The 42,803-nt window shown below is 43.1% G+C and carries 42 protein-coding genes; 4 read left to right on the top strand and 38 right to left on the bottom strand.

Going from position 1 to position 42,803, the window contains the following annotated elements; genetic code table 11:
• Nucleotides 1–285: 285 nt before the first annotated feature.
• The 26 genes from OCV61_RS14945 to OCV61_RS14820 form a co-directional block, all read right to left on the bottom strand.
• Nucleotides 286–2,130: a leucine-rich repeat protein gene (locus OCV61_RS14945; RefSeq protein WP_262583125.1), complete on the bottom strand. Its 1,845-nt coding sequence runs from the start codon at nucleotides 2,128–2,130 to the stop codon at nucleotides 286–288.
• Between the two features lie 216 nt (nucleotides 2,131–2,346).
• The gene (gene phoU, locus OCV61_RS14940) at nucleotides 2,347–3,036 is read right to left on the bottom strand and encodes a phosphate signaling complex protein PhoU (protein ID WP_158422490.1); all 690 of its coding nucleotides are present in this window, start codon (nucleotides 3,034–3,036) and stop codon (nucleotides 2,347–2,349) included.
• Between the two features lie 5 nt (nucleotides 3,037–3,041).
• Nucleotides 3,042–3,800: a phosphate ABC transporter ATP-binding protein PstB gene (gene pstB / locus OCV61_RS14935; RefSeq protein ID WP_158422489.1), complete on the bottom strand. Its 759-nt coding sequence runs from the start codon at nucleotides 3,798–3,800 to the stop codon at nucleotides 3,042–3,044.
• Nucleotides 3,801–3,804: 4 nt separating this feature from the next.
• A complete protein-coding gene (pstA, locus tag OCV61_RS14930; protein WP_158422492.1) occupies nucleotides 3,805–4,653 on the bottom strand; it encodes a phosphate ABC transporter permease PstA in 849 nt (282 codons plus the stop codon).
• A gap of 25 nt (nucleotides 4,654–4,678) precedes the next feature.
• On the bottom strand, nucleotides 4,679–5,536 hold the full coding sequence (gene pstC, locus OCV61_RS14925; protein WP_158422488.1) for a phosphate ABC transporter permease subunit PstC: 858 nt from the start codon (nucleotides 5,534–5,536) through the stop codon (nucleotides 4,679–4,681).
• A gap of 103 nt (nucleotides 5,537–5,639) precedes the next feature.
• Nucleotides 5,640–6,497, bottom strand: a complete 858-nt coding sequence (locus OCV61_RS14920) for a substrate-binding domain-containing protein (protein WP_158422487.1) — start codon at nucleotides 6,495–6,497, stop codon at nucleotides 5,640–5,642.
• A gap of 253 nt (nucleotides 6,498–6,750) precedes the next feature.
• A complete protein-coding gene (locus OCV61_RS14915) occupies nucleotides 6,751–6,954 on the bottom strand; it encodes a hypothetical protein (RefSeq protein WP_158422486.1) in 204 nt (67 codons plus the stop codon).
• Nucleotides 6,948–7,316, bottom strand: a complete 369-nt coding sequence (locus OCV61_RS14910; protein ID WP_158422485.1) for a hypothetical protein — start codon at nucleotides 7,314–7,316, stop codon at nucleotides 6,948–6,950. The genes OCV61_RS14915 and OCV61_RS14910 overlap by 7 nt, the downstream gene beginning before the upstream one ends.
• 224 nt (nucleotides 7,317–7,540) lie before the next feature.
• Complete coding sequence (locus tag OCV61_RS14905) at nucleotides 7,541–7,975, bottom strand: RrF2 family transcriptional regulator (protein WP_158422484.1); 435 nt, start codon at nucleotides 7,973–7,975, stop codon at nucleotides 7,541–7,543.
• A 15-nt stretch (nucleotides 7,976–7,990) separates the two neighbouring features.
• A complete protein-coding gene (gene cysK, locus OCV61_RS14900; RefSeq protein WP_158422483.1) occupies nucleotides 7,991–8,923 on the bottom strand; it encodes a cysteine synthase A in 933 nt (310 codons plus the stop codon).
• Between the two features lie 198 nt (nucleotides 8,924–9,121).
• Nucleotides 9,122–10,102 carry a type II TA system antitoxin MqsA family protein gene (locus tag OCV61_RS14895; RefSeq protein ID WP_158422482.1) on the bottom strand — a complete coding sequence of 327 codons (981 nt, stop codon included), beginning with the start codon at nucleotides 10,100–10,102 and terminating at the stop codon, nucleotides 9,122–9,124.
• A 57-nt stretch (nucleotides 10,103–10,159) separates the two neighbouring features.
• Complete coding sequence (locus OCV61_RS14890) at nucleotides 10,160–10,483, bottom strand: hypothetical protein (RefSeq protein WP_262583120.1); 324 nt, start codon at nucleotides 10,481–10,483, stop codon at nucleotides 10,160–10,162.
• 287 nt (nucleotides 10,484–10,770) lie between these two features.
• Nucleotides 10,771–11,736: a D-2-hydroxyacid dehydrogenase gene (locus tag OCV61_RS14885; RefSeq protein ID WP_158422481.1), complete on the bottom strand. Its 966-nt coding sequence runs from the start codon at nucleotides 11,734–11,736 to the stop codon at nucleotides 10,771–10,773.
• A 48-nt stretch (nucleotides 11,737–11,784) separates the two neighbouring features.
• Entirely contained in the window at nucleotides 11,785–12,540 is a 756-nt protein-coding gene (locus tag OCV61_RS14880; protein ID WP_158422480.1) for an RraA family protein, read from the bottom strand.
• A gap of 25 nt (nucleotides 12,541–12,565) precedes the next feature.
• Entirely contained in the window at nucleotides 12,566–13,027 is a 462-nt protein-coding gene (locus OCV61_RS14875; RefSeq protein WP_158422479.1) for a NanQ anomerase/TabA/YiaL family protein, read from the bottom strand.
• On the bottom strand, nucleotides 13,024–13,794 hold the full coding sequence (locus OCV61_RS14870; protein WP_158422478.1) for an HpcH/HpaI aldolase family protein: 771 nt from the start codon (nucleotides 13,792–13,794) through the stop codon (nucleotides 13,024–13,026). Before OCV61_RS14870 ends, OCV61_RS14875 begins: the two co-directional genes overlap by 4 nt.
• On the bottom strand, nucleotides 13,772–15,172 hold the full coding sequence (locus OCV61_RS14865; protein ID WP_262583119.1) for a sedoheptulokinase: 1,401 nt from the start codon (nucleotides 15,170–15,172) through the stop codon (nucleotides 13,772–13,774). The genes OCV61_RS14870 and OCV61_RS14865 overlap by 23 nt, the downstream gene beginning before the upstream one ends.
• 17 nt (nucleotides 15,173–15,189) lie before the next feature.
• Nucleotides 15,190–16,179: a hydroxyacid dehydrogenase gene (locus OCV61_RS14860; RefSeq protein WP_158422476.1), complete on the bottom strand. Its 990-nt coding sequence runs from the start codon at nucleotides 16,177–16,179 to the stop codon at nucleotides 15,190–15,192.
• Nucleotides 16,180–16,211: 32 nt separating this feature from the next.
• The gene (locus tag OCV61_RS14855; RefSeq protein WP_158422475.1) at nucleotides 16,212–17,000 is read right to left on the bottom strand and encodes an HpcH/HpaI aldolase family protein; all 789 of its coding nucleotides are present in this window, start codon (nucleotides 16,998–17,000) and stop codon (nucleotides 16,212–16,214) included.
• Between the two features lie 21 nt (nucleotides 17,001–17,021).
• Entirely contained in the window at nucleotides 17,022–18,167 is a 1,146-nt protein-coding gene (locus tag OCV61_RS14850; RefSeq protein WP_158422474.1) for a M24 family metallopeptidase, read from the bottom strand.
• 18 nt (nucleotides 18,168–18,185) lie between these two features.
• Nucleotides 18,186–19,136, bottom strand: a complete 951-nt coding sequence (locus tag OCV61_RS14845) for an ABC transporter permease (protein WP_158422473.1) — start codon at nucleotides 19,134–19,136, stop codon at nucleotides 18,186–18,188.
• Entirely contained in the window at nucleotides 19,129–20,148 is a 1,020-nt protein-coding gene (locus OCV61_RS14840; protein WP_158422472.1) for an ABC transporter permease, read from the bottom strand. The genes OCV61_RS14845 and OCV61_RS14840 overlap by 8 nt, the downstream gene beginning before the upstream one ends.
• On the bottom strand, nucleotides 20,145–21,647 hold the full coding sequence (locus OCV61_RS14835) for a sugar ABC transporter ATP-binding protein (protein WP_158422471.1): 1,503 nt from the start codon (nucleotides 21,645–21,647) through the stop codon (nucleotides 20,145–20,147). The genes OCV61_RS14840 and OCV61_RS14835 overlap by 4 nt, the downstream gene beginning before the upstream one ends.
• 93 nt (nucleotides 21,648–21,740) lie before the next feature.
• The gene (locus tag OCV61_RS14830; protein ID WP_158422470.1) at nucleotides 21,741–22,787 is read right to left on the bottom strand and encodes a substrate-binding domain-containing protein; all 1,047 of its coding nucleotides are present in this window, start codon (nucleotides 22,785–22,787) and stop codon (nucleotides 21,741–21,743) included.
• Between the two features lie 138 nt (nucleotides 22,788–22,925).
• The gene (locus OCV61_RS14825; RefSeq protein WP_158422469.1) at nucleotides 22,926–24,200 is read right to left on the bottom strand and encodes a nickel pincer cofactor-dependent isomerase, group 22; all 1,275 of its coding nucleotides are present in this window, start codon (nucleotides 24,198–24,200) and stop codon (nucleotides 22,926–22,928) included.
• The gene (locus tag OCV61_RS14820) at nucleotides 24,166–25,101 is read right to left on the bottom strand and encodes an amidohydrolase family protein (protein WP_262583116.1); all 936 of its coding nucleotides are present in this window, start codon (nucleotides 25,099–25,101) and stop codon (nucleotides 24,166–24,168) included. The genes OCV61_RS14825 and OCV61_RS14820 overlap by 35 nt, the downstream gene beginning before the upstream one ends.
• Nucleotides 25,102–25,411: 310 nt before the next feature.
• Here OCV61_RS14820 and OCV61_RS14815 point away from each other — a divergent pair, with 310 nt between their 5' ends.
• Entirely contained in the window at nucleotides 25,412–26,164 is a 753-nt protein-coding gene (locus OCV61_RS14815) for a DeoR/GlpR family DNA-binding transcription regulator (RefSeq protein WP_262583115.1), read from the top strand.
• A gap of 69 nt (nucleotides 26,165–26,233) precedes the next feature.
• Here OCV61_RS14815 and OCV61_RS14810 read toward each other — a convergent pair whose 3' ends face one another.
• The 10 genes from OCV61_RS14810 to OCV61_RS14765 form a co-directional block, all read right to left on the bottom strand.
• Nucleotides 26,234–27,145: a PHP domain-containing protein gene (locus tag OCV61_RS14810; RefSeq protein WP_158422466.1), complete on the bottom strand. Its 912-nt coding sequence runs from the start codon at nucleotides 27,143–27,145 to the stop codon at nucleotides 26,234–26,236.
• Between the two features lie 32 nt (nucleotides 27,146–27,177).
• Complete coding sequence (locus OCV61_RS14805) at nucleotides 27,178–27,792, bottom strand: class II aldolase/adducin family protein (protein WP_158422465.1); 615 nt, start codon at nucleotides 27,790–27,792, stop codon at nucleotides 27,178–27,180.
• Nucleotides 27,793–27,852: 60 nt separating this feature from the next.
• On the bottom strand, nucleotides 27,853–28,935 hold the full coding sequence (locus tag OCV61_RS14800; protein ID WP_158422464.1) for a M24 family metallopeptidase: 1,083 nt from the start codon (nucleotides 28,933–28,935) through the stop codon (nucleotides 27,853–27,855).
• A gap of 19 nt (nucleotides 28,936–28,954) precedes the next feature.
• On the bottom strand, nucleotides 28,955–30,430 hold the full coding sequence (locus OCV61_RS14795; protein ID WP_262583112.1) for a rhamnulokinase: 1,476 nt from the start codon (nucleotides 30,428–30,430) through the stop codon (nucleotides 28,955–28,957).
• Nucleotides 30,431–30,515: 85 nt separating this feature from the next.
• Nucleotides 30,516–31,307, bottom strand: coding sequence for a DeoR/GlpR family DNA-binding transcription regulator (locus OCV61_RS14790; RefSeq protein ID WP_158422462.1), 792 nt, complete (start codon nucleotides 31,305–31,307; stop codon nucleotides 30,516–30,518).
• Nucleotides 31,308–31,421: 114 nt separating this feature from the next.
• Nucleotides 31,422–32,402: an ABC transporter permease gene (locus OCV61_RS14785; RefSeq protein ID WP_158422461.1), complete on the bottom strand. Its 981-nt coding sequence runs from the start codon at nucleotides 32,400–32,402 to the stop codon at nucleotides 31,422–31,424.
• Nucleotides 32,402–33,916, bottom strand: a complete 1,515-nt coding sequence (locus OCV61_RS14780; protein WP_173727155.1) for a sugar ABC transporter ATP-binding protein — start codon at nucleotides 33,914–33,916, stop codon at nucleotides 32,402–32,404. The genes OCV61_RS14785 and OCV61_RS14780 overlap by 1 nt, the downstream gene beginning before the upstream one ends.
• Before the next feature lie 94 nt (nucleotides 33,917–34,010).
• Complete coding sequence (locus OCV61_RS14775) at nucleotides 34,011–34,982, bottom strand: ABC transporter permease (RefSeq protein WP_158422459.1); 972 nt, start codon at nucleotides 34,980–34,982, stop codon at nucleotides 34,011–34,013.
• A 238-nt stretch (nucleotides 34,983–35,220) separates the two neighbouring features.
• Nucleotides 35,221–36,201 (bottom strand): sugar ABC transporter substrate-binding protein, encoded by a 981-nt coding sequence (locus OCV61_RS14770; RefSeq protein WP_158422458.1) that lies wholly within the window; start codon nucleotides 36,199–36,201, stop codon nucleotides 35,221–35,223.
• Between the two features lie 98 nt (nucleotides 36,202–36,299).
• The gene (locus OCV61_RS14765) at nucleotides 36,300–37,238 is read right to left on the bottom strand and encodes a 1-phosphofructokinase family hexose kinase (RefSeq protein ID WP_158422457.1); all 939 of its coding nucleotides are present in this window, start codon (nucleotides 37,236–37,238) and stop codon (nucleotides 36,300–36,302) included.
• A 593-nt stretch (nucleotides 37,239–37,831) separates the two neighbouring features.
• Here OCV61_RS14765 and OCV61_RS14760 point away from each other — a divergent pair.
• From OCV61_RS14760 to OCV61_RS14750, 3 genes are all read left to right on the top strand, one after another.
• Complete coding sequence (locus OCV61_RS14760; protein WP_173727158.1) at nucleotides 37,832–38,227, top strand: VOC family protein; 396 nt, start codon at nucleotides 37,832–37,834, stop codon at nucleotides 38,225–38,227.
• Nucleotides 38,228–38,261: 34 nt separating this feature from the next.
• The gene (locus OCV61_RS14755) at nucleotides 38,262–39,326 is read left to right on the top strand and encodes a LacI family DNA-binding transcriptional regulator (RefSeq protein WP_158422455.1); all 1,065 of its coding nucleotides are present in this window, start codon (nucleotides 38,262–38,264) and stop codon (nucleotides 39,324–39,326) included.
• A 216-nt stretch (nucleotides 39,327–39,542) separates the two neighbouring features.
• Nucleotides 39,543–40,412, top strand: coding sequence for a hypothetical protein (locus OCV61_RS14750; protein ID WP_158422454.1), 870 nt, complete (start codon nucleotides 39,543–39,545; stop codon nucleotides 40,410–40,412).
• 132 nt (nucleotides 40,413–40,544) lie between these two features.
• Here OCV61_RS14750 and udp read toward each other — a convergent pair whose 3' ends face one another.
• Together udp and OCV61_RS14740 are read right to left on the bottom strand one after the other, a co-directional pair.
• Nucleotides 40,545–41,324 (bottom strand): uridine phosphorylase, encoded by a 780-nt coding sequence (udp, locus tag OCV61_RS14745; protein WP_158422453.1) that lies wholly within the window; start codon nucleotides 41,322–41,324, stop codon nucleotides 40,545–40,547.
• Between the two features lie 201 nt (nucleotides 41,325–41,525).
• Nucleotides 41,526–42,089, bottom strand: a complete 564-nt coding sequence (locus OCV61_RS14740) for an RpiB/LacA/LacB family sugar-phosphate isomerase (protein WP_158422452.1) — start codon at nucleotides 42,087–42,089, stop codon at nucleotides 41,526–41,528.
• Between the last annotated feature and the right edge of the window lie 714 nt (nucleotides 42,090–42,803).

The following is a 42,803-nucleotide window of genomic DNA, read 5'->3' as shown; positions in this document are numbered from 1 at the left end:
TTTTTGCGTATAACAATGGGTCACCACCCGCGAAGCAGGTGGGTTATAGTTCAAAATGCCTACACGCTGCGTAGACATTTTGAACAGGCTAAAGCCGTACGCAAACAGAGCTGCTTCCTCAGCCCTGGAAACAGCTCTGTTTTTCAAGAATGCCTCGGCATTCTTGCTGCGAGGTGCGCGTCATGCAATTGCATGACATACTTCTCCTGCGCACCTCTGCAATCCTGCCGGAGGTTATATCAGCTGGGGGATTGACTCCCAGCTGATATAATATTTGAGAAAGAGTTATTTACGGATAACCTTAATATCCTTTGTGATCTTTGCAGCCTTTAAGTACTTTTTGTATGCTTTGTATTTTGCTTTTGGAACGTAGATCTTTGCTCCCTTCTTCACCTTACGGAAGGCATTTACCTCAATCTTCTTCACTGCTTTGGATCTGATGGTGATCTTCTTCAGGTTTTTGCAGCCCTCAAAAGCCTGTCGGCCGATCTTTGTGATCTTCGCTCCTATTGTTACTTGCACAAGCCTTTTATTATTTCTGAATGCTTTTGCATTGATAGACGTAACCTGATATGTATAGCTGCCAAGCTTTACATATGCAGGAATGGTGATCTTTTTCTCTGTTTTCTTCACAGGACGCATCACCGTCACAGTCTTTTTGGAAGCTGTGGATGCTGTCACCTTGTAAATCAGCCCTTTCACCTTATGCTGGCTTCCCTTCTTAGGAAGAGCAGGCGCAGCTGTAGGTGTTGGTGTCTGTGTATTTCCCGGTGTTACACTTTGCTCCGGTGCCTTGGTAGGCGTTGGTGCTGTACTAGGCGTTGGTGCTTCTGACGGCAACGGTGCTGTGCTTGGCGTCGGTGCTTCTGACGGCAACGGTGCTGTGCTAGGCATCGGCTCAGTACCACCAGACCACTTGGCATACAGATCTGTAATATAATCAGACCGGGTGGTCCAGAACGGAATCTTCCAGTCAGCATGTCCGGTCGTATCATAAGTCCGGTCATCCTGGAAGCCGTAGAACTTCTGGTCAAAATTCTCATCCAGGTACCAGCCCTCAAACTGATACCCTGCTCTCACCGGTGTAAAATTCACATCCGTATACTTATAAGGCCAGGTTGAGTCTTTATCCCGATCCACTTCGCTGATCCAGGTATCCAATCCGTTCACTGTGCCGCCGTTCCCATGGAATACAGCGGTATAGCCCTTATTAAAGCTGAACCAGAAATCTCTGTTTTGCCCTGTTCCACCAGCATATCCGAAATATCCCGGCCAGTATTCATGAATAAAATATCTCTGGCCATTCTCTATGCCCTTTGTAAAATCATTACCAAACAGAGAGGAACGTCCGTCAGAAGTTCCCATGCTTGTACAATGAAAGCCTTCCTTTACAGGCCCCCAGATTTTTACAGAATATGGCTCCAGAGTGGCAACTGTATAAGTAGACGGATTTGTTTTGCCCTGCAGACTTCCACCATCCAGATCATAAGTAAGATCACACTCCGGCTCATAAATCCTTACAATCATGCCCTTGGCTCTAAGATTATAAGTTCGTATACAGTTCCCCTCGCCATCAAATTCATTCAGTGCCCCCATATTGTTACAGGCTGGCCCTTCTCCGTTGGCAGCTACCCGAAGAATTTTTCCTGTATTATTCACAAACCCGGAAATCACCTCTACATACTCTCCCTGTCGGTTGTAAATCTTAGTTGTGACAAATTCCAGCCCTTTCAGTGCTTCAAGCAATTGCGCATTTACAATCCCTGCTTTATATCCATCGCTTGGATGCTCTGTAACAAAATGATTAGTAAACGGCCCTGTAGCCACACTTTCCTTGGGATAGTACCAGTATTCTGCAACATCCATGGCAACAATCTGTTGTACAGATTCAGGTGTGCCATTGCCTGCTGGAAAAATCTCCTGCTTTCCCTGCACCTTCAGGGTATCCCCCGGCATAATCGGTCCGCTTATAAAATCCACTGTCCTTATCTCTGTTGCATTGATCTTGTAAGTAGTATCTTCCTTACATATGAGATCTCTTGCAGCTGCCGGAACCTGGGTCAGCATCACTGCTGCTGCCGCTGTTCCCAAAACCACTGCCAGCCTGTGCAGCCATCTTCCTTTTTTCATTCTCAATAATCATACCCTCCTTTTCCTTCAGTCAGTCTTTTCTCTATTTTACTATATATTTTCTTATAAATTATGATATTTCCGATTTTGTCATTGCCAAAACCGGAAAACTCCCTTAAACGCCAAAAAGAGCTGCCACGTTTTCATGCAGCAGCTCCCTATAGGGGATAGGGTCAAAACCCTTAACAAATTATAGACAGATAGTTGCTTCATGAATTATTTCATAAAAGCAGCCATCTCTTTTTCAAAATCATACTCATGCTCGTTATTTCTGTGCTCTCCTGTAATGGCAAACTCCACCCATTCAGCAATATTCACGGCATGATCACCAATCCTCTCAAAATATTTTGCAGTCATAAGAATATCCAGACCAGTACGCGCATCAAGCTTTTTTCCGTAGATCTGATCCGCCAGATTCTCCTTGATCTCATTGAAAGCATTGTCCACAATGTCATCACTGTTGATCACATATCTGCTCTTTTTAAGATCCATGTCCACAAAAGCTTCAATGCTTCCCTGAACCATATGTACCGTAGCATCTGCGATTCCTGCAATATCTGCGGACACCTTTACTGCTGCAGTATCCATATGAAGTGCCAGATCTGCAATATCCGCAGCCTGATCTCCGATTCTTTCCATATCTGCCACCATACGAAGTGCAGCTGAGATCCGCCGAAGATCTCCGGCAACCGGCTGCTGAAGAAGCAGCAGTTTCATGCATTGTCCTTCAATCTCGCGCTCTTTTGCGTCAATATCCCGATCCGTTTCAAATACCTGACGGACGACCTGATTCCCGCCTCCACGAACAGCTTCTGCGGAAAGAGTAATCGCCTGTTCGCACAGATTTCCAATTGCGATCATCTGTGCATGCAATTCTTCCAGCTTTCTTTCAAAATGCGTTCCCATAGTCTTTAACCAAACCTTCCTGTAATATAGTCCTCTGTTCTCTTATCCTGAGGCATGGAAAACAGCTTCTGTGTCTTGGCAAACTCTACCACTTCGCCTAGTAAGAAGAATCCTGTTTTGTCGGAAATTCTGGTTGCCTGCTGCATATTATGTGTAACGATCACAATGGTATAGTCCTTCTTTAATTCCATTGCCAGTTCCTCAATCCTTGAAGTAGAAATAGGATCCAGCGCAGAAGTAGGCTCATCCATAAGAAGAACTTCCGGCTGCACTGCCAGAGCTCTTGCAATACAAAGACGCTGCTGCTGGCCACCGGACATCCCCAGTGCGCTCTTTTTCAATCTGTCCTTAACCTCGTCCCAGATTGCTGCATCACGCAGGGATTTTTCCACGATCTCATCCAGTTTTGCCTTGGAACGGATCCCATGTGTTCTTGGTCCATAGGCAATATTATCATAAATACTCATAGGGAAAGGATTGGGCTTCTGGAAAACCATACCTACTCTTTTTCGCAGCAGATTCACATCCATATCTCCGTAAATATCCTGTCCATCCAGTTCTACTTTTCCTGTAATCTTACATCCTTCTACCAGATCATTCATCCTGTTCAGGGACTTTAACAACGTAGATTTTCCACAGCCGCTGGGGCCGATAAATGCGGTTATTTCCTTCTCAGGTATTTCCATATTGATATTCTTTAGCGCATGGAAATTGCCATAATGCAGATCCATATTACTGATCTGGATTTTCGTTTTTTCACTCATAAAATTATCCTTTCGCTATCCTTTTTGCCACACAGCCGGACAGCCAGTTAATAAGCATTACAAATAACAAAATGATCACAGCCGTTGCTGCTGCCTGGTTCATGTGAAGACCTTCACAGGAAAGTACATACATATGAAGAGCCAGAGTACGTCCTGAGCCCATCAGGCTGTCCGGAATTTTCGGAAGTGTACCGGAGGTATAGATCAGCGCAGCTGTCTCACCAACTACTCTTCCTACTGCAAGGATCACACCTGCCAGGATCCCTGGAACTGCAGAAGGGAGTACAATAGTAAATATCGTCCGAAGCTTTCCTGCACCAAGGCCAAAACTGGCTTCCCGGTAGGAATCAGGAACTGATTTTAATGCTTCCTCTGATGTACGCATGATCAGTGGAAGGATCATGATCACCATCGTAAATGCACCTGCAAGCAGGGACATTTTCCACTTCAATGCTGTTACAAAAAACAGCATACCAAACAGACCGAATACAATGGATGGAATACCGGAAAGTGTTTCTGCCGTAATACGGATCACATTCACAAGACGACTTCCTTTTTTTGCATATTCTACCAGATAGATTGCTGCAAAAATCCCCAGCGGTGCAGCAATTGCCAATGATACGATTGTCATGATAAAGGTATTGATCAGCGCCGGAACAAGTGAAACATTATCGGATGTATATGTGAAGGAAAACAGATCCTTATTCAGATAAGGAACTCCTTTTACCAGGATATATGCGATCAGGAATAATAACACTGCAAAGGTTATACCTGCTGCCAGGATCGTTAAAAATTTCAGGATTTTTGATCCAATATATTTAGGTTTTGCTGGCTTCGTCCTTGTATAAGCCATAGAACCTCCTATCGTCATTGCTGCATCACCCTTCATTTTCGCTCCTCCTGTTCAGCAGAGAAAGGCTGAGATTTATGATCAGAATAAATACAAACAACACAACAGCCGTTGCGATCAGTGCCTGCCTGTGCAATCCGGTTGCATACCCCATATCTGTTACAATATTCATTGTCATTGTACGCACACCTTTCAGCAAGCCTTTTGGCATTCTGGGCTGATTTCCGGCAATCATTACCACTGCCATGGTTTCTCCGATGGCACGGCCGATCCCCAGTACAATACCTGCCAGGATTCCTGATTTTGCCGCCGGAAGCATAACCGCATATATGCTTCTTTCTTTTGTAGCTCCAAGGGCAAGCGACCCTTCATAATAGCTTTCCGGTACCCCCCGGATGGCTGCTTCTGTCACACCTACAATGGTAGGTAGGATCATGATCCCAAGCAGAATAATTGCAGCCAGCATGCTGGCTCCAGGTCCGCCGAATACGTCCCGGATCAAAGGAACGATCAGTACAAGTCCAAAAAATCCATATACGATGGATGGGATTCCGGCCATCAATTCAATCCCTGATTTCAAAACACCATAAATCCTTTTGGGACAATATCTGGCCATAAATACGGATGTTAAAACCGCAATAGGAACTCCTACCAGAATTGCTCCACCAGTAACATAAATACTGGCAACGATCATTGGAAGGATTCCGAATTTGTTGTTAGAAGGTTTCCATTCCTGTCCAAACAGAAACTTTAATGGTTCGATCTGTGCAATGGTAGGGAGTCCATTGGCAAACAAAAAAATACAGATCAGAAGTACTGCCAGAACAGAAGTGCATGCAGCGATCAGAAATACCATCTTCATGCCTTTTTCTTTTACTCGATTCATAAATACACCTGTCTTTTTTCATAGATACAGTTACATGTTACAACGCCGATGCCCTGTTATTTCCAAAGCACCGACGCCGTTTCGCTTGTGATATCAAGGATTTTTATTTCGCCAGATCATCCCAGGTAGTTGTCTCGCCTGTGAAAATGGATTTTACCTGATCGCTGGTAAGCTCATCTACATCATTGTCTTTGTTTACGATTACTGCAATACCATCTCTTGCGATTTCCTGTGCAGTAAGACCATCTTTCTCCTCATCTTTCAGATCACGGGATGCCATACCAATGTCACAGATACCTTCTTTTGCAGATGTGATACCTGTTGTGGAATCGCTCTGCTGTACCTCTACTGTTACGTCTTTGTTTGCTGCCTGATAAGCCTCAGCAAGTTTCTCCATTACTGGTGTTACAGAAGAAGATCCTGCTACAACAATTTTTCCGGATGGTGCTGCGCTCTCATAAGCTTTAGCTTCTGCATCTACTTTAATATATCCATTATCCTCGATGATCTGCTGTCCGTCTGCGCTCATAATGTAGTTAATAAAATCCTGAGCTGCATCACTTACAGAATCGCCTGTAATGATGTTGAACGGACGAGATACTTTGTAAGAACCGTCAGATACATTCTCTACGCTGGCTTCTGCACCGTCGATCTTTACAGCCTTTACTGTGTCATCCAGAGATCCAAGAGAAATGTATCCAATTGCATTCTCATCACCAGCAACGGTTGTCATCATAACAGATGTGCTGTTTGTGATGCTTGCTTCCTCTGTAGTCATATCTACCTTCTCATCACCCTGTTTTTCTTCTATTCCGAACAGTTCGATAAATGCGCCTCTTGTACCGGAACCATCCTCACGGGATACAACGGTGATATCTCCGCTTGCTGCGCTTACTGTACCTGCAAATGCTGTAGCTCCTAATACTGCTGCTGTTAAAACTGCTGCGATTTTTTTCTTCATGATAATCTTTCTCCTCTTTCTTGATTCGCTTTATTTAATTTTTCCTGTTGCCTCATTTACAGGTGCTATTGTAGATGCCCTTTGTAAAAGGAAAAAGCGTAGTTTTGTTAAATACATGTAAAAGAAATTGAGAGAAAGTAAAGTTCTGTGTTTGTACGCTTGCAGTAGAATCTCTTTCAAAGCATAAAAAAAGAGCCCCTTGGGACTCTTTTTTCTTGCATTTCCGTTTTTATCCGGTTATTTGGAAAACAAATTATAATCCATATTCTTTATATAGCTTTTCTCGATATTCTTTATCCTCAGAAGCTCTTTCTGCATCAGAATACTTTTTATTTTTCAAGAGGATATTCATAAGCATTCCCAAACGATTTTCACCTATCTTCTCTCCCTGCTCTTTACCTATCTTTTTCCCTTTTTTCTCTCCCTGCTCTTTGGCATAAGCCACCATACTTAGCATATCCGCCACCTCCTTTTGGCATACTTCATTGTCCGGATCTGGAATATATGATAATACTTTTTCCTGATTACCAGAATGTCAAATGTTGCAGCAGCTTCATCAGTGGTATGTAACTCATTTCTTTCTCCCCGTATCGTTTTCGCCATGTCTTCTTCAATTAACGCTGTGCCGGTTTGTATCGTATCTCCTTCAATACATTCCATGATTTCTTCCAGGGAACAGTTTTTATATTCCTCTACAGTATATTTAAGAATATTGCTCATGATCGGCTTATATGAAAAAATACTCTTGGCCGACTGATCTTTTGATTCTTTTCCTCGTATCGCATTCATTGACTCAGAAATACTATTTTTAACATTCATAAGAATCTCCTGTTGTCTGCGATTTACTTGTATTTCAATGATACCCCAGAGTCAAAATTTCGTCAAATGTTTGTTGTTTTCCAAATATTATCAAATTCGACAAACTAATTGCCTACATTTCATATGGAAATATTTACTTCTTTCATCATGAACTATAATGCATAAAACTCCCCAGTCAGGTACAATACCTGTACAGGGGAGTTTTCAATTATCTTATAAAAATGTTAAATCACATAATCGTCTGCTCTGGCGTTCTGCCAGGAAAGAAGTTCCTCCAGACTTACATGATCTACCACACTACTGATGGCATCATCTAGCTTCTTCCACAGCATACGTGTGACGCAGGTGTCTTCCCTGTCACAGCTGCCATTTTCTTCAGCAGCACAGTCAACCGGGCAAAGACTGCCTTCTGTAAGCCTGAGTATCATACCAACCGTATAATCTGCCGGTGTTCTGGATAAAGAATAACCGCCCTGGGGACCTCGCACGCTTCTGACAAATCCGGCTTTATTTAATATAGAAATTATCTGTTCCAGATATTTTTCGGAAATTCCCTGCCTCTTTGCCACATCTTTCAAACGGATCGGTGTTCCCGAATCATTGCTGGCAAGATCCAGCATCAGACGAAGGGCATACCTGCCTTTGGTAGATATCTTCATACCATGCCTCCGTAATTATTTTGTAAATAATGGTGTAGAATAATATCTGTCACCACTGTCCGGAAGAAGGGCAACGATGGTTTTTCCTTTGTTCTCCGGACGTTTGGCCAGCAAAATAGCTGCATACAGGGCTGCACCTGAGGAAATACCGGTAAGGATTCCTTCATTCTTAGTCAGCTTTCTGGATGTTTCAAAAGCATCCTCATTTTCTACCTTGATCACTTCATCATAAATCTTGGTGTTCAGGATATCCGGAACAAATCCGGCGCCAATACCCTGGATCTTATGCGGACCGGCTTTTCCCTCGGAAAGAACCGGAGAGGTTGCAGGCTCAACAGCCACAATCTTAACCTCTGGCTTCTGGCTCTTCAGGTATTCACCAACACCAGTCAGTGTGCCGCCTGTGCCAACACCTGCTACAAAAATATCTACCTGTCCGTCTGTATCATTCCAGATCTCAGGACCTGTTGTTGCAATATGAGCTTTCGGATTTACAGGATTTACAAACTGTCCCGGGATAAAGCTGTCCGGAATCTCTTTTGCCAGTTCATTTGCTTTCGCAATAGCGCCAGTCATACCTTTTGTACCATCTGTAAGTACGATCTCAGCTCCATATGCTTTCAGAATGTTACGTCTCTCAACACTCATTGTTTCCGGCATGGTCAGGATGATCCTGTATCCTTTGGATGCTGCAATGGCAGCAAGGCCGATCCCTGTATTTCCTGAAGTCGGCTCAATGATCGTAGAACCCTTCTTCAGTGCGCCTGTCTTCTCTGCATCTTCGATCATTGCTCTTGCAATACGATCCTTTACGCTACCTGCCGGATTAAAATATTCAAGCTTCAGCAGCACAGTTGCCTCAAGTCCTTCTGCCCGCTCAATATTCTCAGCCTCCAGAAGAGGTGTGTTTCCAATCAGATCTAAAATGCTCTTATTAATCTTTGCCATAATCATTCTCCTTTTCTACCTGACACCGGCTATGCCGCTTGGACTGGCCTGGTGCTGCGTCCGGCCTTCCTTTTCCTAGTTATCATATATGAATTACGTATTTGATGTTTCTGATTATAGCGGCCATTTCCTACTTTGTCAATAGGTTTTTATGATTTTCTTTTATTTTGTTTTATTCTGGAGAGATTTTTATATTTTTCATATTTGCAAAAATTCAGCATACTTAAATTCTATCGCATGTCTGGGTACTGTCATAATATATGCCTTTTCCGCGTGCATAAATGCAACAATCTCATTTTTTGTCATCTTTCCTAATTTTTCTATAACAATGTCTATAATATTCTTTTCTTCATCTGATAGTGCTAAAAACTTCTGCTTTCCTTTTAATGAAAAATGGTATGCATTTGTTTCTCCCATATCTACTTCTTCACATGGTACAACTTTTAAGTCAATAATCGAATTATGTCCTACCGGCACCGCTCCCATCGGCAATGCCTGATATACTAACCCTGTAATTGCACTCCCCCGTATTTTATATGCCAACGCATCTGCATACCACATTAACTTCATTAATTTTACTTTATATAAATTCGTAACTTTCTCTGATGCCGCAAAATATCTTATCGTATCGACCACTTTGTCCAGAGACAGTTCCGTATTGCCATGTAAAAGTTGATTTCCCTGAAATTTTGCATAACCGGCTTCAATAGCTTTTCTTAAATATGCATCTCGATTTTCTTCATATAGCGTAGTCGCAACACTCAGATATTTCTGATATGCTTCTGCCGATAAATATTCCCTTGCATCATTTAGTAAAATAATAAACCACTCTGGGTCCTCATCTATCTTTTTTAAAATTGTATCATGAGCTTTGTCTTGAACCTGATGACTTTCATAACGTGTAATGGTCTTCCCACCCCATCCCAGTAAAGTACATAGATCTTTTTGGCTAATACTGTATTTTGCTCTGATTGCACACATCTCATCCGCTGTCAAAAGTCCTTCCTTTTTTCTGTATGCGTTCTTAAGACGCATATCATTTTCCTGTATCTGTTGTTCATTCATATATAATTCATCTGAATTATCACAATACTGATAAAGTGCGTCATAATCAACTTTTCTCTGTTTAAAGGTAACCTGTTCTCTGACAAGGACTGTCTTTACTTCATGAACTTCCATGCAGCATACACATAGACACTTTTCACTTTTAACAATCTTCATATTCACGAAAACCTCCTACTGCTTTTTATATGGAAACATCGCTGGAATAAATGCTTTTTCTGCAAAATGAAAAGACATCACAAATGTTGTCGTACTCCCATACATTCCCAAAAGCTCAACTCGTATTTTTATATATACATCATCTGTATCGTTGTAAATCTTTCCAAATTCCCGCATTTCACTTCTCTTAGGAAAACGGATATCTTTTACAGTCCGCATGTAATCTTCCACAGAAAGTTTTAATAATTCTCTTTTTAATGCATCTAGCGGATTTTCATTTGGAAATAACATATTGACTGTATACTGATTTGTATATCTTTCATCTCTGTTCGTATCCACATATCTTTTGACCTGAAAATTAATCTTTGCCCATTGTTAAGTGCAAATCTTAAATTCTGAAGGTAAGCTTTAACTTCCAGCTCGCTCTCTATTCGAGTCTTTATTTCGTAAGTCAATTCGCCCTCCATAAGGTATCATTTGATACCATGCATTGTATCTTCTCCTTATCTTAAAGTCAATAAAATTATATCTTTTTTATCATCTATTTTATGTAAAAAAGGCCCTCCCACATCTATCTGATTATGGAAAGGTCTTTTATTACTACAAATTATAAATAAAATTCTTTATTACAAATTCACAACATTTACCGGATTTCCGTCCAGTACTGATCGGATGTTTTCTGCAGTGGTCTGCATGATCCTTTCCCGCGCTTCCTTCGTTGCCCAGGAAATATGAGGTGTAATGATACAGTTCGGAGCCTTAAGAAGAATATTATCTTCACGGATTGGTTCAGTTGATACAACATCTACAGCTGCTGCACCTACCTTTCCGCTTTGCAGAGCCTCATACAGATCCTCTTCATTGATCAGTGCTCCCCGGCTGTTATTGATAATAAATACACCATCTTTCATTTTTGCAATATTATCTTTATTGATAATTTCATGAGTCGCCGGGAAAAGAGGACAATGAAGGAAAATAAAGTCTGATCTTTCCAGAAGTTCATCCAGACTGGTATATTCGGCCTGCTGTTTCCCTGCTTCACTTTCAAATGTATCATATGCCAGCACATGCACATTCATTGCATTCAAAATCCTGGCTGTATTAACTCCAATGCGTCCAAGACCGATAATACCTGCTGTTTTGCCGGAAACCTCCACAAGCGGTGTTTTCCAGTAGCACCAGTCTGCATTGTCTGCCCACTCTCCGTTTTTTACAGTCTGGCTGTGAAGCCCTATATGAGAACACAATTCCAACAAAAGTCCTACTGCAAACTGACTTACATTATCCGTTCCATAAACCGGAACATTCAACACCGGAATTCCTTTTTCCTTTGCATATTCATAATCCACCACATTATAGCCGGTAGCCAGTACTGCAATTGCCTTGATTCCAGGACACCTATCTATGGTTTTCCTGCTGATAGGGGTTTTATTTATGACAACAATCTGGGCATCGCCGATCCTTTCCGGAATCAGATCCGATTCTTCATAAGCTATTCTGTCATATACCTTCAGCTCCCCCAGCTTTTCCAACGGCTCCCAGCTGATATCTCCGGGATTTTCCGTATATCCGTCTAATACTACTATTTTCATGTCACACTTCCCTCCCAAACCAATCTCCGCCTGCCTATCCAGACATGATCAGATATCCATATACCATTTACCTTTTTCCTGATAAGTGCCCTTTTTTATTTCATACATCACATCCGGATCATTATTCACGGCAAACAGCTGCTGTTTTCTGCTTTCATACTGATTCAGGATCTGAGATCTTCTGGCTACCTCAGCCAGATATTTTGCAGGAAATTTCACTGCTCCATTTTCATCCATGTGAATGATCTCGCCAGGATTTACTTCCATGTCACAGATATTTACGGTTGTATTAATAGCCTTGATGGCAAAAGGACCGTGCCCGGCGGTCACACCTGTCAGCATGTACTGTATCCCCAGATTTCTTACCTCATCCACATCTCTGGACGGTCCGTCTGAAATCACCCCGACACATCCTAATGACTTAAAGGCAGTCATCATATTTCCGCCAGCAAGCCCGTTTTTCTTTTTCAGACGCTCTGGAAAATCCTGTTTGATACATAAAATCGTTGGTTTTGGTGAATCAGCCAGTGCCTGATATAAATCCTTAAATGTAATATGGTCGTTTTCCTTATCAGGAAGTCCAAAGGTAACTGTAACCGCATACCCGATCTGTCTTCCCAGCTCTGGATACATACACTTTGTCTCTTCATTTGTATACCAGGAATCCTCCCATGGATCATAAAGGCCAAGACAAAATTCCGGTTTTTCAGGGTATGTGGCAATTACATTTGTAATTGTAGGCGAATCGTATTTCTTCAGCTCTTCAAAATATTTTGTATCTTCCATTCTGTTCTTCTCGTCCATTCTCTGCCCTCTGTCCTTGTTGTCACTACTCTTTTTTTACCGGTAATTTCATTACGATTTTTACATATTCATTTTCTTTTTCTTTATAACGGATCGGCATATGTCCATCTTCCGGAAAAGCCACCCATACTGTGCCGGGACTGATCGTAAGCTCTACTTCTTTTTCTGGTGTACATTCAAAAAACTCTATATCCTCTTTTTCTTTATATCCATCGACAGGCATAAGATCTTTACTGGCAGCATAATAAATAATTTCTCCGCCCTGGATCATATACTGAACATCAATGTATTTCTGATGCGTTTCAAATGCCTGCGGATCATAGGGCTTACAGCTGCCTCTCTGCACCATCAGATAGCCGCCCTCAAAGGAATACTTGCCAGTTGGAAAATCCTGTTTTCTCAATTCTTCCACACAATCCAGACCATTCTTAAGATAGGGAAGAAGCTTTTCATAACTCATCACATTTTCATAACTGCAGATAATCATATTGGCTCCTTCTTTCTAAAAACTGTAATACTTTCCCGTGCTCCGTTTAAAATCATTCCCAGTTCACTTCCCATACTGAAAATGCTCATTCCCATATCCTCACATGCATGAAGATACTTCACATTTGAAGAAACAGTTCCGCATTTTTTCCCGTTTTTCAAAGCCACATCTGTAATTTTTTTTGCACATTCCAGCAGTACAGGTGTGTCCAGCTGTCCCGGTACCCCAAGGTCTGAAGACAGATCGGAAGGTCCCACGATCAATACATCAATTCCAGGTACAGCCGCAATCTCTTCCACATTTTTCACCGCTTCTTTCGTTTCTATCTGTGCCATCAGAAGAATCCTTCTGTTGGCAGACTTCATATATTCTCTAAGTCCGCATGGATTATAATTGGTATGTGCCCTGGTTGTGGAAATCCCCCGCTTCCCTTCCGGTGCATATTTGGCATATTCCACCAACTGTCTGGCATCGTCTGCAGTATTGACCATCGGGATCAGGAAACCATCAGCCCCCATGTCCAGTGCCTTTGTCATAAACCCTCTATCAATTTCCGGTATCCGTATGATCACCGGCATACCAATTCCATTTCCAATCGCTACCATACCTGCCATCTGGGTAAGATCAAAGGGGCCATGCTCCCCGTCAATGATCACGAACTGAAAACCTCCTGTCTGCATCATTCGGATCAGGTTAGGACATCCCAGTTCTGAAATCATCGTACCAAGCAGGATTTCATTTTTCTCAACTCTCTCCTTTAAATTCATCCTTTTCCTCCTGCAATGGATATTTTCTGCATTCTTCCAGGTTGGCACACTTTCCACTGCATACCATGGCCAGCTGATACATTCCGGAAAGCGCTTCGTCTGCCATTGTGGACAATACGCACTTCTTTTTGCTTATCTGCTCCAGACTGTATCGAAGCTGAGGTGTTTTCCAGTTTACGCCGCCAGAGCAGATAATACGGCTGATATTTTCCGGTCTTTCTCCCAGCTGTCTTATAAACTTCCAGTATGTTTCTGCCATATCTGCAAATGCAGCCATAAATAAATTGCCAATATGTAAATTGCTGTGTGTAATCCCTGATATATAACCGCCATCCGGAAAATACGGATTTTTGTAAAAAGATGCTCCCACCTTCAGTTCCGGGTCTGCCTCCCCCAGACACGAATGAATCTTTTCCCATACAATTCCCATATCCGGTTCTTTTCCTGTAACCAGCCCTGCACATTCACTGATAAATTTCACCAGTACATCCAGGTTCCGGCCGGCTGGCATATTGGAAATCGTATACAGATATCCCTTTTCAAAATAAGGTCTTATTTCATAAGAACCACAGTGAAAATCCTCAGCATGCCGGATCACCTGTGCACCGGTAGCCACATTTGCCACTGCATCTCCGCTTTGCACACCACTTCCAAGAATCGCAACCTGCATATCCCCATAATCCGGATGTATTTTCAGTTCACATCCATTGGAACGATAAGTACCGCATATCTGATAATCGTCTTCTGCAAGAACAGGAAGCTGTACCCTCTCCATTCCCATAAGAGTCATGATCCTGTAATCAAGAGAATGCTGTTTTACATTCACGATCCCCATAGGCGCTGCATTCATAACATGGCAGATATTATTACCTGTAAGCGCATGGATCAGGTAGGAACCCAATGTATATAATTTCCCGTCTCCAGGCAGGCTTTTGTCAGCCTGCAGCATGGCATATAAGTTGCAGATGCCAAGAGAAGGTTTCAGGTATACCCCATTTTCCTGCATATCCTCCGGTGAGATCTGCTCCTGTAAAAATTCCAGATAAGAGCCTTCATATCCTTCCATAGGATTCATACACCGCATATCCTGCCAGGATACGTACATGTCTTTTCTTCCAGGTACGCTGTACACAAACCCATGCATCTGGGTAGAAATAAGCACGCCCTGAATATCCTTATATTCTGAAGTATATCCATTGATCAGGGTTCGGACCGTATCCACCATTTCCTCTGCCGGTATTTCAAAAATATTGGGATCACAGTTTTTCTCTTTTTGAGGCGATCTGCTTTTTCTTGTGGATATCATCCTGTACTGATCAAGATCCAGCAAAACTGCTTTTATAAAGCTGCTGCCTATGTCGATTCCCAAATACTTCATAGACATTCCTCCCCGTATCACTTGCCAAGGTTTTCCCTCACCTGGTTTACCGCATCATAATTCATGCACCAGGTAGGCTTTTTACCTGTAAGCACTTCTACCATTCCTCTTGCCGCATCCCGGCTCATATTGGAGCCCGCCTCGTCCGTAAGGGCTGCACAATGTGGGGAAAACAGAATATTATCCAGTCCCAGAAGCGGATTATCCGGAAGCATCGGCTCTGTAGAATAAACATCCAGTACTGCTCCTGCGATTTTCCCTGTTTTTAAAGCCTCTGCCAGTTCCGGTTCAACCACCAGCGCACCTCTTGCAATATTTACAAACACCGCAGTTTCTTTCATCATGTCAAACTGCTCTTTTCCCATCATGCCAATGGTCTGCGGAGTTGCTCCAAGATGCAGTGTTACAAAATCTGCCTCCTTATAAATCCTGTTAATGTCCTCTGTATATTCGATGTAATCCGGCAATTTTTCCGCATTTACAAAAGGATCATAACCGATCACCTTCATAGAAAATCCCATGGCCGCTATTTTCGCCACTCTCTGTCCGATATTTCCAAGACCGATGATACCGATTGTTTTGCCCTTGATCTCATGCATGCCGCCACAGTTCTGAGATTCAAAATCCAGTGCCTTTGTTGCAAGATGCTGTTTTACGATTTTCTGTGAAAAAGCAAGGATTCCTGCAATGGTTTTCTCTGCTACGGAATCAGAGTTGGCCAATGGCGTATTTACTACATATAAGCCAAGTTTTGTTGCTGTCGCCAGATCTACCACATTATCAATACCAACACCATGCTTTGCCACTACCTGCAGCTTTTTGCCTTCTTTTAAAATATCCTCTGAAAGGAAAAATGTTTTGGATACCACAGCTTCACAATCACGGATCAGTTCTTTCATCACCTCCGGATCCTCCGATGGTGCCATTACGATTTCAAATCCTGCTTCCTTTACAAGATTCTTCCCTAATTCTGCCATATCCTGTGCATATAAAATTTTACGTTTCATCTTTTTCTCCTCCTGCTTGTTATCCTGTCTTTTTAAATTTCAGCCAGCCGACTGCGAAGCCTGCTGCCTTCTTCCTTCAGATACTTCTGCATCACCTTAAACTGATCTCCCAGTGAAAAATGTCTTACTCCCAGATCCAGATAATACTGTGCTTCCTCAGGTGTCTGGATCTCACACCTTGGATGAACCCCATGTGCAAGAGCTGTTTTGATCATTTTTCTCTCTGCAGCTTTATATTCCTCCACGTACTCTTCCCTGTTTTTTCCCAGACTCAGACAGTAATCCGAAGGGCCGAACTGAACCATATCCACGCCTGGAATGGAACAAATCTCTTCGATTTCATTCATTGCATCCGCTTTCTCGATCATGAATGCCAGTACCACATCATTCACTCTTTTTGCATGATCCTTCTGCGACAGATGGGTTCTGCCCCCGATAAATCTGCGGTTTGGATACCCGAACCTGCCTTCTCCCAGTTGGTCTGCTTTCATGATACGCACAGTCTCCCGTACTTCCTCTGCTGTATGATGATCCGCAAACAGTATTGACTGAAACCCTGCGCCAACCGCCTTCTGCGCTACATAACCATGATTCTGATAATCCACCTTCAGCATGCTTCCAATATTATGAAGCTCCGCTGCCATAGCCACATTTTCAAAATCTTTTTCTGTCAGCGGGGCATATTCTGCGATCAGCTCTACATAATCAAAATTCCCTGTCAAAGCCACCATTTCCGTAAAAACCCCCCATCCACTCCACAATCTGGTGGAAATTGTAGGACTGTCCTTTTCCAGCAGCTGTCTCATCTTGTTTTCCTGCATAAACTTAATCCCCCTTCTCGTTTATGTTAAATGGCCCCAGCAGAACTGATTTAATTCCACAGGTCCTTTATCCGTAATCTCAATTACCTTTTCAAGCCGAACCCCGATCCCGGAGCCTTCCGGGCCGTACTGCTGAGGTTCAATGCAAACCACCATGCCCGGCACTATGACCTCATCCTCATAGCATACGATCCTGCCTGGTTCATTCACCCCACATCCGATCTGATGCCCTGTATACACCTGGGTTTTCATTCCATACTTTTCATAGGCCTGTGCCTCTGCTTTTACAGGATCACAAAGAGCATTTCCAGGATATAATTTTGACTTTGCAGCCTCATAAGCTTCTTCTACGATCTTGAAATATTCCATTTGCCGCTCATCCGGCTTTCTTCCGAAAACTACGGTATTGGTACAGTCACACCAGTACCCGTGATAACGGATGGAAATATCCATTCTTCCCATGTCTCCTGGATTTACCCTGCTACCGTCAGGTCCTCCCAGCCCGGTACGTATTTCCGCATTTTTCCCTGTTGCCAGTTCTCCTACGATCCTTGCCACTTTCCCTGCTTTTTCATTCATAGCCTGGGTGATCCCTGACCACATCTCAAAGTCTGTTTCTCCGTTAAACTCTCTTGCATACTGAAGCAACCTGTTCTGTCCGCAGTCCTCAATCGCAACGCTTATTCTGATCTTTTCCAGTTCCTCAGCTGTTTTTACTTTTCTTGTATAGCACATCACAGGCTCTGCTTCCTGTATCAGAAATCCCTTTTCTGTCAAAATCTGATAAACCAGCGCCGGGCAGGAGTGAACTTCTATGCCTATTCTTTTTCCGTCAGGAACATCCAGCAGTCTTTCAAGAAGCAGTTTCAGATTCTCGTCCCCGTTTCTTTTCCTGAAATGATCGTAATGAGAAAACAGGTACATACGGTCTGCAGATGCATGCGTAGCATATTCCTTATAAGAATCTGATATGATCAGCCACACCTGCTGATCCTTTGCTGAAACAATCCCATACCCAAGAGGCATGCCGCCGCCATAAGCAAACATTGCCCCATACGGCACTGGTATCCCCATCCCTGAAACATAAGAAACATTTTCCAGGGAATCCAGTAAAAGATAATCCAGTCCACTCTTTTCCATACATTCAAATAATCTTTGCCGGTTCATCCTTTCACCCCTTTTATTTTATGATTTTATTTTCTTTTCCCGGTTATAAACCATCAGTACAACGATGATGATCATTCCATAAATAATCTTTTTTGTAGATGCTTCCATCTGAAGATTGTTCAAAAACCCTGTAAGAATATTCAAAAGGATCGCACCTGCCACAGTGCCGGTATAGCTTCCTCTGCCTCCAAGAATCGAAGTACCTCCGATCACAACCGCTGCAATGGATGGAAGTTCATAATTCTCGCCCATACTCAGATAAGAATACCCAAGATATCCTGTAAACATAAATCCTGCAAACATTGCCGCAATACTGCTGACAACATACACTCCGATCAGTACCAGATTATTATTGATCCCGGAAAATCTGGATACTCTTACCGAATTTCCAAGTGCAAACAATTTTCTTCCGTAAATGGTCTTCTTCAGCACAAATGCAGTAAAAAGAATGATAAGAAGCCAGAAGATCAGGATATTCCTTATGCCCAGGATGCGCCCTGTTGAAAGCCACCGCAGCCAGTCAGGGGATACTCCTCTGGCATTTCCATCTGTATAAACCATGGTGATACTGTATACAATACTCTGTGTTGCCAGCGTCATAACCATAGGCGGTACTTCCAGTATAGCTACTCCGATCCCGTTAAAAACACCGATAGCAACACATACAGCAAGAGAAACAAGAAACGCAAGGAAGGCATTCCGTCCGTTATACTGGAAAGCACATACGATCACGGCTGCCAGATTCATTGTCCAGATAATGGACAGGTCGATACCTCCGGTAAGGATTACAATAGTCTGTCCCAAAGCCAGAACACCTAAGATGGATGCCATAACCAGCATATCTTCCAGATAAACCTTTGAAAAATAATTTGGCTGTATGATACAGGAAAAAACATATACTGCCAGCATTGTAAGATATGCTTTTGCCACTGTTGACTTTTTCACATTGCCTATTACTTTACTAATCATTTGCAGACGCCCCCTTCTTACGGAATCGGATACGATCCAGCATATTGATCGCTACAGCAAAAATCAGGATTGCACCTTTAAACAGGCTCTGGTAATATGCATTCACTCCCCAGAAGATCAGAAGGCCAAGGATCAGGGAATAAATAACGATTCCTGCAATGGTTCCCACAAATCCGCCTTTGCCGCCTGTAAGAGCTGTTCCTCCAAGTACGGAGGCTGCTACCGCATTCATTGTGGCTGATTCACAGCCTGTAGCGCTGCCGCTTCGGTTATAAGCCGTCAGGATCACTCCACCCAGGCCGCATACTGCGCCGGAAAACATATATACCTTCAGTTTTGTTTTTGCAACATTGATGCCGGATGCATAAGCTGCAGATTCATTGCCTCCTACTGCATAGATAGCCTGTCCGAACCTGCTTTTCCTTACAGGGATCCAGATACATACTGCTGCAACCAGAAGCCAGATAATACTCATTGGGATCTTTGTGCTCGGAATATATTTTCCCAGCTGTGCGAACTCCGGATAAACCTCTCCACCGGAAGTAGGACGGATATACAGTGCGATCCCGGTAAATACAAAGGAAGTTGCAAGGGTAACTACCATTGGCTGTATGTTGCCCTTTATAATGATCATTCCGTTAAAGGCTCCGGCAAGTGCCCCTGCAAGAACAGCCAGTAAAGAAACAATCAGGATTCCGAGCCAGGGGCTGCCCAGGCTTTCCCCTATCGGCATCATATAGGTAGCTGCCACACAGTTGGCCAGTCCTATCAGTGCCCCAATGGAAAGATCCGTTCCCTTTGTAATCAGTACCACCGTCTGTCCAAGAGCAGCATAGGTAAGGGGCTGCAGCTGGTCAAAGGTTGATTTGATCCCATAAGCACTGAAAAAATTCGGCTGATTTACAATGTACACAATCAATACCAGCAGCATCATTATGTAGGCAAAAATGATCTGCTTGTTTTTGTCATAAAAGTAATAAAATCGTTTATTCTTTCTGGTTGTCACGTTCATGCCCCCTCTTCCTCAATGCCAAGGCCGGCTTTCAGAATCGCCTGCTCGCTCATTTCTTTTTCGTCTAAAATCTTTACCACAGTGCCGCCCTTAAACACGGCAATCCTGTTACACAAGCCTAAAAGTTCACTGTTCTCTGTAGAATAAAGCAGCACAGTAATCCCGGAATCTGCCAGCTTGCGGATCAGTGCATACAGTTCTGTTTTTGTTCCCACATCAATCCCTCGCGTAGGGTCTTCCAGAAGCAGGATCTCCGCTTTTGTAAGGATTGCCTTTCCAAGTACGATCTTCTGCTGATTTCCTCCGGAAAGCGTTCCGCTTAGCTGCTGAGGATTATCGATCTTGATCTTCATCAGATCGACCATCTCATTAATTCCTTCATTCTCTTTCTTACTGTTAATCACACCGAAATGACTGATCTTATCCAGCACCATCATGGATATATTTTCCCGGATGGATCTTGTAAGCAGCAGGCCATCGTTTTTCCGGTCTGCCGGTGTCATTGCGATTTTATTATGAAGAGCAGCTTGTGGACTGTTCAGTTTCACCTGCTTTCCATTCACCTTGATGATCCCTGTATCCGGCTTTATCGCCCCAAACAAAGTGTCCAGAAATTCCACCTGTCCATGTCCGCTCAATCCTGCAATTCCAAAGATTTCTCCCCGCTTTACGCTTAAGGATACCTGTTTTAATTTTTCCTGATAACTCAGTTTCTCCACCTGAAGTACGTAATCCTCTGTATTTACACTTTTCTTCTGTGGAAAACTGTCTGATATTTTTCTTCCTGCAATAAACTGGATAATTTCTCCGTTTGTACACTCTCCCCATTTAAAGCTTGTTACATAATGAGCATCACGGTAAACCGTTGCTCTGTCTGCCAGTTCTGACAGTTCATTCATTTTATGTGAAATGAAAATGATCGTTTTCCCATTTCCTGCCATTTCACGAATGATCCTAAAAAGATTTTCCACCTGCTCTTTTCCAAGGGCTGAGGTTGCTTCATCCATAATGATCACATCCGGATCCTTTGAGATTGCCTTTGCGATCTCCACCTGCTGCTGATCTGCCAGAGACAGCTGTCTTACCAGTGCCCTTGCATCAATATCAAAATGCAGCTGATCCAGCAGTGCCTGCGCATCCCGATACATCTTTTTAAGATCAATAAAGCCTCTTTTTTTCGGTTCGTATCCAAGGTAAATATTTTCAGCTACCGAAAGATCCCGAACCAGCGATAGTTCCTGAAATACAGATACAATTCCCATTTTTGTAGCATCATCCGGACAGGTGATGTTCACCTTCTCACCTTTATAGATCACATCTCCCTCATCCTGCTGCTCAACTCCGCATAATATTTTGATCAAGGTACTTTTTCCGGCACCGTTTTCTCCGATCAGCGCATGAACCTCGCCCTTATAACATGTAAGCTCACTTTCAACAAGTGCACGAATACCCCCAAACCGTTTGCTGATATTTTTCGCCTGTAAAATAATCTGTTCCAAACGTCTGCCCTCCTATACCTTCCTGTTTCCTGCTTTTTTGAGGAAAAAAGGCCCCCACCCCGGTTATCCGAAGCGGGGATCCTTATTATGTATTTATTCCGCTTTCATATCGTCCGGAATAACATCCTCTAATGTAAGATTCCATGTATTGTCATCATCTGTCCAGCCATTCATAAATGTATCCGGTAATTCTGGATGATACCATTCGTCTGCATCAGCTGCATCGATAACCGGCGGATCAATGATCGTATCTTTTTCTGCATCTTCTCCATTTACTACAGCAAGTGCAACATCCAGTGCTGCTGCCGGTAAATAGCAGGGAAGACCTTCAATAAATGCATTAATGTTGTATTCCTTGATCACACGGAAGAAGCCATTGGTATACTCACCGGTCATTGCCACTGTTCCAGGATCGATTCCATGCTGAACCAGTGCCTCTGTCATAGCCACTTCACCATGTCCCTGCTGGATGATACCGTTTACTTCTGTATCCGGATTCGCTGCCAGAAGGTCATTCATCAGCTGAGATGTTGTACCTGCATCCCATCCGCCATATCCTTCTGCGATCACATGGATATCCGGATAGTTTTCAAGAACCTTTGTCCAGCACTCATAACGGATATTGTCATTGTAGCTGCCCTCAAGTCCGCGGATCAGATAAATGTTTCCCTTGCCTCCAAGAGTTTCACACATCCATTCAGCCTGCTGTGTAGCATATTTTTCTTCGTCGATTCCGATTGTGTAAAGATTATCCCCCTCTACACGGTTGTCATAGGAAACTACTGTGATTCCTTCATCTGCAGCCTCTTCCAGTACAGGTTTCAGCGCATTGGAATCAGCAGCATTCACCAGAATAATATCGTATCCCTGAGAAATCATATTACGCAGCTCGTTGATCTGATTCTGTGCATCGTCCCCCGCACTGGATGCATAAAACTCAGAAATAACGCCTTCATCCTTCAGATCTGAACAGTATTTTTCAAAGATCTTGATAGTCTGTGCACGCCATGCATTGCCGGAAAAAGAGTTACTCAAAGCTACTTTCATCCCTGTTTTTTCCGCCTTCACTGTAACTGTTCCCCCAATTGCCATGATTGCAGCCATTCCCAATACTGCCATAGTTTTCAGTTTCCCTTTCATTTCAATACCTCCTGTTTTTCTTATTTTCCTTTATAATTCGGGTACCCTATTTGCCGGCGCTTAGAATATTCCAAATAAGGTCCCATAATTACCTTTTTTATTTTTCTGTTTTCTGGTTTTTGCCTCTTTTTTGTATTTCTATTTCAGCCTTCCTGCCTGGTCAAATTCCAGATCCACAGGTCCTTCCAGTATCCGGATCCTGCTGTTATCTTTTAATTCCTCTACCAAAGCCTCTGATACCCAGAACTCTTCTATATGGAGCGTATCCTTTATCCGTATGATCCTTGGCCATCTTTTTTCGATTCCAAGGCAGGTCCGCAATGCGATCTGTATGGCTTCTCTGTCATTTTTCAGTATCATGGGGATCTTTGCCTGTACGATCATTTTGCTGGTAATGGCATTTGGATAGCTTTCTTCCAGATTGATCTTTTTATAAAAGCTTTCTGTGGTAAAATCAGCCATCCCCATTCCAATGGCGCAGCCTTTTGATTCTTCTGTCAGATCCAGGATCACCACACGTTCTGCATGTAATCCTCCATCTCCTGCATACTTTGAGCAATAGGTTCCGGTAATATTAGGATCCATTCCATCTCCGCTTATATCTTTACCAATCTGTTCTACCACCAGCACATCTGCAGCTTCAACAGGCAGTGAAGGAAGCTGTTTTCTGGCTGTTTCCAGATACTCAGGCTCCTTTTCCAGAATCTCCGAAGGTGTCATTCCGGCAATAAGCATTGTCTGATCCTTCGCATTTTCCACAATTCCTATTCCACACAGGATCGGTGCCTTTTTCAGGATTTCCCTGCCTCTCGCCTCTATATTCTCTGCCATAACACCAAAGCCGTCTTCGTGGCACACCTGGGCACCTTTTTGCTTCCCAAGGCCGATCACCATCATTTTCATCAGGCCGCTTTCATATTTTCCCCTGAACCCTGTATGGGGTTTGATCCTTCCTGCTACAACGATCCCATCTGCCTGGGCTGCATTTCTGTCTATGTATACAGGGCTTCCCTTCACAGTTCCGATCCTGGTCACTTCCATGGAAGATCGTATGACGCATCCAACATATTCCTCTGTAACTCCATATCCTTCCAGAATCTTTTTCTGTCCTTCTGCGGTTGCCCCTCCGTGGCTTCCCATGGCAGGTACTACAAAGGGATCTGCTCCATAACCTTTCAGTTCAGCAACAATTGTCTTTATGATCAGCGGAATGTTAGCCACTCCCCTGCTTCCACAGGTTACTGCTATCTTCATCCCCGGCTTTATCCTGCCTTTGATCTCCGGTCTGTCCATTTCTTCCCTGATACGGAATACGATCTGCGCTTCTGATAAATATTCACATGACAGAAGCTGTTTCACCCTGTACATTTTAGGCAGTTCAACATCCATTGCCAGCTTTGATGTTTCCCCCATTAAAATATACCTCCTGTGCATTTTTATAAAAAATGGATTCTTTTTCTGCTTCTGTAAAGATCTGTGATTCTTCAAGGTACTGATACAGTTCTTTATAGGAATCTCGCAGTATAACTGCAGGTGCATCTGATCCCCACAGCATTTTCCGGTACCCGATCACTTCTTTTGCTGTTTTTATATTATCAAGTGCTGCCCAAAAAGGATAAGACTCATCTGCCGCATTCCAGGGAACCGCTGCAAGATCGAACCAGATATTCTTTTGATTCAGCATCTCCAGTTCCTGGCGAAGGATCTTTTCTTCTCCTTTTTTGTGAGCCAGTAAATGACAGATCACAATCTTAAGTCCTGGAAATTTATCGCTGATCTGCTGGATCGCTTCCGGCTGGTAGCTGTCCATGCCCATAGCTCCAATATCTACGGTAAGAACCCCCTGTCTTTCTTCCAGAAGCCGGTAATATGGATACATTCTGTCACTGTTCAATGAGAATTTCTGATGAAAAGACATCAGTCCGCAGCTGTCACTGAACTCAAACTTGGCGATCCGAAATCCCTGTCTAAGGAAATGCTCCATCAATTCCACCCCATGCCTTGCAAAAGGATCCACAGCACATGCTCCGATCAATCGATCCGGATATTTTTGAACCGTTTCATGAATATACCGGTTCTGAAATCCATATAAGTTTCCCTGCAGGATCACTGCCTTTTCTACCTGATTTTCATTCATAAGGTTCAGAAGCCGGTCCGCTTCAAAAGAACTCTCTCCCATCCCCTCCGGAATCAGGTAATGAGTGTCTCCGTTTGCCCAGATGGCTTTTCCTCCACCAGCCGTAAGAAGTTCTCCCCTGCCGCCATATCCACATATCTGTTTATATATGTGAACATGGGAATCTATTTTCTTCACCTCATCACCTCTTTCACTTTTTGACAACATTTTGTCTATTTTGATAATATTTTTGGTGTTTTCGTCTTTTTATAGCGTCATTATACTCAATTCAAATGTAATTTGCAATAGTTTTTTCATTTTATTTTGTTTTCCTTTGTATTTTTGCATATTTCTTATTTATTTTTGACCATATGTTATCATTTTGCCTATATTTTCATCATATATTTCATGCGTAATCAATATTTTTGATACATTTAATCATTTTCATATTGATTTTTACTCATTTTTAGCGTATACTAAAGACATCAAATTTAGAAGGATGACTATTATGAAAGAAAAACGTCTTGAAGAAATGGAAGCTTTCATTGGTGAAAGGAACACCGTGAAGATGAATGAATTAGCAGAACACTTCGGCATGTCAATGAGTACATTGCGCCGGGATTTAGATAAACTTGCCAGCGAGAATAAGATTGTCAAATCCTATGGATCCGTTTCCCTTACCAGACCATCTGTCAGTTTTCTCCATTCCCAGAATACCATCCACATGCAGGAAAAGAAAAAAATAGCCAGCTTTGCAGCCCGGCTTATCGACAATGGAGATATTATTTTTATTGACAGTGGCTCCACCTGTGGACTGATCACAGATTTTATTCCTGATGATTTCCATGTTACCATCATCACTAATAACCTGGATGTGATCATCCGCGGCATGCGTAAAGAGAATCTGGATATCTACTCTATCCCAGGCAAGCTTAACAGAAAGAACAATTCTTTCTCCTATATGCAGGATTGTAATCCTTATAAGGATTACAACATTGGCAAGATTTTTGTTTCCTGCGCAGGGATCGACATCGAATATGGCATCTCTCACAATGAGGTCAGCGAGCGCACGATTAAGAAATATGCCATTGAGCGCACCACCAACCGAATCCTGCTGGCAGACAGCACCAAGTTCGGGCATATCGCTCCCTTACATGTCTGTGAGATCAAAGCCTTCTCCATACTCTGCACAAATGAGCAGCCGCCTGAAGCTTATATTGATTATTGTCTCCAGAATCGTGTGCAGCTCATTTATGAATAACAGATATTTTCCCAAAAAAACCGGAGGACCACTGTGCCATCCGGTTTTTTTGCTTTCACATACTGGTTTTTACTTTCTCAGCGTTTCTATATGCCGGGTATAATACTGATAGGTTACGCCACACTCTCCCAGTTCCCTGGGATTGGGTATGCCTGTTTTCTGATCACCATGAAAATCCGAGCCTCCTGAAAAGAAAATGCCCTTGCTCTGATACCTGCTTCGGATCTGCTGCTCCAGCTCTGCCTTGGAATTTCTGCCAGCGTAGCTTGACTTATCGTAGGTATAGCTTGCCTCTATGCCATCCAGTCCGGCATCTACCAGCATGTCCATATACTGGAAACGAGTCATAGTCTTGCCTTGATAGGGAGGATGTTCTTTTACCAAAAACGGGTGTGCCATGATCGCTATACCACCTGTTTTGTGAAGCAGCTGAATGATCTTTACAGGATCCGGTTTCTCCCGGTTGGTCTGGAATTCCGGTACAGACTGTACCAGACGCTTTGCCTTAGCCCAGTCCACAGCATATCCTTTTGCAGCCAGCAGCTCATACACTGACTTTTTCTGGACAGTTTCCGGACAATCAGTTTTCCCTGCATGTTCCAGAACCTCCTGCCAGGATACTTGATACCCGGCCTTTGCCATCTTTCGGATCATTTCCTGATAGCTTTCCATCCTGCTTGTCTGGACACCATGTTCCAGATCCGCAAACGCAGGATCATCCCAGTTACAGTACAATCCAATAATATGGACGTCGTCATTCCAGGTATCGCAGGATACTTCGATTCCCGGCAACAGCCGGATTCCTTTCTCAGCCCCATATGAAACAAGATCAATTCCTTTCCAAATGGCCGGCAGCGTCATGTCATGGTCAGTAATGGCCATAACCTTCAGCCCAAGAGACGCAGCACGGTCAATGGATTCGATTGGTGTCATGTGTCCGTCAGAACGGATCGTATGTGTGTGCAGATCGCAAGCAAACATGTGTGGCTTCTCCTATCCTGTTCAAAACCAAATCAGATGTCTTTAATGTTATTTTTGAAGATGTTGCAGATGGCATCTGCTTCAATTCTCTCAAGCATACTGTATGCCATGAAAAGGTCAGATCCGGAAACAACAACCCCATGCAGCGGCATGATAGCTCCAATTGGATATTTCTCAGCCAGTTCCCTTCTCGCGTCAAAATATTTATAAACCTCTTCATGCAGATTCTTTGTATAAGCCTGTGTATATGGAATGCACTCTACAGGGCCTCTCTTCATGGTTGCCTCTGTAATATTGGGAATCGGCTTTGTCTGTGCTACAAATACCATGCAGTACATAGGATGTGCATGGATCGTTGCACCGATATTTTTGAAGTTTTTCAGAAGAAGTACATGCATGTAAGCTTCACGGGAAAGCTTTCCTGTACCTTCCAGAATGTTCATATCATAGTCGATCAGTAAGAAATCTTCTGGTTTCATCTCGCAAAAATGTCTTTCAGACATAAGAGATGGAGAGATCAGAATCCTGTTATCATCTACTCTCACTGCAAAATTCCCGCCTGCAGCATTTGTAAGTCTTCTGTCCCACATATAATGTGCAACTTTACTCATATCTTCTCTGTCTTTCATGTAAGATAACTCTGCCATCTTTTCTTTTCTCCTCTTCTTTTTCTTTTCTTTCCATATCAGTCTTCATAAACTATTATATTAAAGAACCAGGATTCCGGGGCGAAGGATCTTCTGTCCCTTGTATTCTACTTCTTCATAAACCCATTCCCCTGTATGAGAAACAATTTCCTGTTTGCCGTCAATCACAAGGAAAGTATCCTCTGCCTTTACACCTGCAATAGTAGGGTTCCAGGAAAATCCCTGTCTGTCATGCACCACCTCTGTGCAGGCAAAATTGGTACAATAATCTCTGGTCGGATATCCAAGACCGCCTCCCTGGTGATGCAGATCAAAATCAGGGCCATAGCCTTCTGCTTCGTAAACAGCCTTTCCTGCTTCCAGAACGCTGACTGCTGTTGCACCCGGAACCGTAGATAGAATATAGGCTGCATCTGCTTTTACTACCGCTTTCAGACGTTTCATCTTGTCTTCATCCACCTCACCGAAGGATACAATCCTTGAAATAGAAATGGTGAGGCCGTATTTCTGTGCACAGATCGCTGCCATTGCATATTTTTCCACCTTATTAGCGGTTGGAATGGGATGACGGAATTTCTTCAATCTGTCATCTGCAGCTACCAGGCAAACCGGCACCTGATATCCTTTTGCCATTAAAGCTCCTGTAATCCTGCCTGCGATCTCAAATTCTGTTTCACCTTTTTTAATCTGCCTTACACACTCTTCCAGAATCCTTGTACTTTCCGGTCCAATCTGACGGAACCGGGCAATCTCTTCATCTGTAAGAATGTACCTGAGCGGCTGGATCTCACTGCCTTTATTCTCGCCATAACAGCCATTATCACTTACCACTTTAAGGCCTTTAAGATAAGGCTCCAGGATCTTCGCTTCATCCTCATGCCACAAATAACCGATCAGTTCAAAACCAAGCCCATCCAGTTCTTCCTCCATCACACGGTATCTTTCACTGGAATTACACACTGCATAGCTTTTATCCTTTGTGATTAGGATCTTAGAAGCCGCAGGTCCCGACTTGTCTACAAAAGCACTTTTTCCCCCTGTGATCCAGAAAAAGTTCTCGTTTGTATTCAGAACCACTGCATCATAGCCCTTTTCTTCCATCAGCTCTCTTACTCTTAAGATCTTTTCTTCTGTTTCCCTCATCTGCCCCAATGCCTCCTTTTCACACACTCTTTAAAAGAGTTTTAAAGTACTGATACTTTTCTTCCCAGACAGCCTGATCTGCAGGTAAAAATTCTTCAATATCAAAGGATTTCCTGATAATTTCCCTGCCCTGTAATACATCCCTGATCTCTCCCTTTGCTTTCATCTGCATCAGGAAGTTGCCAGCCAATGCTGCTTCTGTAGGCCCTACATAAACCGGACGTCTGCAGGCATTTGCCGTAAATTGATCCAATAGTCTGTCCTGACCGCCGCCTCCAAGAATATGGATACAGTCAATTTTCTTTCCGTTGATTTCTTCCAGTGCATCCATTACCCAACGATACTTAAAGGCAAGGCTTTCTTCCACTGCCCGCACAAACTGACCTGGTGTTTCAGGCTCCTTCTGCCCTGTCATGCTGCAGAATTTCCGAATTTTTTCAAGCATTCTTCCAGGCTCGTAAAATTCTTCCCAGTCCGGATCGATGAGAGCTTTAAATGGTGCTTCCTTTGCTGCCAGAGCAGCCAGCTCCCCAAAGGAATACTCCTGACCCATGGTCTGATATTCCCTGCGGCACTCCTGGATGATCCAAAGCCCCATTACATTTTTCAACATACGGTACCTATGTTCCACACCGCCTTCAAATGCAATGTTATATTTAAAAGTAGTTTCATTTGTAAAGAAATCGCAGGTTTCCACTCCCATCAGTGACCAGGTACCACTGCTGATATAAGCAGGATTTCCAGACAGTGCAGGCAGAGCTGCCACTGCAGAAGCAGTATCATGTTCTCCTACTGCGATCACATCAAAGCCGCCTGTCCCAAGCAGGCTTTGCATCTCCCGTGTTGCATGTCCGACCACAGATCCCGGCTCTACAATCGGCGCAAGGATCCTTTCCGGGATCATGAACCTTTTCAGTACTTCCTTGTGCCACAAATTCGTCCGGTAATCAAACATCTGTGTTACAGAAGCAATCGTATATTCTGATTTTCTTTCACCTGTGAGCATATATGCCAGAAGATCAGGCAAATGAAGAAGAGTTTCGCACCCTTCCAGAAGATAACCATCTCCTTGCTGTATCATAGCTGCCAGCTGAATGGCAGTGTTAAACAGTGCGTTCTGGTTACCTGTAAGCTGATGAAGTTCTTTTTCAGAAATCAGGTCGTAGATTTTATCCCTGTTTCTCTTTGTACGTGCGTCCCTATAGCAGTGCATCTGCGTGATAATGTCTCCGCTTTTTCCAATAAGGCCAAAATCATTACAGTAGGAATCCATTCCCAGTCCTGCGATCTGGCCGTCTGCTTTCCGGAAGCCCGTCTTAAGACCTTCTATTAGATTTTGATATATTCCAAGAAAATTCCAGTATAAACTTCCATTTGCAGAAATCTGACAGTTGGGGAACCTGTGGATCACTTCTGTGTCTAGCCTGTTTCCATCAAAGCTTCCCAGCATCATTTTTCCGCTGCTCGCTCCTAAATCGAATGCGATATATTTCATGTAAACTCCTCCAGTCTTATGGCCGGAGACGTTTCCTGTGAGATACTTTACCGGCAGCCATCCGCAGATGGCCGCCATTTCATTTTTATTGAAGTGTTACGATCTCAGTTCCCTGAGATTCAATGAAGTGCCTGTATTCTTCGGAAACCGTCTCGTCCGTAATCAGACAATCAATGAAATCAAACTGAGAAAGAACTACCACACCTGTTTTGCCGATCTTGCTGGAATCTGCAAGCAAAAATGTTTTCTTTGCCTGCTTCAGCATTTCACGCTTTGCATCCACCTCATAAATACTTCCGTCTGTGATCCCGTCTGTCATACTGATTCCATGACAGGAAACGAATGCTTTATTAGGACGGAAATTGTGGATCTGTTCCACAGCCATCACTCCTGTAAGAGAGTAATTCTTGGACTTCAGCAAACCTCCCAGACAGATAAACGTCAGGCTGGGATGGTCCGCAATGGACGCTTCCACCAGAAGCCGGATGGAATTAGTAATGATCGTCACCCGATAATCCTGCGGTATGTAAGATACCAGATTCAAAGTAGTGGAGCTGTTGTCGATAAAGATGGTGTCCCCATCTTCAATATACTCTGCTGCCTTCTGGCAAAGCCGGATCTTTTCAGAGTAATTCCGGATCTCCCTGGTAAGAAGGGGATACTCCTTCACTCCTTTGGATGCCTCTGATAAAACTGCTCCTCCATGTACTCGCTGGATGATCCCTGCTTCTTCCATCTCTTTCAGGTCACGGCGGATGGTTTCCTTTGATACCTGGAGTATCTCAAACAATTGATTCACATTAATGCGTTCATTTTTTTCCAGAAGCCGGGCAATGTGTGCCTGTCTTTCTTTATTCTTTTTTCTGTTGTCATTCATTACAGATTACCTCCGGTATCAATTTGATATAGTACTAAGAATGGTATGATTATATCACGAAATCCATACCGGAACTATCGTTTTTCAGGAAATTCCTGACATTTTTACTTTTGATTAATGAATATCTCCATTATTCTTGATACTGTCTACCATTACTGCTACGAAAATGATCAGTCCTTTGAAAATATTCTGGATATATGCAGAAGCTCCAATAATGGTAAGTCCGTTGCTGATGACCTGTACCATAACGATACCAATGATCGCTCCCGGGATCACCTTTCCTTTACCGCCGAAAAGGCTGGCCCCGCCGATAACTGCTGAGGAAATAACAGTAAACTCATCATTCTGTGCAAAGTTAGGATTAATAACACTAAGTCTTGCCGCATTCACCATACCTGCAAGTCCTGCAAGTGCACCACATATTGCATAAGCGATAAATACAACTCTTGGTCCGTTGATACCCATTTTATTTGCACCGGTCAGATTGTTGCCACAGGCAAACAGCTGACGGCCATACTGGGTTTTTGTAAGGACAAAATGTCCAAGGATAACAACTGCAAGGAAGATGTAAACCATCAGCGGGATACCAAAGATCCTGGTAGAAGAGAAAACTCTTACCTTTGCATCCAGGAAAAGCATCTGCTGATTGGTAAACATAAGTCCAAGTCCTTTTGCCACACTGTAGGTTGCAAGGGTCGTGATAAACGGTACGATCTTCAGTCTGGATACGCAGAAACCATTGATGCATCCGATTAACAGACCGCTTAAGCAGGATCCTACAAAGCAAAGGATCAGCGGGCATCCAAGATTGTTCAGAAGCGTGGTTCCCACAACTGCCGAAAAGTACATATTGGATGCTACAGAAATATCAATACCTCCGGTGATCAATACAAAGAACATACCTACTACAGAGATTCCCAGTGTAGAGGAAAGCTGAAGTACTGTGATCGCATTGCTCAGGGAAAGGAAACCTGTGGACTGTACGGAGAAATAAATGATCATAATCAGGAATATGATATAAATTCCGTAATTACAGAAGGTATCCACCAGTTTTTTTCTAAAAATCGCATCTTTTCTTGCCTGGGATGTTTCCATTACTTTCCACCTCCTGTTGCTATTGCTGCTTTCATAATACCTTCCTGGCTGTACTCCCCTTTTTCAAGCTCACCGGTGATCTTGTTATGGCTCATTACCAGGATTCTGTCACACATACCCATCAGTTCTTCCATTTCAGAAGACACGATCAGGATAGAAGATTTGTTCTTTGCAAGATCATTGATAATGCTGTAGATCTCGTATTTTGCTCCTACATCCACACCTCTTGTAGGCTCATCCAGGAAGAAGATCTTAGGCTCCTTAAGTACCCATTTACCAAATACAACCTTCTGCTGATTTCCACCGGAAAGATTGATCACAGCCTGTTTGGATGGATCAAAGGTTTTGACCCGCAGTTCCTTAACGATCTTATCTGTATGCTCTGACTCTTTTTGACGATTGATAAATGACTTGTCACAAATATCATCCAGGCTGGCCATAACCACATTTTCCTTGATGGTCTTCGGCATCATCAAACCTTCCTCACGACGGTTCTCTGTGATAAATGCCATGCCATTCTTAATACAGTTGATGGGGGTGATTGGAGCGATCTCCTGTCCTTTGTATGAAATATGACCCTCAGAAATAGGATCCACACCAAACAGACAGCGAAGAAACTCGGTACGGCCTGCTCCCATCAGTCCGAACAGTCCCAGGATCTCTCCTTCACGGATCTCAAGGCCAAGATTTTCAAATCTGCCCTCCTGGCAGATGTCCTTTGCCACAAAGGCCACTTCACCAATTTCTTTTTCCACGGTAGGATAAATATTATTCAGCTCACGGCCAACCATCTGCTTGATAACCTCTGCATTGGTTGTCTCGGAAGCTTTCTTCTGGGAAATGATCTCCCCATCACGTAACACCGCAATCTCTTCGCAGTGTTCAAATACATCCTCCAGGATATGGGAAATAAAGATCATGGATTTTCCTTTTTCCTGAAGTAGGTGCATGATTCCGAACAGCTTTTCTTTCTCTTTATTTGAGAGAGATGTGGTAGGCTCGTCCAGTACAATGATCTTTGCGTCCTGCATAATGGCCTTAATGATCTCGATCAGCTGCCGCTGTCCCATGGGAAGGGTTCCTACGATCGTATTTGCATCAAAGCCTTCAATGCCCAGCTCCTTCAGCTGCTCATTGGCGATCTTTTTCATTGTTTTCTTATCAATGGTTTTTGCTTTTGTCCTTTTCATCTCTGTGATGAAAAGATTCTCATATACGGTCAGGTTGGTAAAAAGGTTCAGCTCCTGATGCACAAATGCAATACCTGCTGCCTTTGACACCTTTGGATTTGTAGGCTCAAATTCTTTTCCTTCCAGATAGATCTTTCCACCGTCTCTTTGATGAATACCTCCAAGCACATTCATAAGAGTTGATTTTCCGGCACCATTTTCACCTACCAGACCCAGGATCTCACCTTTTTTCAATGCGATCGTAATATCCTTCAGAACCTGAACCGAAGCAAAAGACTTGGTAACATGTTCCATCTGTAAAATAATATCCCGTTTTTCAGTCAACTTCTTCACTTCCTCTCTCTGATCTTGCATTACCGGATCCTGTAATCCATACTCTCTTTTCTCTTTCAGATTTTGGATTGTGGGATCCTGTAATTTATGCTCTCTCTTTTCTCTTTCTGAATACTTCGATTGCTGCAGCAAACAGAATGATCAGACCTTTGATCATTGTAATAATAAAATAAGGTGTATTTAAAAGATTCAGAGCAATATTGATCAGAATAATCAATACGGCACCAAGTACTGTGTTCGGAATCTTTCCTGAACCACCTGCCGGGCTTGTACCACCTACGATGATACTTCCCATAATGTCATTGAAAAGTGTGGCTCCATAACTGGATGCACCAGACTGCATCTGGCCCATCATAATGATTCCGGCTACTGCGGAGCAAAGACCGCTAAGGATAAAGATCCAGAAAATGGTTTTCTTTACCGGGATACCGGAGATCAGGGCTGCCTTCGGATTAGTTCCTACAGAGTATAATCTGCGTCCATAAAGAGTACGGCTGCAGATAATATGGCTGATCAGCATTACTGCCAGTGCCAGGAGCAATACGTTAGGAATAATCCCGAAAAGTGTACCGCCGCCAAAATCAGCAAAGGAATCCGGGAGACCGCCTATTGTCTTTCCGCTTGAATAGATAACCGCAATACCTGTACCGATCAGCTGTGTAGCCATGGTTGCAATAAAAGAAGGCATTTTAAATACGGTAACTGCTATACCATTGACGATTCCAAATACAGCTCCAAGAGCCAGCATTGCAAGAAGTGCTACAGGGATCGCATACCATTTGCCAGCCAGATATCCGCTTGTCTCGCTCATGATGGAGGCACCGACCACACTGCTCAGTGCGATGATAGAAGTACTGGAGAAGTCCACGCCTCCATTAAGCACTGCAAAGTGTACGCCGCATGCTACAGTAAGCAAAACACATGACTGGCTGAGAATATTCTTGAAATTGTTCATGGTGGCAAAATTGGGAACTGCAATCATTGCCACGATCAGGAAGGCCAAAATGAACCAGATGATCGCATCCACTGAACTAAAAACCTTTTTTAACTGTTTCATATTCCAACCTCTCTATCCGTTTTCTCAGGTTTTGTAAACCTAATCCTCATACATCCGCCCACGGCTTTTCGGCCGTAGATCAGACCGTTTCTTTTCAGCCACGGCCGGGAAGCCGTAAGCGAATGTTATCCATCTTCACCTTGATCTAAGATGAATATTGGGCAGATATTATATCTGCCCAAATTCGTCACTTATGCCTCTCTGCCATCAGGCAAGGCATATCCTCTTAATAAAAGAATCAATATCCCTCGAATCCAAGCTCGTCTACGTTATCAGCTGTTACTTCAAATCCTGGGTCTGTCATGGAATCAACTTCTTCGCCCTTAACTGCTGCTACTGCTGCCTCGATGCAAAGTTTAGCCTGGTTTGTAGCATCCTGTACGGAAACAACATCTACATAACCTTCTTTGATCGCATCAACAGCATCTTTAGCACCGTCGAATGTAACCAGAGTTACATGGCCTTCTTCGCCGACCTTTTTATATTTGTCAAGCTGCTGCAGTCCGGAAATGATAGATGGAAGCAGTGCGTCTGACGGGCTGAAAATCATGTTAATATCCGGGTTTTCCTCAAATGCACTTAAGATACCGGCAAGAGCAAGCTCACCTTTCCACTCTGTAGCAACTTCAGAAACAACATCAAATACGTCCGGGTTCTCATCTGCAACTGCATTGAAACCATTATCACGAGCGATTGCATTTGCATCTGTAAGACTTCCTACCAGTTTGATCACTTTATATTTTGTTCCATCTTTTTTTGCTTTTTCCAAGATGTACTCAAGCTCTCTCTGAACCATTGCCTCGTTATCAGATGTAACTGTACCAACAACCTCTGCGCCTTCACCAGCAGCTCTGTTTGCCATAACAACCGGAACGCCTGCTTCATTACACTTCTTAATAGCGGCCACAACTGCCTCGCCATCTGCAGGAGCGATTACGATAGCGTCTGCTCCACCGGAGATCAGATTCTCGATCTGCTGATTCTGTTTCTGTGTATCATTCTCAGCAATAACTTCTGTGTATTTAACACCCATCTCATCGCAGGTTGCATGCATTGTTGACTGATACTCTGCCCACATCTGGGACTCGATTGCGCACATGGAAATACCAATTGTGATATCCTCGTTGCTCTTCTCCTCAGCAGATGCTGCAACAGTTCCAAATACCATGCTTGCTGTTAATGCTGCTGCCATTAATGCACTAAATACTCTTTTCTTCATAAATCCACCTTCTCCTTTTCTTGTTGCGTTGTCGCATTGTTATTTATAAAAAGAACTTTTGCTACGCCCTTATCCCCGGCCGTTGCCCCCCGTTCTCTTTATTCCATTTTTTCAAGCTGTACCTGGTCTTTTAATTCCATGGCACGGTTCAGATCATATCCCACTGTCAGGTCTGACTCTGCAGTTGCAGCTGAGATCGCTGTTGCCAGCTTTAAGATCTCCGGAAACTCCATTCCTTTTTCAAAGCCGTATACAAGGCCGCTTAAAAATGCATCCCCGCATCCGATGGTGTTGATCACATCAACCTTCAAAGGATGCACCTTGTAGATCTCTCCCTGATATTTCACAATGGAGCCTTTACCGCCTCTTGAAACTGCCACACAGGGAATTCCTTTTTCTGAAATCAGCTGAATACCTTCCAGTACTTCTCCGTCAGTAGATACAGGCTTGCCCATGATCTGTGAAAGCTCATCCTCGTTTGGCTTTACAAGAAATGGTTTTCTCTCAAGTCCCCGGATCAGATTCTCCGAGCTTGTATCAAGAAATACCCGAATATGCTTGCCTCTTCTTATCAGTTCATCTACTACTTCATTGTAGATGAAAGGAATCTCTGTATTGGAAGCATCTCCTGATAACACCAGTACATCACCATCATCCATGGTATCCATCATATGATCGATCAGCTGTCTGCATATCTTTTCAGGAACCGTCTTCCCTTTCTCAGTGATCAAAGTACAAATATGATTGTCTTCGATCAGTGCGTAATTGGTACGGGATTCACCCTCATCAAAGTGTAAAAACGCTACATCTACACCGCCGTCGGAAAGTATTTGCTCAATCCTTTTTCCTGTCTGTCCATATCCGATACCGTATGCTCGGTTACTGCATCCTAAGATACTTAAATTCACAGACACGTGAGTTCCCTTACCACCAAGCACTTCCTCTATGCGCTGGATCCTGTTGGTGTTATCTCTATGTAATTCCGGTATAAAAAGCAATTTGTCTACTGCCGGATTAATGGTCAACGTACAGATCATAAATCTACCTCTCTTTTTCCTTTTGTTGTTGTCTTATTTGTGGGTTGTCCTCACTATAACACGCTTATTTGGAAAAAGCAATATCTTTTTGTGGTTTTACCACATTTTATTTTGTATTTTATGACCTTTTTACACAAAGTTGGTTTTTGACCATTTCAAACGGCTATTTTCATGGTTTTTGTTTGTTTTGTTATGCGTTTTCGTTTACGCATTTTGAATATACCACATATTATACATGATGTCAATTGGATTTTTTGGATATTGTAATTATTTTGGTCATGTGGTATGATTATTTTATTCAAAACAGCAAATATTTTTATTTTTTACAATTTGACGTATTTGCAAAATTACTGTTTTGATTTGTGTATTTTCCACATTCTTTTTGAAAAATACCTTGTTTGTTACTGTTCGCAGGTCAGTATCCCGCCAGCTACTATTCACAGGTAATATTCCGCCAGGTGTTTTGCCATGTATTTCCCTGGAAAACCTTGGATATGCTTTACGTATATGGTATAATTTCAAAAAATAGTCTTTTAAAAGACATCGGAAATTCAAACGATACTATGACTTTTTATTATGAGGAGGATTCAGAAATGATTAAAGCAATGGACCATGTTACCATCAATATTAAAGACGTAGAAGCAACGCTTCATTTTTACGGAGAGATCCTTGGGCTTCAGGCTCTTCCTTCTGTAGATATGGGGGATCATTTCCTTCGTTATTTTGCCCTCCCGTCAGGTGGCAAGCTGGAACTGATCCAGTATTATTATGACGTTCCCCAATTAGATGTAGAAGCTACCAATAAGGGATGTGCCCGTCATCTTGCCTTTGAGGTAGAAGACATCCGTGCTCTGGAGAAAAAGCTTACTGATGCCGGCTTTGTATTCCATGTACCTGTTTCTTACGTTAAAAATCTTGATTTTACAGGCGGCCTTACCAAAGACCCTAATGGCTTTGAGCTGGAATTCCTCCAGTATGGAGAGCACTGATGCCAATTGTTAAACATAACAAAGGACCAATCGTATGTCGCAAATTACACTAAAACAAATAGCAGAGCGTGCCGGCACATCTGTAGGCACTGTGGATCGTGCCCTGAATAACCGTGGACGCATCAGCCCTTCTACTAAAGAAAAAATAATAAAAATCGCTGATGAAATGGGTTATCAGCCCAACAAGATCGCCAGTGCTTTAAGCCGCAGCAAATGCCTTCGCATTGCAGTGATCTACGCCAAATATCCGGCATACTTTGTAGATGAATTTACTGCAGGACTCAAAAAAGCCATTGAACATTTTACCCATTACAAGATCGAGATCATTACATACAGGTGCAATGCCCTGGATCCCCAATCGCAGATCGAAGTGATCAAAGATATTGACTTTTCCAATATTGATGGTTTCTCATTGAATGCCAGTGGGCAGGAGCTTGCCCCTTACATCAACCGGATCTCAGACATGGGGATACCAGTAGTCACCTTTAACTCTGATATACCAGGCACCAAGCGCCTGTTTCATGTGGGAATGGATCCATTTATGGCCGGACGTGTATCCTTTAATCTGATGGCCAAAATGCTTCAGGGCAAAGGAAAGATCCTGGCCATGCCAGGCTTTCATTCTGTGCTTTCCCATGAAGAACGGATCAAAGGTTTCCTGGAAGCGGCCAGAGATTATCCTAACATTCAGGTGATCCCCGGCGGTGAATACAAAGACCGTGATGATCTTGCTATTGATCTGGTACAAAAAGCTCTGGCAAAGCACCAGGATATTGCCGGGATTTATACAGTCAGCTCCCCGGGCGTGATCGGTGCCGGCAAATACTTAAGTCAGCTTCCAAAGGAGTCCCGGCCAATTGCTGTAGGTTATGACACCAGCCAGGATATGAAGCAGCTGATGGAAAAGGATGCCTGCACGTTTGTGGTATATCAGAATCCTGCAGCCCAGATTTATTATTCCATCGTTTATCTGGTGGAATACGTTCTGTTCGGCACGCTTCCTTCCCAGGAGCTTAATTTCCTGCCTCCGCAGATCGTTGTCCGTGAAAACATTGACTATTATCTGGAAGGGGATAATAAGTTTATTTTCGTTAATTAAGATAATAAGTTTATTTTCGTTAGTTAATATGAAGATGATGTCAGGGTCAAAAGGTCATTCTCCCACCTGTGCTTGCACAAGGGTATGGGAATGGCCTTTTGCATATGCGCCTGGTACCATCCTGTAAACTGCAGATTACAGCATCTGCTCCTGTGATTCTATAATGTAGCCGAAACTACATATTTATTCTTCTTTTACCAGAAGCGGAGGTTCACTATGAAAAAGGTAAAACATATTTTTTCAACGGCTGCATTATTATTCACACTTGGTCTTTGTGTACTGTTTGCAAGCCCTGTCCAGGCCAAGTCCAACCCGACCAAAGTAGCGCTGCAGCCAGGCAGGATTTATCGACGGTACGATATTACAGGGAATGGCAAACGTGACAAGATCCAGATCAAGACAACACCTACCACCGACAGCGACGGAAGCATCTCAGATTTTTCCATTTATGTGAATGGCAAAAAGGCTTACACATTAAACTCAATCCGCAATTTCTACAAAGAGGATGTATGTGCCCAGCTTTATACATTAAGTAACGGAAAGCCTTTCCTTTATCTGTATGTAGCGTTTGAGAACGGAGACGGACCGGTATGCGGGATCTTCCAGTACAAAGGACGCAGGCTGAATGAGATCATTGATTTCCAGGAAACCCTGGAGACCTATGGCTATCATCAGATGGGCTATGTTACCGGAGTTTCAGGCAATCGTTTGTATGTTTCCCAGGAACTTAATTCTTACTCACTGGGTCTTAATTCTATTCGGTTTGTCTACAAGTATTCCAGAGGTACTCTTGTGCCAGCCAGCAAATATGGTTCATACACCAGTATCTATACCTTAAACGGCCGATCCAGATATCTGACTGCAAACCGTGATATCCCGGTATATACTACCGCCTATGCAAATGCCTCCCTGAAATTCAATATTCTTAAAGGAGACCGGGTACGCATCAATAAATGTGCACTGATCAAAGGCAAAATGTATATTCAGATTTCTTCTAAGGGAATGACCGGGTGGATCCTTCCGGCAACCTCTTATCCGGAAACTGCAGAGTATCAGCAGTTCACGGAAACCCAATACGCAGGATGATTCGACTTGAATATTCTGTTTATGCAGCAGGGGCCATACAGCTGTTTTATATGCAGCTGCATGGCCCCTGTTTCGTTTCTATGATTTTAATTTCATTGTAACTGTTCCGTATCCTCACCGTTACGATTGTTATTATCTACTATTCTTATCTTTCAGGATCAGGTTACGGATTCCCTCCACAGCAGTTCGCACAGCCATATCCGTATCATGCACAACCGGATTCTCCAGACCTAGACGTTCTCTTTCCTGGTTAGCGATCACCAGAAAACAGGCCCCGGTCCTTACCCGCAGGCAGCTTCCTACAATAAAAAGTGCTGCTGATTCCATTTCCGAGGCAAGGCACCCCAATCGTTTCCAGGCTTCCCATTTGTTCAGAAGCTGATAGCTTACCGGTTTCACTTCCGGCTCATGTTGTCCATAAAAGGAATCTTTGCTTTGCACAACACCTGTATGATAAACATATCCAGCCTTCCCGGCTGCCTCTGCCAGTGCATTGGTCACTCCCAGATCTGGTACGGCCGGATATTCAATAGGTGCATATTCCCTGCTTGTCCCCTCCATACGCACAGAACCTGTAGCGATCACAATATCACCGCTTTTGATTTCCGGTTGCATACCTCCGCAAGTACCAATCCGCACAAAGGTATCTGCCCCACATCGGTACAGTTCTTCCACAGCAATGGCTGTAGATGGACCACCGATCCCAGTGGATGTTACACTGACTTTTTCTCCTTCCAGCATTCCTGTGTATGTTACAAATTCTCTGTTGTCAGCAATCCGTACAGGATTCTGAAAATACTGTGCGATCTTTTCGCATCTGCCCGGATCTCCTGGCAGGATCACATATTTCCCCACTTCCCCAGGTGCTACCTGAATATGATACAGCCGGTTATCTTCTGAATAATTCTTCATAACATGCCCTCCCAATTTGCAAGAAGCCCTCAGAGCTGCAGCTCTGGGGGCTTTCGTTTATCATGGAATCTCATAACTTTTCTTAGCTGTTATTATCATATGCCAGAACCGACAAAATGTCAACCAAAAAAGTATTTTTTAAACGTGTATTCCTGTTCCTGACAGGTAAGGTAATCAAGAATGCCTCAGTATTCTTGCTACTTATTTCTCAGGTCTGTCTGGAAGGATAACCTCTCCAAGGTGCTTTAATTCAAAACCGTTTTTCTTGAACTCTTCATAGTCAAAAGCTTCCAGCTCATCATATGCAAGTTTATGGAACTCATAGAAATTCGGCCAGTCTTCATAGCCATCACCCAGATTGTGCTCCAGGAATGCATCTGCAATCTCAATACCCATCTGATGAGCAACATAATGGCCACCCATAGCAATAACATTACAGTTATTACCTGTGATACATCTAAGTGCTGCAGGAACACTTTCTACAACTGCTGCGTGTACATGCGGGCATTTGCTTGCTGCGATATGGATACCCATACCTGTTCCGCAGAAGATCATAGCTCTCTCAAATTCTCCCTCAGCAATCTTTGCTCCAACCTTTAATCCGATTCTGTGGAACATCTCCGGATTCTCTTCATCTGCAGAGCGAACACCGATGTCGGTAACTGTCCATCCTTTTTTCTTAAGGTGAGCAACAACTGCCTCTTTTAACTCAAATCCTGCAAAATCTGCTGCAACCAAAACCTGTTTGTCTTTTACTGTTTTCATGATCCTTCTCCTTTTTCACCCCAAAATATAAAAAGCGTTATCGTTTACGCTTTTTATTATACTGTATTTTTGTGGAAAAAGCAAGTTGTTTATGTGTTTTTTACATATTATTTTGGTATTTTTATCCAGAGGAGTATCGAACGACCACGTGTCGAAAAGATACGTCCACATAAAGTTTATATTATTTCAAATTTGTTCCAATTTACTCTATTTTATGTTATACTATAAGAGCTGTCGTACCTCCAGCAGAAAGGAGGGAAATGCCCATGGATGAACTTCTCACAACTTTTCTTGTTTCCGTTTTAGCAGACGTAGTTAGCTACTACATATGCAAATGGCTGGACGGAGAGCAATAGACAGCAACAGCCTAAACGGATTAGCTCACCGTAACGAGCAAGAAAGCCCTCAGAGTTGCAGCTCTGGGGGCTTTCGTTTTGCTACATGGAATCTCACAACTTTCCTTAGCTGTTATTATCATATGCCAGAACAGGCAAAATGTCAACTAAATAATTACTATCATGTGAAGCTTCTGTAACAGTCGCTACTGTTTAGAATCAATTGTATCTTAATAATCCGGATATCTAAGTTTGCAGATGCCTTTTTGCTGGACGATGTATCTTCAGTGAACCTCACATGGCTAAAGTCACGTGCTTCCAGACGCTTTAGGCGTCAGACTGAATATCGGCGGATACGCCTGTAACTTAGGTCTGCACA

The sequence above is a fragment of the Blautia ammoniilytica genome, assembly GCF_025566965.1.
Lineage (GTDB): Bacteria > Bacillota > Clostridia > Lachnospirales > Lachnospiraceae > Blautia_A > Blautia_A ammoniilytica.
The sequence above is the reverse complement of the archived record's forward strand: the minus strand, read 5'-3'. Positions and strand labels throughout refer to the sequence as shown.

Coding starts and splice junctions, on each gene's coding strand:
- OCV61_RS14765 (WP_158422457.1), bottom strand. CDS start 37,238: ATGATCTGTACGTTGACCATTAATCCGGCAGTAGACAAATTGCTTTTT.
- cysK (WP_158422483.1), bottom strand. CDS start 8,923: ATGGCAAAGATTAATAAGAGCATTTTAGATCTGATTGGAAACACACCT.
- OCV61_RS14905 (WP_158422484.1), bottom strand. CDS start 7,975: ATGAAGATATCTACCAAAGGCAGGTATGCCCTTCGTCTGATGCTGGAT.
- OCV61_RS14865 (WP_262583119.1), bottom strand. CDS start 15,172: ATGAAGTATTTGGGAATCGACATAGGCAGCAGCTTTATAAAAGCAGTT.
- OCV61_RS14790 (WP_158422462.1), bottom strand. CDS start 31,307: ATGAATGACAACAGAAAAAAGAATAAAGAAAGACAGGCACACATTGCC.
- OCV61_RS14910 (WP_158422485.1), bottom strand. CDS start 7,316: ATGAATGTTAAAAATAGTATTTCTGAGTCAATGAATGCGATACGAGGA.
- OCV61_RS14805 (WP_158422465.1), bottom strand. CDS start 27,792: ATGGCAGAGTTATCTTACATGAAAGACAGAGAAGATATGAGTAAAGTT.
- OCV61_RS14785 (WP_158422461.1), bottom strand. CDS start 32,402: ATGGAAACATCCCAGGCAAGAAAAGATGCGATTTTTAGAAAAAAACTG.
- phoU (WP_158422490.1), bottom strand. CDS start 3,036: ATGGGAACGCATTTTGAAAGAAAGCTGGAAGAATTGCATGCACAGATG.
- OCV61_RS14845 (WP_158422473.1), bottom strand. CDS start 19,136: ATGATTAGTAAAGTAATAGGCAATGTGAAAAAGTCAACAGTGGCAAAA.
- OCV61_RS14755 (WP_158422455.1), top strand. CDS start 38,262: ATGTCGCAAATTACACTAAAACAAATAGCAGAGCGTGCCGGCACATCT.
- OCV61_RS14870 (WP_158422478.1), bottom strand. CDS start 13,794: ATGAATTTAAAGGAGAGAGTTGAGAAAAATGAAATCCTGCTTGGTACG.
- OCV61_RS14850 (WP_158422474.1), bottom strand. CDS start 18,167: ATGAACCGGCAAAGATTATTTGAATGTATGGAAAAGAGTGGACTGGAT.
- OCV61_RS14750 (WP_158422454.1), top strand. CDS start 39,543: ATGAAAAAGGTAAAACATATTTTTTCAACGGCTGCATTATTATTCACA.
- pstA (WP_158422492.1), bottom strand. CDS start 4,653: ATGGCTTATACAAGGACGAAGCCAGCAAAACCTAAATATATTGGATCA.
- pstC (WP_158422488.1), bottom strand. CDS start 5,536: ATGAATCGAGTAAAAGAAAAAGGCATGAAGATGGTATTTCTGATCGCT.
- OCV61_RS14880 (WP_158422480.1), bottom strand. CDS start 12,540: ATGGACGAGAAGAACAGAATGGAAGATACAAAATATTTTGAAGAGCTG.
- OCV61_RS14840 (WP_158422472.1), bottom strand. CDS start 20,148: ATGAACGTGACAACCAGAAAGAATAAACGATTTTATTACTTTTATGAC.
- OCV61_RS14795 (WP_262583112.1), bottom strand. CDS start 30,430: ATGAAATATATCGCATTCGATTTAGGAGCGAGCAGCGGAAAAATGATG.
- OCV61_RS14885 (WP_158422481.1), bottom strand. CDS start 11,736: ATGAAAATAGTAGTATTAGACGGATATACGGAAAATCCCGGAGATATC.
- OCV61_RS14760 (WP_173727158.1), top strand. CDS start 37,832: ATGATTAAAGCAATGGACCATGTTACCATCAATATTAAAGACGTAGAA.
- OCV61_RS14770 (WP_158422458.1), bottom strand. CDS start 36,201: ATGAAGAAAAGAGTATTTAGTGCATTAATGGCAGCAGCATTAACAGCA.
- OCV61_RS14945 (WP_262583125.1), bottom strand. CDS start 2,130: ATGAAAAAAGGAAGATGGCTGCACAGGCTGGCAGTGGTTTTGGGAACA.
- OCV61_RS14895 (WP_158422482.1), bottom strand. CDS start 10,102: ATGGAAGTTCATGAAGTAAAGACAGTCCTTGTCAGAGAACAGGTTACC.
- OCV61_RS14740 (WP_158422452.1), bottom strand. CDS start 42,089: ATGAAAACAGTAAAAGACAAACAGGTTTTGGTTGCAGCAGATTTTGCA.
- OCV61_RS14825 (WP_158422469.1), bottom strand. CDS start 24,200: ATGGGGGAAACATCAAAGCTGGCAATGGATGTTGAACTGCCTAAAATG.
- pstB (WP_158422489.1), bottom strand. CDS start 3,800: ATGAGTGAAAAAACGAAAATCCAGATCAGTAATATGGATCTGCATTAT.
- OCV61_RS14860 (WP_158422476.1), bottom strand. CDS start 16,179: ATGAAACGTAAAATTTTATATGCACAGGATATGGCAGAATTAGGGAAG.
- OCV61_RS14875 (WP_158422479.1), bottom strand. CDS start 13,027: ATGATTATCTGCAGTTATGAAAATGTGATGAGTTATGAAAAGCTTCTT.
- OCV61_RS14775 (WP_158422459.1), bottom strand. CDS start 34,982: ATGAAACAGTTAAAAAAGGTTTTTAGTTCAGTGGATGCGATCATCTGG.
- OCV61_RS14800 (WP_158422464.1), bottom strand. CDS start 28,935: ATGAGGGAAACAGAAGAAAAGATCTTAAGAGTAAGAGAGCTGATGGAA.
- OCV61_RS14815 (WP_262583115.1), top strand. CDS start 25,412: ATGAAAGAAAAACGTCTTGAAGAAATGGAAGCTTTCATTGGTGAAAGG.
- OCV61_RS14830 (WP_158422470.1), bottom strand. CDS start 22,787: ATGAAAGGGAAACTGAAAACTATGGCAGTATTGGGAATGGCTGCAATC.
- OCV61_RS14855 (WP_158422475.1), bottom strand. CDS start 17,000: ATGCAGGAAAACAAGATGAGACAGCTGCTGGAAAAGGACAGTCCTACA.
- udp (WP_158422453.1), bottom strand. CDS start 41,324: ATGAAGAATTATTCAGAAGATAACCGGCTGTATCATATTCAGGTAGCA.
- OCV61_RS14920 (WP_158422487.1), bottom strand. CDS start 6,497: ATGAAGAAAAAAATCGCAGCAGTTTTAACAGCAGCAGTATTAGGAGCT.
- OCV61_RS14810 (WP_158422466.1), bottom strand. CDS start 27,145: ATGTTTGCTTGCGATCTGCACACACATACGATCCGTTCTGACGGACAC.
- OCV61_RS14915 (WP_158422486.1), bottom strand. CDS start 6,954: ATGCTAAGTATGGTGGCTTATGCCAAAGAGCAGGGAGAGAAAAAAGGG.